Annotated in this window: 54 protein-coding genes and 1 riboswitch (2 of these 55 cut by a window edge); of the genes, 26 read left to right on the top strand and 28 right to left on the bottom strand. The window is 39.8% G+C overall.

All coding sequences use genetic code 11. The annotated features are described in order from the left end of the window. On the top strand, positions 1-431 hold the 3' portion of the coding sequence (locus NQ782_RS14045) for a DsbC family protein (RefSeq protein ID WP_000850476.1). Its footprint begins 280 nt before the window's first position; 431 of the gene's 711 nt are visible here — the last part of the coding sequence; its start codon lies off the left edge, out of view; the stop codon is at positions 429-431. A gap of 182 nt (positions 432-613) precedes the next feature. Beyond that, positions 614-1438 (top strand): tetratricopeptide repeat protein, encoded by an 825-nt coding sequence (locus NQ782_RS14040; protein ID WP_000734697.1) that lies wholly within the window; start codon positions 614-616, stop codon positions 1436-1438. Positions 1439-1472: 34 nt separating this feature from the next. Here NQ782_RS14040 and NQ782_RS14035 read toward each other — a convergent pair whose 3' ends face one another. The 4 genes from NQ782_RS14035 to NQ782_RS14020 form a co-directional block, all read right to left on the bottom strand. After that, complete coding sequence (locus NQ782_RS14035) at positions 1473-2396, bottom strand: AEC family transporter (protein WP_267581222.1); 924 nt, start codon at positions 2394-2396, stop codon at positions 1473-1475. A 65-nt stretch (positions 2397-2461) separates the two neighbouring features. After that, on the bottom strand, positions 2462-3571 hold the full coding sequence (locus NQ782_RS14030; RefSeq protein ID WP_032046946.1) for an NADH:flavin oxidoreductase/NADH oxidase: 1110 nt from the start codon (positions 3569-3571) through the stop codon (positions 2462-2464). Positions 3572-3580: 9 nt separating this feature from the next. Further along, positions 3581-5710, bottom strand: a complete 2130-nt coding sequence (locus NQ782_RS14025; RefSeq protein ID WP_057094502.1) for a TonB-dependent receptor — start codon at positions 5708-5710, stop codon at positions 3581-3583. Positions 5711-5842: 132 nt separating this feature from the next. Beyond that, the gene (locus NQ782_RS14020) at positions 5843-6409 is read right to left on the bottom strand and encodes a DNA-3-methyladenine glycosylase (protein WP_001280163.1); all 567 of its coding nucleotides are present in this window, start codon (positions 6407-6409) and stop codon (positions 5843-5845) included. Positions 6410-6484: 75 nt separating this feature from the next. Here NQ782_RS14020 and mutM point away from each other — a divergent pair, with 75 nt between their 5' ends. Together mutM and NQ782_RS14010 are read left to right on the top strand one after the other, a co-directional pair. Next, positions 6485-7309, top strand: a complete 825-nt coding sequence (gene mutM, locus NQ782_RS14015) for a bifunctional DNA-formamidopyrimidine glycosylase/DNA-(apurinic or apyrimidinic site) lyase (protein ID WP_057094505.1) — start codon at positions 6485-6487, stop codon at positions 7307-7309. Positions 7310-7328: 19 nt separating this feature from the next. After that, entirely contained in the window at positions 7329-7619 is a 291-nt protein-coding gene (locus NQ782_RS14010) for a peptidylprolyl isomerase (protein WP_001192454.1), read from the top strand. 10 nt (positions 7620-7629) lie between these two features. On the opposite strand, the gene NQ782_RS14005 is transcribed toward NQ782_RS14010, so the two are convergent. From NQ782_RS14005 to typA, 3 genes are all read right to left on the bottom strand, one after another. Continuing rightward, positions 7630-7983, bottom strand: a complete 354-nt coding sequence (locus NQ782_RS14005) for a gamma-glutamylcyclotransferase family protein (RefSeq protein ID WP_001072494.1) — start codon at positions 7981-7983, stop codon at positions 7630-7632. Between the two features lie 142 nt (positions 7984-8125). Then, positions 8126-8557 (bottom strand): large conductance mechanosensitive channel protein MscL, encoded by a 432-nt coding sequence (mscL, locus tag NQ782_RS14000; RefSeq protein WP_000022555.1) that lies wholly within the window; start codon positions 8555-8557, stop codon positions 8126-8128. A gap of 255 nt (positions 8558-8812) precedes the next feature. Next, complete coding sequence (gene typA / locus NQ782_RS13995; RefSeq protein WP_001280092.1) at positions 8813-10648, bottom strand: translational GTPase TypA; 1836 nt, start codon at positions 10646-10648, stop codon at positions 8813-8815. A gap of 178 nt (positions 10649-10826) precedes the next feature. On the opposite strand from typA, the gene NQ782_RS13990 reads away from it, so the two are divergent. The 5 genes from NQ782_RS13990 (at position 10827) to NQ782_RS13970 (ending at position 16387) form a co-directional block, all read left to right on the top strand. After that, a complete protein-coding gene (locus NQ782_RS13990) occupies positions 10827-12185 on the top strand; it encodes a uracil-xanthine permease family protein (protein ID WP_057094507.1) in 1359 nt (452 codons plus the stop codon). A 62-nt stretch (positions 12186-12247) separates the two neighbouring features. Continuing rightward, positions 12248-13261 carry a methyltransferase gene (locus NQ782_RS13985; RefSeq protein WP_057094509.1) on the top strand — a complete coding sequence of 338 codons (1014 nt, stop codon included), beginning with the start codon at positions 12248-12250 and terminating at the stop codon, positions 13259-13261. Positions 13262-13282: 21 nt separating this feature from the next. Beyond that, positions 13283-14743: an amino acid permease gene (locus NQ782_RS13980; RefSeq protein WP_057094511.1), complete on the top strand. Its 1461-nt coding sequence runs from the start codon at positions 13283-13285 to the stop codon at positions 14741-14743. A 276-nt stretch (positions 14744-15019) separates the two neighbouring features. Continuing rightward, positions 15020-16225 (top strand): RtcB family protein, encoded by a 1206-nt coding sequence (locus NQ782_RS13975; RefSeq protein WP_000512701.1) that lies wholly within the window; start codon positions 15020-15022, stop codon positions 16223-16225. A gap of 18 nt (positions 16226-16243) precedes the next feature. Continuing rightward, positions 16244-16387, top strand: coding sequence for a hypothetical protein (locus tag NQ782_RS13970; protein ID WP_162138624.1), 144 nt, complete (start codon positions 16244-16246; stop codon positions 16385-16387). Positions 16388-16510: 123 nt separating this feature from the next. Here NQ782_RS13970 and omp38 read toward each other — a convergent pair whose 3' ends face one another. Further along, positions 16511-17581 (bottom strand): outer membrane protein Omp38, encoded by a 1071-nt coding sequence (gene omp38 / locus NQ782_RS13965; protein WP_000777877.1) that lies wholly within the window; start codon positions 17579-17581, stop codon positions 16511-16513. A gap of 381 nt (positions 17582-17962) precedes the next feature. Between omp38 and NQ782_RS13960 the strand changes: the two genes are divergently transcribed. The 3 genes from NQ782_RS13960 (at position 17963) to NQ782_RS13950 (ending at position 20333) form a co-directional block, all read left to right on the top strand. After that, a complete protein-coding gene (locus NQ782_RS13960) occupies positions 17963-18478 on the top strand; it encodes a GspH/FimT family pseudopilin (protein ID WP_000477151.1) in 516 nt (171 codons plus the stop codon). 108 nt (positions 18479-18586) lie between these two features. Further along, positions 18587-19762 carry a thiolase family protein gene (locus tag NQ782_RS13955; RefSeq protein WP_086231158.1) on the top strand — a complete coding sequence of 392 codons (1176 nt, stop codon included), beginning with the start codon at positions 18587-18589 and terminating at the stop codon, positions 19760-19762. 127 nt (positions 19763-19889) lie between these two features. Then, positions 19890-20333: a VOC family protein gene (locus NQ782_RS13950; RefSeq protein ID WP_001176580.1), complete on the top strand. Its 444-nt coding sequence runs from the start codon at positions 19890-19892 to the stop codon at positions 20331-20333. A 42-nt stretch (positions 20334-20375) separates the two neighbouring features. Here the strand turns inward: NQ782_RS13950 and NQ782_RS13945 are convergent, their stop codons facing one another. The 6 genes from NQ782_RS13945 to NQ782_RS13920 form a co-directional block, all read right to left on the bottom strand. Next, a complete protein-coding gene (locus NQ782_RS13945) occupies positions 20376-20729 on the bottom strand; it encodes a multidrug efflux SMR transporter (protein ID WP_033851874.1) in 354 nt (117 codons plus the stop codon). A gap of 82 nt (positions 20730-20811) precedes the next feature. Beyond that, complete coding sequence (locus NQ782_RS13940) at positions 20812-21297, bottom strand: DUF934 domain-containing protein (protein WP_000935247.1); 486 nt, start codon at positions 21295-21297, stop codon at positions 20812-20814. Beyond that, the gene (locus tag NQ782_RS13935) at positions 21290-22933 is read right to left on the bottom strand and encodes a nitrite/sulfite reductase (RefSeq protein WP_000281761.1); all 1644 of its coding nucleotides are present in this window, start codon (positions 22931-22933) and stop codon (positions 21290-21292) included. The genes NQ782_RS13940 and NQ782_RS13935 overlap by 8 nt, the downstream gene beginning before the upstream one ends. A gap of 166 nt (positions 22934-23099) precedes the next feature. Next, positions 23100-25505, bottom strand: a complete 2406-nt coding sequence (locus tag NQ782_RS13930; protein ID WP_057093883.1) for a glucose/quinate/shikimate family membrane-bound PQQ-dependent dehydrogenase — start codon at positions 25503-25505, stop codon at positions 23100-23102. Positions 25506-25678: 173 nt separating this feature from the next. Then, a complete protein-coding gene (locus NQ782_RS13925; RefSeq protein WP_002001352.1) occupies positions 25679-26911 on the bottom strand; it encodes a carbohydrate porin in 1233 nt (410 codons plus the stop codon). A 155-nt stretch (positions 26912-27066) separates the two neighbouring features. After that, a complete protein-coding gene (locus tag NQ782_RS13920; RefSeq protein WP_000205326.1) occupies positions 27067-28185 on the bottom strand; it encodes a CaiB/BaiF CoA-transferase family protein in 1119 nt (372 codons plus the stop codon). Between the two features lie 211 nt (positions 28186-28396). On the opposite strand from NQ782_RS13920, the gene NQ782_RS13915 reads away from it, so the two are divergent. The 5 genes from NQ782_RS13915 to NQ782_RS13895 all read left to right on the top strand — a co-directional run bounded on the left by NQ782_RS13915 (position 28397) and on the right by NQ782_RS13895 (position 34235). After that, entirely contained in the window at positions 28397-29407 is a 1011-nt protein-coding gene (locus NQ782_RS13915; RefSeq protein ID WP_000085721.1) for an AraC family transcriptional regulator, read from the top strand. Between the two features lie 171 nt (positions 29408-29578). After that, on the top strand, positions 29579-30784 hold the full coding sequence (locus NQ782_RS13910) for an acetyl-CoA C-acetyltransferase (protein ID WP_001287646.1): 1206 nt from the start codon (positions 29579-29581) through the stop codon (positions 30782-30784). Between the two features lie 20 nt (positions 30785-30804). Further along, a complete protein-coding gene (locus NQ782_RS13905) occupies positions 30805-32940 on the top strand; it encodes a 3-hydroxyacyl-CoA dehydrogenase NAD-binding domain-containing protein (protein ID WP_057093885.1) in 2136 nt (711 codons plus the stop codon). A gap of 164 nt (positions 32941-33104) precedes the next feature. Further along, positions 33105-33359 carry a hypothetical protein gene (locus NQ782_RS13900; protein WP_032044159.1) on the top strand — a complete coding sequence of 85 codons (255 nt, stop codon included), beginning with the start codon at positions 33105-33107 and terminating at the stop codon, positions 33357-33359. Positions 33360-33374: 15 nt separating this feature from the next. After that, on the top strand, positions 33375-34235 hold the full coding sequence (locus NQ782_RS13895) for a patatin family protein (RefSeq protein WP_000129263.1): 861 nt from the start codon (positions 33375-33377) through the stop codon (positions 34233-34235). Between the two features lie 29 nt (positions 34236-34264). On the opposite strand, the gene NQ782_RS13890 is transcribed toward NQ782_RS13895, so the two are convergent. Next, positions 34265-34684 carry a GNAT family N-acetyltransferase gene (locus NQ782_RS13890; protein ID WP_000278740.1) on the bottom strand — a complete coding sequence of 140 codons (420 nt, stop codon included), beginning with the start codon at positions 34682-34684 and terminating at the stop codon, positions 34265-34267. A gap of 12 nt (positions 34685-34696) precedes the next feature. Beyond that, positions 34697-35908: an SAM-dependent methyltransferase gene (locus NQ782_RS13885; protein ID WP_086231157.1), complete on the bottom strand. Its 1212-nt coding sequence runs from the start codon at positions 35906-35908 to the stop codon at positions 34697-34699. 126 nt (positions 35909-36034) lie between these two features. Here NQ782_RS13885 and NQ782_RS13880 point away from each other — a divergent pair, with 126 nt between their 5' ends. Both NQ782_RS13880 and NQ782_RS13875 read left to right on the top strand, forming a co-directional pair. Continuing rightward, complete coding sequence (locus tag NQ782_RS13880; protein ID WP_001984806.1) at positions 36035-36676, top strand: hemolysin III family protein; 642 nt, start codon at positions 36035-36037, stop codon at positions 36674-36676. Positions 36677-36810: 134 nt separating this feature from the next. Further along, positions 36811-38121 carry an MFS transporter gene (locus tag NQ782_RS13875; RefSeq protein WP_000446412.1) on the top strand — a complete coding sequence of 437 codons (1311 nt, stop codon included), beginning with the start codon at positions 36811-36813 and terminating at the stop codon, positions 38119-38121. A 66-nt stretch (positions 38122-38187) separates the two neighbouring features. Here the strand turns inward: NQ782_RS13875 and NQ782_RS13870 are convergent, their stop codons facing one another. Together NQ782_RS13870 and secA are read right to left on the bottom strand one after the other, a co-directional pair. Further along, entirely contained in the window at positions 38188-38631 is a 444-nt protein-coding gene (locus tag NQ782_RS13870) for a hypothetical protein (protein WP_000757175.1), read from the bottom strand. A gap of 130 nt (positions 38632-38761) precedes the next feature. Continuing rightward, positions 38762-41485 (bottom strand): preprotein translocase subunit SecA, encoded by a 2724-nt coding sequence (secA, locus tag NQ782_RS13865; RefSeq protein ID WP_057093889.1) that lies wholly within the window; start codon positions 41483-41485, stop codon positions 38762-38764. Positions 41486-41892: 407 nt separating this feature from the next. Between secA and NQ782_RS13860 the strand changes: the two genes are divergently transcribed. The 3 genes from NQ782_RS13860 to NQ782_RS13850 all read left to right on the top strand — a co-directional run bounded on the left by NQ782_RS13860 (position 41893) and on the right by NQ782_RS13850 (position 44139). Then, positions 41893-42534 (top strand): peroxiredoxin, encoded by a 642-nt coding sequence (locus tag NQ782_RS13860; RefSeq protein ID WP_000175336.1) that lies wholly within the window; start codon positions 41893-41895, stop codon positions 42532-42534. 217 nt (positions 42535-42751) lie between these two features. Continuing rightward, a complete protein-coding gene (locus NQ782_RS13855; protein ID WP_174756739.1) occupies positions 42752-43564 on the top strand; it encodes an MBL fold metallo-hydrolase in 813 nt (270 codons plus the stop codon). Further along, a complete protein-coding gene (locus NQ782_RS13850; RefSeq protein ID WP_000714607.1) occupies positions 43561-44139 on the top strand; it encodes a dual specificity protein phosphatase family protein in 579 nt (192 codons plus the stop codon). The genes NQ782_RS13855 and NQ782_RS13850 overlap by 4 nt, the downstream gene beginning before the upstream one ends. Before the next feature lie 19 nt (positions 44140-44158). On the opposite strand, the gene NQ782_RS13845 is transcribed toward NQ782_RS13850, so the two are convergent. The 5 genes from NQ782_RS13845 to NQ782_RS13825 all read right to left on the bottom strand — a co-directional run bounded on the left by NQ782_RS13845 (position 44159) and on the right by NQ782_RS13825 (position 49454). Beyond that, positions 44159-45190, bottom strand: a complete 1032-nt coding sequence (locus NQ782_RS13845) for an SPOR domain-containing protein (RefSeq protein ID WP_057093891.1) — start codon at positions 45188-45190, stop codon at positions 44159-44161. After that, positions 45181-46467 carry a bifunctional tetrahydrofolate synthase/dihydrofolate synthase gene (folC, locus tag NQ782_RS13840; RefSeq protein WP_057093894.1) on the bottom strand — a complete coding sequence of 429 codons (1287 nt, stop codon included), beginning with the start codon at positions 46465-46467 and terminating at the stop codon, positions 45181-45183. The genes NQ782_RS13845 and folC overlap by 10 nt, the downstream gene beginning before the upstream one ends. Continuing rightward, positions 46464-47360 (bottom strand): acetyl-CoA carboxylase, carboxyltransferase subunit beta, encoded by an 897-nt coding sequence (gene accD, locus NQ782_RS13835; RefSeq protein ID WP_001071168.1) that lies wholly within the window; start codon positions 47358-47360, stop codon positions 46464-46466. The genes folC and accD overlap by 4 nt, the downstream gene beginning before the upstream one ends. Beyond that, positions 47357-48160 carry a tryptophan synthase subunit alpha gene (trpA, locus tag NQ782_RS13830; protein WP_000088562.1) on the bottom strand — a complete coding sequence of 268 codons (804 nt, stop codon included), beginning with the start codon at positions 48158-48160 and terminating at the stop codon, positions 47357-47359. The genes accD and trpA overlap by 4 nt, the downstream gene beginning before the upstream one ends. 244 nt (positions 48161-48404) lie before the next feature. Then, positions 48405-49454 carry an AraC family transcriptional regulator gene (locus NQ782_RS13825; RefSeq protein WP_001155165.1) on the bottom strand — a complete coding sequence of 350 codons (1050 nt, stop codon included), beginning with the start codon at positions 49452-49454 and terminating at the stop codon, positions 48405-48407. Between the two features lie 120 nt (positions 49455-49574). Between NQ782_RS13825 and NQ782_RS13820 the strand changes: the two genes are divergently transcribed. Further along, positions 49575-50450, top strand: a complete 876-nt coding sequence (locus NQ782_RS13820) for a metal-dependent hydrolase (protein ID WP_000991228.1) — start codon at positions 49575-49577, stop codon at positions 50448-50450. A gap of 8 nt (positions 50451-50458) precedes the next feature. Here the strand turns inward: NQ782_RS13820 and NQ782_RS13815 are convergent, their stop codons facing one another. From NQ782_RS13815 to NQ782_RS13800, 4 genes are read right to left on the bottom strand one after another with little or no spacing between them, the layout of a single operon-like run. Then, positions 50459-51454 carry a DUF2804 domain-containing protein gene (locus NQ782_RS13815; protein ID WP_000364279.1) on the bottom strand — a complete coding sequence of 332 codons (996 nt, stop codon included), beginning with the start codon at positions 51452-51454 and terminating at the stop codon, positions 50459-50461. 37 nt (positions 51455-51491) lie between these two features. After that, positions 51492-52004: a DUF1543 domain-containing protein gene (locus NQ782_RS13810; RefSeq protein WP_001139539.1), complete on the bottom strand. Its 513-nt coding sequence runs from the start codon at positions 52002-52004 to the stop codon at positions 51492-51494. Between the two features lie 9 nt (positions 52005-52013). Further along, positions 52014-53243 carry a tryptophan synthase subunit beta gene (gene trpB, locus NQ782_RS13805; protein WP_000372734.1) on the bottom strand — a complete coding sequence of 410 codons (1230 nt, stop codon included), beginning with the start codon at positions 53241-53243 and terminating at the stop codon, positions 52014-52016. Beyond that, positions 53227-53886 (bottom strand): phosphoribosylanthranilate isomerase, encoded by a 660-nt coding sequence (locus tag NQ782_RS13800; RefSeq protein ID WP_000083554.1) that lies wholly within the window; start codon positions 53884-53886, stop codon positions 53227-53229. The genes trpB and NQ782_RS13800 overlap by 17 nt, the downstream gene beginning before the upstream one ends. 126 nt (positions 53887-54012) lie before the next feature. Next, positions 54013-54220: riboswitch (cobalamin riboswitch) on the top strand. A gap of 23 nt (positions 54221-54243) precedes the next feature. Between NQ782_RS13800 and NQ782_RS13795 the strand changes: the two genes are divergently transcribed. From NQ782_RS13795 to NQ782_RS13785, 3 genes are all read left to right on the top strand, one after another. Continuing rightward, entirely contained in the window at positions 54244-56094 is a 1851-nt protein-coding gene (locus NQ782_RS13795; RefSeq protein ID WP_079745762.1) for a TonB-dependent siderophore receptor, read from the top strand. Positions 56095-56189: 95 nt separating this feature from the next. Then, positions 56190-56768 carry a cob(I)yrinic acid a,c-diamide adenosyltransferase gene (locus NQ782_RS13790; protein WP_000509974.1) on the top strand — a complete coding sequence of 193 codons (579 nt, stop codon included), beginning with the start codon at positions 56190-56192 and terminating at the stop codon, positions 56766-56768. Between the two features lie 72 nt (positions 56769-56840). After that, positions 56841-57554: a glycerophosphodiester phosphodiesterase gene (locus tag NQ782_RS13785; protein WP_057093897.1), complete on the top strand. Its 714-nt coding sequence runs from the start codon at positions 56841-56843 to the stop codon at positions 57552-57554. Positions 57555-57582: 28 nt separating this feature from the next. Here NQ782_RS13785 and NQ782_RS13780 read toward each other — a convergent pair whose 3' ends face one another. Continuing rightward, positions 57583-57671, bottom strand: partial view of an META domain-containing protein gene (locus tag NQ782_RS13780; protein WP_000701693.1) — the 3' end only. Its footprint extends 442 nt past the window's final position; 89 of the gene's 531 nt are visible here — the last part of the coding sequence; the start codon falls outside the window, past its right edge — the gene reads right to left on this strand; it ends in the stop codon at positions 57583-57585.

Below are 57671 nucleotides of genomic sequence, written 5' to 3'. Positions count from 1 at the left end.
ATGTTAAAAGTCTCCCATTAAATCAGGCAATTAAATACGTCAAAGGTAAAGGAGAACGTACTCTTTATATTTTCAGTGACCCTGATTGCCCTTACTGTCAGCGTCTAGAACAAAATATGGTTGGGGTGGATAACGTAACGGTATATGTATTCTTATATCCGCTGACCAGCTTACATCCAAATGCTGAAAAGGTTTCTAATCAAATCTGGTGCTCTAAAAACCCTTCAGAAGCTTGGACAAATTATATGCTTAACCGTAAATTGCCAGCAGCTGGCAAAAGCTGTACAAGTCCAATTCAGAAAAATATTGCTTTAGGCCAGAAATTAAATATAGATGGCACACCAACTCTGTTCTTACAAGATGGTCAAAGAATCTCTGGCGTACCAAGTGATGCAAAACAGATTGAAGCATTATTACAGTCAGTAAAATAATCCAATACGCCATTCTCTTAAGTAGAGTGGCGTATTATTTTTCTCCACAGTTTGCTTTATAGACATCGTTTTATATACAAATCGGCTGTTTACTTTCGGCCATCAATATTTATGATGAGAAATTGAATTGAGCTAATACATCGATGGAATGATGTAGCTACAAAGTAAAAGGTTAAAAAGAAATGAAGAAATTACTTATCGCCAGTCTAATTGCCATTTCAAGTTCATCAATATTTGCAGCAGACACTACGACATCTGCAGCTAAAAACGATGTATTTAAACAGGCTGAGCAGCTATACGCAGCAAAAAATTATCCTGCTGCTTTTCAAGAAGTCCAACGTCTTGCACAAACAGGAAATGCTCAAGCCATCTATAACTTAGGCTATATGACACAAATGGGCCAAGGCACTGCCAAAGATAATGCCAAAGCTCTGAAATATTATGAAGATGCCTCAAATAAAGGTTATGCTCAAGCGAGTTACACGCTTGCACAAATTTATGAGACTGGTGAATTAGGTGTTGCCAAAGATAGCAACAAATTCAGTCAATATATTCAAAAAGCAGCAGCTCAAGGTTCTGATGATGCAACTGTCAAAATAGCAACCATTTTATTTGCGCAGAAAAAACCTCAATCTCACCAAATTGCTTTACAAAAGCTAGCGCCTTTGATTAGAAAAGGAAACTACCCTGCTATTCAAGTCAAAGCGCTTTATGATATTAGCCAAGGGGTTGAAAATAAAAATCCTTTAATGAAACGCCAAGGCATTGAAGCTTTACAAACAATTGCCCAAAAGGGGTATGCGCCTGCATCTATGGCTTTAGCAACCATGATGGCGAATGGCAATATCATTCCTCAGAACCTGCCTCAAGCAAAACAGATCTTTACTGAGCTTGCTAAGCAAAATGTTCCTAATGCTAGAGAATCTTTAGCTTCGGTCGAAAAAATTATTGCTGAGAAGAATAAACAAGCTGCCGCCGCTCCTACGCAGCCAGCTCCTAAAAAATAGTAAAGAGACAATAGCCCCACATGGGGCTTTTCTTTTACCACCACAAAGCAATAAGTCCACTCACCCCCATAAAGCCAATAATGGTACTAATCATTAAGGGGGTTAATGCTCTTTCATTTAAACCGTAGGCTTGCCCAAAAATACCAAAAGCGATCGGCATTGGCAGCGCAGCAAGTAAAGTGCCAGCATATAACATCTCTTGGCTCACGTTTGGCAGTAAAAGGAACAGCCCAAAAATCACAACAGGCATAAGGATGACATTAAATCCAGCCAACAATATATTTTGGAAATTCACGGCGGTAATACCAATACCAACCAAGCTGCCACCAATAGCAAATAATGCTAGAGGCGAAGCTGTTCTTCCTAAAAGTTCTAAGGCTTGACCAAGTTTTGAAGGCAGATGAATATCTAACAAAATGCAGCTCATCCCAACTAAAATTGCAATAATTACAGGATTTTTAAGTAAATTAATGAATGTTTTTTTCAGTAAAGGCAAAAGCCGTTGCTGTTGATGTAAACCTGCTTCTGCTAAAATGAGCATTAAAGCAACTATTAATAAATTTTCGATAATTAAGGTTAAAGATATATAGATTGCAGCATGACTCCCCATTAGCATGGTTAGAATCGCTGTACCCATAAAACCTGTATTTGACATAGAAGCGCCCATCGATATGACTGCACTATGTGTCAGGCTATTTTTAAAATACTTGCGGTAAAGGATAAAAGCCAAAAAAAACAAGATTAAAGAGCCGCCACCATAAGCAATAAAATAAGCTGGGTGCCAAATATCTTGTAAGTTTTTATTGGCTAAAGATTGGATTAAAAAAGCAGGTAAAGAAATTTTAATAACAAATGCACTCAGAGCCTTAATTTGTTCAGGTGTTACCAGTTTAATGAGGACACTACAGTACCCCATCAATAATAAAATCAAAATTGGTAAAATTACCTGAAAAACCACAGACTACTTCCTCACTCATTTCAAAAGAAAAACGGGCAAATCTTAATTTGCCCGAATATTAAAAACTAAAAAGAATCAAAAAGCTGTTTTAAGCCATGTGGTTGGCAACGCAAATATTGAGGAGCTATTTTGACTTTTGCCCCCAATGTAGCTGCAGCATGCCATGGCCAACGTGGGTCATATAACATTGCACGCGCAAGACCAATGGCATCAGCTTGCTGGTTTTCTAAAATTTGTTCAGCATGTTGTGGGTCAGTAATAAGACCTACCGCAATCACAGGAATAGCTACATGTTTTTTAACCTGTTCCGCGAAAGGAACTTGGTAACCGGCTCCAATAGTAATATTTTGATGCTCATGTAAACCACCACTAGAAACATGAATATAGGCCGCACCTAACTGCTCTAAGGCTTTTGATAAACCAACCGTAGACTCAATATCCCACTGTTCATTACCATCCATCCAGTCTGTTGCAGATAAACGTATCCCTACCGGATAACCTTCGGGAACAGCAAGTTTAATCGCCTGAAGTACCTCTAGCGTCATACGCATACGGTTTTCTAAAGAGCCACCATATTCGTCAGTACGTTGATTTGCAATTGGCGATAAGAATTGGTGTAGCAAGTAACCATGAGCAGCATGTACCTCAATTAACTCAAAGCCCGCTTCAACTGCACGTTTGGCCGCAGCTGCAAAGTCTTGTTGAATTTGTTTAATCTCGGCAATGGTTAAAGCATGTGGCGCTGCATCATGAACCGAAAAAGTACTTGTACTTGGAGCAACTGTTTGCCAACCATGTGGCTGATCTTTTGCAATTTGGCCTTTACCCAACCAAGGCTTTTCAGTAGATGCCTTACGTCCAGCATGAGCTAACTGAATTCCAAATGGCATAGGAGAAAGTGTTTTAACTTTTCCCAATAAAGTTTTGATCTGGTCACGTTGCTGATCGTTCCAAAGGCCAAGATCTGCATAACTAATTCGACCTTCCGCCTGTACAGCTGTAGCTTCCACAATACATAGCCCAGCTCCAGACAACGCGTAATTTGCCCATTGCTGTTCATGCCAATAGGTAATTTCGCCTTCATCTGTTGCCGAATATTGGCACATTGGGGCAATTACAATTCTATTGACCAGTTGTAGTGAATCGAAATTAACCGTTTCAAATAATTTTGCCATTTTTAATTCCTAGAATTGTTTAATTACACGTAAACCTGCACTCCAGTTACGTCCATCAGCAGGTTCGAAATAGCGGCTATTACCGTCATTTACAATCACTGAACCTGCATATTTTTTATCAAAGAGGTTATCTACACGAGCAAAGCTATTGACTTTCCAATCGCCCATTACCCATGCATAACCAACATTTGCTGAGGTTACACTGTAGCTCGGTGCTGCGTCACTGTTGGTATCATTCACGTATACTTTGTCCATATACTGTACATCTACGCCACCATATAGACCGTGCGATGGCTGCCATGCCAAAGAGGCATAAGCTTGGTTTTTGGCAATACCCGGTATGGCATTTCCTGAGGAAATCTGAGCAATATTTCCTAATGCTGGAATGTCAGCATCAAAGGTTGCATCTAAATACGAGTAGCTTGCGGTCGCTATTAAGTCTCGCCATAACTTTTTATTCCATGCAAATTCTACGCCTTCACGTAAGGTTTTATCTGCATTACGGAACGTTGATCGGCCATTTGAGTTACCGGCCGAAACAATGTCATCTTTAGTTTTAGTCTGGAAAACCGCCAAAGTAAAATCACCTAATTGGTTCTGTGACTTTAAACCTGTTTCATAGGTATCGCTTGTTGAAGCTGTTAAATCAAAATTAAAACCACTTTGACCATCAGGTCGATATGCCATTTCAGTAAAAGTTGGTGTTTCAAAACCTTTGGCATAACTTACATAGGCCATAAGTTCAGGTAAAATTTGCCAACTTAAAGCGACCGACGGTAAAACTTTATCGTAATCCGTCTTACCACTATCATCACCATTACTTAAATAGTTATCTTCAGATTTGTAGTGGACATTGCTATAGCGAACACCCGTGTCTAAACGCCATGTAGGTAAGAACTGCCATGAAGCTTGTAAATATGGATCGATATTCCATAAAGTATTGTCTTCATCACGACGTAAATTACCTTTGACACCATAAGAAGGTTGACCATTTACTAAATTAAAGTTTTCAAAACCTTTACGATCTTCATCCATTGCATCAAGTGCAACACCGACACTTAGCGTGGTATTTGGAAGCAACTCTTTACCCGTCCAACGGAAATCAGCACCATAATAATTACGTTCAAAATCAATGACTCCACCGGCATGGTTTATGCTCGCATCTTGGGTGGACTTAGGAATAGATTGATATTGAGTAACTTGGCGATTGCCTAAATATGCCATGGCATAGAGTTCATTTTTGTCATTAATCGGCTTAGACCATGTCACGCCCGTTTGGGTTTGTTCAATATCTTTACGAACATTAAATTGCTTTAAAAATGGAACTTGTTGCTTTGGATTTGCATTCCACTGATCATGCGTTAGACCCTGCGGATCATCGGCGTGGATTTTTACATAGTTGGTTACCCAGTTGATTTTACTACCATCATCAAGATTCCAGCTGAGCTTTGCATTATTTAGTACTTTTTCTGCACCGCTATGTTCGCGGTAACCGTCGGTATCAAAGTATGATGAGCTAATAATATAGCTTGGTTCATTCGCACCCTTTGCTCCACCTTGCAGCACAAGTCCTGCTCGGCTTTTATCATGGCTACCACCCGAATAACTCAGCTCAATTGAGTCTTTCCCTTGCCCTTCTTTAGTAGAAGTTAAAATAGTCCCGCCTGATGAATTTCCATAAAGTGAAGAAAAAGGTCCTGTTAGAACTTCAACATGATCAAGACTGCTTAAGTCGATATTAGATGTTTGGCCCTGCCCATCTGGCATTGTTGCAGGGATACCATCCACATAAAGATGAATACCACGGACACCAAACGTAGAACGTGCACCAAAACCACGCATAGATAGCTGTAGATCTTGCGCATAATTTTCACGGTTACGAATCTGTAAACTCGGTATGCCCTTCACAACTTCAGTTAAATTTACTTGTGAAGAACTGTCCACTTGAGGTGCCTCGATTCGGAAAACCGAAGCTGGTGTTTGTAAATAACCGGTGTCAGTACGTGTCGCTTCCACATGTAAAGTTGGCAATTTGGCAACGTCTGAATTTAAGTCTTCGGCCCAAACAAGTGGGCTAGAAATACAGCCCATACTCATCAAAATACAGTAATGAAGTCGGTCTAAGCGTAATAAGGACATGCTTATTTCCTTTATTTATATTGTAGTTATGATAACAAAAAGCAGTGTCTTGTCTGGATATAGAATTCGGTCTACATTGTTGTAAATCTGGAACGCTCGTTTTGCCATATAAATTTGTTTGCCAGATGAGAATTATCGACTTAATGATGGATGATCTTTCCAGCAATACCGTTCAGGCCAGTCTTTTGCCTCCTCGGCATAATCAATTCCAATACGTGGCGTTAAAACCACTTCTGGCTGTGTAGTGGCTGCTTCAATCCATAGTCCAGATTCTTCACCCAAAGTCTGGCCTTTTAAAGTCCGATCAATGCCTAAATAACGCGTCAGTTTGCCGGGTCCAGCCAAAAGCTTATATTCTTTTTTAGTTGAAGCACTATTTAAAAATGCTGATCGAATCATCACTCCTTCAGGTACACCTTCTGTTTGAGTAATAATGTTGAGCATTTCATACATGCCATAAATTAAATAGACATAAATGGTACCACCATGGCGATACATCACCTCTGTTCGTGCGGTACGTTTATCATTGTAGCTATGGCAGGCTTTATCGCGAACGCCCAAATAAGCTTCTGTTTCACTAATTGTACAGCGGATAACTTGTCCATCAGGCTGTCGCTTACATAATACGCAGCCGATTAAATCATATGCTACTTCCGAAGTTTCTCGTTGAAACCAGCTTAATGGTAAAATATCTGACATAGTATTCTCTGAAATATTACATACCACACGTTATACTTGATTAATCCAGTATATCTGTTAATTCTGCGAGTTGGCATGCCTGAGTTACCCGAAGTCGAAACCACCAAAACCAGTTTATTTCCCTTATTGAATCAAAAAGTTCTAAGTATTGAAGTACGCAATCCTAGCTTACGCTGGCCTATACCAGATAATGTTCAGAAACTTGTTGGGCAACGTCTCATTGGGTTAAATCGACGTTCAAAATATATTTTGGCAGAGTTTGAACAAGATCAAATGCTCTGGCATTTAGGAATGTCAGGTAGTTTTCGCCTGTGTCAACCAAACGATGAATTGAGAAAACACGATCATCTCATTATTCAATTTGAAGATCAGCAGTTACGTTACCATGACCCACGTCGTTTTGGCTGTATTCTTTGGCTTAACCCTGAAACTCAAGGCAAACTCATCGATACTTTAGGGCCAGAGCCTTTAAGTACTGACTTTCATGCAGAATATTTAGCTTCTAAACTCAAGAATAAATCTGTCGGCATAAAAATTGCACTCATGGATAATCATGTAGTGGTTGGTGTTGGCAATATCTATGCAACTGAAAGCTTGTTTAATGTTGGCATTCATCCAGCACAGCCTGCTGGTGATTTAACCATGCAACAGATTGAGAAACTGGTTGTTGAGATTAAGCGAATTTTAAAGTCAGCAATTGATTTAGGCGGCTCGACTTTACGAGACTACAGCAATGCCATGGGTGAAAATGGTTATTTTCAACAGACTTTACTCGCTTATGGTCGTGCCGGTGAAATGTGTGTTAACTGTGAAACCACATTAGAAAACTTAAAACTTGGTCAGCGTGCCAGCGTATTTTGCCCACAGTGCCAACCGCTTAAAAAGCTGAGAAAGCCTTAATTTTTTGGAGGAAGACAACATGCAAACAGCAATTGTCCGACATATTTTAGTCAAAGATAAAGACTTAGCTGAACAGCTGAAAAAGAAGCTACAAAGTGGTGCTGACTTTGCCAAACTTGCCAAACAATACTCCACCTGTAATTCGGCAAAACGTGGTGGTGAACTTGGTGAAGTCAAAAAAGGGCAATTGGTGCCTGTCATTGACAAAGTAGTTTTTACGGCTGCTGAACGTGTATTACAAGGTCCAATCAAAAGCCAGTTTGGCTATCATCTCTTAGAAGTTAAATTCAGAATGACTGGCTTACGTTGATTTCAGCATTTTACTTGTAATTGTGAGAAGCTTTAGCCTGCATATTGATTTGATATGTCCAGGCTTTAACATACTCACCCGATTCTAATTTTATATCTGCTGTCACACGTTGGTATTGAAAGCCTTCAAAATCATCTAACATTTGCCAGTTTTCTGCTAACTTTTCTGTGCTAAACAAATAGCCTTCTACCCAATCTGCTTCTGGATCTAACTCTAAAGCCTTTAAACCTTTGTCTGGTCCCCAATCTAAAATATGAATCACTCCTCGTACACTCGCTTTTGTCCAGTTACCACCAATCTGCTCTAAAATATGAGCATTTGCTTTATTAGGGCATAAAGTTCCATATACAAAAAGCTGATTCATTAATTTATGTTCCTTGTTCTATCTGCTTAGCTAAACTTAACTGTGATTTAGCAAGTTTATCAATATCTCTAGTCCAGTATAAAATGCTATGTAATAAAAAACGGTACTCTAGGTACCGTTTTTTATACTCAAATTCTTTTTATTAAGCTTGTTTTTTCAATTCATCACGAATTTCACGTAATAATTGGATATCTTCTGGAGTTGCAGCTGGAGCTTCTGGCTCATTCTTATCACGGCGAAGTTTGTTTAATAATTTCACCATTAAGAACACAACCCAAGCCAAAATCAGGAAGTTAATTAAAATGGTCAGGAAGTTACCATAAGTTAATACATTGATACCTGCTTTTTGTAAGGCATCTAGAGATTGTAAGTTATTAGGGTTTGCACCTAACACGATAAATTTCTGTGAGAAATCAACACCACCACCAGTAATTACAGTGATAAGCGGCATGATGATATCTTTTACTAACGAGTCTACGATTTTGCCAAAAGCACCACCAATAATTACACCAATGGCTAAATCCATCATATTGCCTTTAATGGCAAATTCTTTAAATTCTTGAATAATACTCATCTAAACATCTCCAGATGTAGGGGGGAGGAACACATCATATTTTTCTTTTTTCACTGGCCTCTTATCCGTCTAGATAGTACTCGCCATGATATTGATAATTTAATATTTTTTTCAAAAAAAGAAAGCTATTTCACACTTTAACAACATATTTGCTTACAAGAAAAATATGACTTTAAGTTTACTTTCAGCTTTACCAGTAAGCAATAAAAAAACCGCTAAACGAATTTAGCGGTTTTTCTTTTTCATTTAAGAAAATTATTTATCACGGTTACGTTTACGTTCGTTTTCAGTCAAGTAACGCTTACGGATACGAATTGATTTTGGAGTAACTTCTACTAACTCGTCATCTTCAATAAATTCAAGAGCTTGTTCAAGCGTGAATTCAATTGCAGGTGTTAAAGTTAAAGCATCATCAGTACCAGACGCACGAACGTTAGTTAACTGTTTCGCTTTAGTTGGGTTTACAACCATATCGTCTGAACGAGAGTTAATACCTACGATCATACCTTCGTAAACTTCTAACTGTGGCTTAGCGAATAAACGACCGCGGTCTTGTAAGCTGAATAATGCATAGCCCAAGCATGTACCTTGAACCATAGAAATCAACACACCGTTTTGACGCTTCGCAACAGTACCTTGTTTAAGAGGACCATAGTGAGAGAAGCTTGAAGTCATAATACCAGTACCAGAGGTCATGGTTAAGAATTCAGAACGGAAACCAATTAAACCACGTGAAGGAACAGTTGCTTCAATACGGATACGGCCCTTACCGTCAACTTCCATATTGGTCATTTCGCCTTTACGGTGACCCATTTGTTCCATTACAGCGCCTTGGTGCTGCTCTTCAACGTCAAACGTTACGTTTTCGTAAGGTTCTTGTTTTTCACCATCAATTTCTTTAATGATTACTTGCGGACGTGATACACCTAATTCGAAGCCTTCACGACGCATGTTTTCAATTAAAACTGAAAGGTGAAGTTCACCACGACCAGATACTTTGAAACGGTCTGGACTGTCAGTATCTTCAACACGTAAAGCTACGTTGTGAATTAATTCGCGATCAAGACGCTCACGAATATTACGTGAAGTTACGAATTTACCTTCTTTACCAGCAAACGGAGAGTTGTTTACTTGGAAAGTCATAGACACTGTAGGTTCATCTACAGATAAAGGCGGTAATGCTTCAACGTTTTTCGGATCACAAATCGTGTCAGAAATGTTAAGTGCATCAATACCAGTAATACATACGATATCGCCTGCAGATGCAGAATCAACATCAATACGCTCTAAACCATGGTAACCCATGATTTTTAAGATACGACCGTTACGTGTATTGCCTTCTTTGTCAATTACAGTAACAGGAGTATTTAGTTTTACAGAACCACGTTGAATACGACCAACACCGATAACACCTACGAAGCTGTTATAGTCAAGTGATGAAATCTGCATTTGGAATGGACCATCAACATCAACAGCTGGTGGCTCAACGATGTCTACAATCGTTTCGAACAACGGAGTCATGTCTTCTGCAAGCTCTTCAGGAGCAGGACCCGCTACACCACGTAAACCTGATGCATAAACGATTGGGAAATCAAGTTGCTCATCAGTTGCGCCAAGGTTATCAAACAAATCAAATACTTGATCGATTACCCAGTCTGGACGCGCACTTGGCTTGTCAACTTTGTTGATAATCACGATTGGTTTTAAACCACGGGCAAAGGCTTTTTGAGTCACAAAGCGAGTTTGTGGCATTGGGCCTTCTTGTGAGTCAACAAGAAGTAGTACGCAGTCAACCATCGACATTACACGTTCTACTTCACCACCGAAGTCGGCGTGTCCCGGGGTATCCACGATGTTGATACGGTAAGTTGTATCTGTACGTTTGTCTAACCAAGTAATAGCGGTGTTTTTCGCTAAGATGGTAATACCACGTTCACTTTCAAGCGCATTCGAGTCCATGACACGCTCAATCTCGCCTGCTCGGTCACCGAGAGCACCTGATTGCTGAAGTAGTTTATCGACAAGTGTGGTTTTCCCGTGGTCGACGTGCGCAATAATTGCGATATTACGGAGATTTTTGATATCTGACATGAAAATTCGAAACGCCTAAAATTTGAGGGCAAATTATACAGAAAAACACTACTCTTGAGTAGTGACAGTTTATTGACATTGACAAAAAAATTTTCCAATAGTCTGTATTTCGTTTTGTAAAGATAGGTATCTCGATTAGAATAGCGCCAATTTGCGAAATTGCGGCGTATTTACTCCCATGTCCAATCAACCATCACAAGACCGTCTTGACCTCGTTTATGGGCTAGATGACCGACCAAAACCGTTCGTGGCTTTTTTGGCAGCCTTTCAACATTTGCTTGCAATTATTGTCCCGATTGTTACTCCCGGGCTTCTAATTTGCTTAGCATTAGGCGTTCCACGAAATGAAACCAATATGATTTTATCAATGTCTTTGGTCATTTCAGGAATCGCGACTTTCTTACAATGTAAAAAAGTTGGTCCGTTTGGTGCAGGCTTACTTATTGTTCAAGGTACAAGTTTTAACTTTATTGGCCCGATTATCGGTATTGGCAGTGCAATGGTTGCTGTAGGTACACCAGTCAATCAAGTTATGGCTGCTATTTTTGGTGTTGTGATTGCAGGTTCATTTATTGAAATGGGCGTATCACAAATTCTCCCATGGGTAAAAAAGCTAATTACTCCCCTTGTGACAGGTATTGTGGTACTCCTGATTGGCCTAACGCTCATTAAAGAAGGTTTGATTAGTATGGGCGGTGGTTATCAAGCCATGCAGGACCATACTTTTGCCAGTGCTGATAACCTTATAATGTCGTGTACGGTTCTTGCTATTATTATTGTCCTAAACCGTATTCGTATTGTCTGGATTAAAAGTTCAGCTATTTTAATTGCTTTAGTGATTGGCTACATTCTTGCCGGCTTTATGGGATATCTAGACTTCTCTGGTCTAAAAGATGCGCCCGTGATTCAAATTCCGACACCGATGCATTTTGGCTTAAGCTTCTCATGGGGCTTATTTATTCCAATGGCATTTATTTATTTGGTTACGTCTTTAGAAGCAATTGGTGACGTAACGGCAACCAGTAAACTATCAAACCAACCTGTAGATGGTCCTCAGTGGATGCAACGTATTAAGGGTGGTGTGTTAGTAAATGGTGCAAATTCACTACTTGCTGGCCTATTCAATACTTTCCCAAGCTCCGTGTTTGCCCAAAATAATGGTGTTATCCAATTAACTGGCGTAGCAAGTCGTTATGTAGGAATCTGGATTGCTGCTTTACTCATTTTATTAGGTCTATTCCCTGCTGTAGCTGGTGTAATACAAGCTGTTCCACAAGCCGTATTAGGTGGAGCAGTCATGGTAATGTTCGGCGCCGTTGCTGCCTCAGGTATTAATATACTTTCATCAATTCATTTAGATCGCCGTGCCCTTTTAATTATTGCGATTTCACTTGCATTAGGTTTGGGTGTTGCTCAGGTGCCACAAATTTTGGAGCATCTGCCAGAATTATTTAAAAATATTTTTAGTTCCGGCGTAGCAACAGGCGGTATTGCAGCATTAATTTTAAATGTTGTACTCCCAGAAACACATAAATAACCAATTTTAATTTTGATTACTGCCCAGTTTTCACTGGGCATTCTTCTTCATGAGAGATGTACATGAACCCTAGAAGTGAAGTGATATTAAGACAACAAGATTATTTAAAAGGTAGGGTCTTGTTAATTAATGCACCGAATGACGCCCTAGTCAGTCAATTACCCACTGAGATTGATGCATCAGTCTGGACATGGAATTATGCTGACTATCAGGGTTTTGTGAATACAGGCACACCAGCTCATTTCTCGGTTGAGTTTCCATCACAAGAGTTTGATCAGGCTATAATTTTTGTTCCAAAATCAAAAGAGCTTTTAAACTATATATTGCATGTAGTGATGAGCCATCTGAAAACTGACCAATCAGTTTTTTTAGTAGGTGAAAAAAAAGGTGGTGTTGAGAGAGCTGCCAAACAACTACAAAACTTTGGCACAATACTTAAACTTGATAGTGCCCGACATTGTCAGTTATGGCATTTAAAAATTGAGAAAATTGAAAAGATCAAACCTCTTGAAAGCTGGTTAAAAACCTATACTGTTCAAGTAAATGGGCAAGAACTTACCATTTGTGCCCTACCCGGCGTTTTCAGCCAAACTCATTTAGATGTCGGAACTGCTGTTTTACTCCCTTATCTAAATCAGGTGAAATCAGGTAGAATTGCCGACTTCGGGTGTGGAGCTGGAATTATCAGTTGCTATTTGGCAAAAGCAAATTCAAGTAATATTATCCATGCCCTAGATATTGATGCCTTCGCTTTACAGTCAACGGAAATGACTTTTAGTCGAAATGGAATAGGTTCAGACCAGTTGAGATTGCAGCCTGTTACAGGAATTGCAGACGCCCCAACAGAACTTGATGCCATTGTCAGTAATCCTCCCTTCCATCAGGGTATTCATACCAACTATGATGCAAGTGAAGGACTCTGCCAGAACGCTAAAAAACATTTAAAGGCATCAGGTGAGCTATGGATTGTAGCGAACCGTTTTTTAAACTATCCGATCTTAATTGAGAAGCACTTTGGTCAGTGTGAGATTAAAACTGATCTTCAAGGCTTTAAGGTGTTATATGCCTGTGCATAACAAACTATGTAAGGAATCTCCATGAGCGAAACACATGCTCCTGAAAAACTCCAGCGTAAGCTTGGGGCTCGTCATCTGAATATGATCGCCATTGGTGGTTCCATTGGTACAGGTCTTTTCCTTGCTTCTGGGTCAACCATTGCAAATGCAGGTCCAGGTGGGGCGTTACTCGCCTACTCCCTCATTGGTATTATGATTTACTTCTTAATGACCAGTTTAGGTGAACTTGCGACACACACACCAACATCCGGTGCTTTCTTTACCTATGGAAGTCGCTATGTCGAAGAGGGTTTTGGTTTCGCTCTAGGCTGGAACTACTGGTACAACTGGGCAATTACGGTTGCGTTTGAACTCGTTGCCGTACAGTTTATTATGAAATTCTGGTTCCCAGATGTTCCCGGATTCTATTGGAGCGCCCTCTTTCTCGTCATTATCTTTATGATTAATGCGATGACCGTAAAAGGATTTGGTGAAAGTGAATTCTGGTTCTCCACGGTTAAAGTAATTGCCATTGTTGCCTTTATTATTATTGGTATCGCCATGATTATTAAGATTATGTTGACACCAGGAGTAGCAACTTTTGGCAACTGGACTTATAAAGAGGCACCATTCGTAGGTGGTTTACAAGCCATGATTGGGGTAGCCATGATTGCTGGGTTCTCATTTCAGGGAACCGAGATGGTAGGTGTTGCAGCGGGTGAATCAAAAGATCCGAAGAAGACGATTCCGCTTGCAATTAAACAGATTTTCTGGCGAATTTTATTATTCTATATCTTGTGTATTTTCATTATCGGCACCCTTATTGCCTATGATGATCCAAACTTATTACAAGCAGCAGCAACAGAAAATATTGCTCTTTCTCCTTTCACCTTACTTTATGAAAAAGTAGGTTTTGCTTTTGCTGCAAGCTTAATGAATGCAGTTATTTTGACTGCTATTTTGTCGGCAGGTAACTCGGGCATGTACTCTTCTACCCGTATGTTATTTGATATGGCGCAACAAGGCCGTGCACCAAAATGGTTTGCAAAACTCGATAATCGTGGTGTTCCAATGAATGCGTTATATGCAACCACATTCATTGCTGCATTCTGCTTCTTAACGACTTTTATCGGTGAAAAGCAAGTCTTTAACTGGCTCCTCAATATGTCAGGAATGTGTGGTTTCATTGTCTGGTTAGGTATTGCAATTTCGCATTATCGTTTCCGTAAAGGTTATATTGCTCAAGGTTATAAATTAGAAGATCTTGCATACCGCGCTAAGTTTTTCCCATTCGCACCTTGGTTTGCCTTTATCCTCTGTTCTGTCATTATTTTAGGACAAAACTACCAAGCGGTTTTAGGCGGTAAAATTGACTGGATTGGCTTACTTTCTACTTATATCAGCTTGCCTTTATTCTTAGTAATCTGGCTTGGATATAAATGGAAAAATAAAACTAAATTAATTCCTTACGATCAAATGGATGTAAAACCAGAGCAAGATTAATACTGAGTTCAAGTAATTAATCAGCGCTTATCAAAGGTCAAAAACTTGATCTTTAGTTAAAAACAGGTAAAATGCCGTTCAGATTTTCAACGGCACTTTTTAAAAAAGGAGGACATCATGCCAACACTACAAGGTAAAACACAGTAACGATTTGGCACGATGTCAGCTCACGGACAAGTGTACAAATTTAATTCACTTGTCCGAATGCTTGAATTTAAGACCTAGCATTCGCTAGGTTTTTTTATGCCTATTCGGACAATAAATAAGAGAATAATTATGGGCATACAAAAGATATTAAACGAAGAGGCACAATATGGTGTCCCCGTTAAAATTTTCACTCAAGACATAGATAGTGAAAGTATTGAACAACTCAAGAAGATGGCACAACTGCAATTTATATATTCTCATATTGCTGTTATGCCTGATGTGCATGTTGGAAAAGGTGCAACTGTAGGCAGCGTCATTCCTACTAAACATGCCATTATTCCTGCTGCAGTGGGTGTAGATATTGGCTGCGGAATGAATGCTATTCGTTTGAGCCTGAAAGCTTCACAACTTCCAGATAACTTAAGTCGCTTGCGGGACGCCATTGAACGGAAAGTGCCGGTTGGATTTGCTTTGCATAAACAAGTCAAAGCGAAAGCTTCTAGCATTATTCCACTTGAAAAACGCTTAGAACCTATTATTAAAAAGCATCCGGGTCTTGTCCGAATGCTTCGTCAGTTTGAGGCAACATGGCAAAAACAGTTGGGCACTTTAGGCGGCGGTAATCACTTTATAGAGTTATGTATTGATGAAAATCAAGATGTATGGGTGATGCTCCATTCGGGCAGCCGAGGTCTTGGTAACGTCATAGGTACTTATTTTATTGAGTTAGCCAAGAAAGAGGCACAACATCGCTTTGGGCACGTGCCTGATAAAGATTTAAGTTATTTTGCTGAAGGCTCGCAAAGCTTTAATGATTATGTAGAAGCAGTAGAGTGGGCTCAAGAATATGCTTTTGAAAATCGTAAAGAAATGATGCGATTAATATTAGAAGCAATCCGCCCTCTTCTACCTTCTTTTCAAATGACGAAAGAAGCAATCAATTGTCACCATAACTATGTGAGTCAAGAAACACACTTTGGTGAAAACCTTTTTGTTACAAGAAAAGGGGCAATTAGAGCAGGTTTAGATGAGTTAGGAATTATTCCAGGCTCTATGGGAGCACGCTCGTATATTGTTAAAGGTAAAGCAAACCCTGAATCTTTTTGTTCTTGTTCTCATGGAGCTGGCCGCAAAATGAGCCGAAGCAAAGCAAAAGTTCTTTTTAATCAGCAGGACTTGATTGAACAAACACAAGGGATTGAATGCCGTAAAGACAGTGGTGTAGTCGATGAAATTCCAAGTGCCTATAAAGATATTGATGAGGTTATAGCCAATCAGGCAGATCTCATTGAAGTCGTTCATACTCTTAAACAAGTTTTATGTATTAAAGGTTAAGACATGAAAATTAAAGAAATGCCGAAAATTAAGGTCCGTAATCAAGTAGCTCTATCCCCTCTACTTCACAAAGGTGGTATGCACGAAACAGAAAAACCTCGTGCTCAACATCGTAGAAATAGACAAGATACTAAACAGCAATTGAAGAAAGGGGTTTGGTAACTATTTTAAGTAATGATTGGAAGAGATTATGAATCAGGAGATTTACAAATGACCAAATATTTTAAAAATCGCCATAAAAAAGCGACTCTAACGAGTCGCTTTTTTACTGTTCAAGAACTCAAATTATTGAGCTGCTGCAGGAGCTGCCGCTTCTTGACCAGGTTGAACTACTACAGTACGGCTACCAGTGATTGTCGCGAATACACGACGGTTCATAGCACGACCTTCTTTAGTTTTGTTGTCAGCAATCGGTTGATCCCAAGCGAAACCTTGAGTAGACAAACGAGAAGCATCAACGTTGTATTCGTTTACAAGAGCTGATTTAACAGAGTTAGCACGAGCTAAAGATAAACGTTCGTTCAACTTACGTGGACCAGTGTTATCTGTGTGACCTTCGATACGTGCAGTAGCGTTAGGGTATTCAGATAATTTTTCAGCAACTTTAGCAATTTCTGGCTTGTATTGGTCTTTGATGTTTGATTTGTTAGTATCAAAGAATACACGAAGTTCCATGTTAAGGTCTTCAGTTAACTCTTGTGGTTGTGGAGCAACTGGAGTTGGTTCAACTGGAGCAACTTCTACTACAGGAGCAGCAGGCTTCAAGTGACCACCAAGAACTACGTTTAAGCCAGCAAGAGCTGTATAGTTCCAGAACTCTTCATCAGCATTATAAGTAGCACGAGCTTCAGTACGAAGAGATAAAGCGTCGTTTAAGCGCCAGAAAGCACCAACACCAGCGTTACCTAAAGTACCTTCTTCTGAGTTACCACGTGTACCACGGTTTACGCCATCAAAGTCGTATTTATAGTGACCAGCACCTAATAATACGTACGGCTTGATTTTGCTGTCGTAGTTTTTAGTAATTAAATCAGAAGTAACATAGAAGTTACCGTTGATTTGTTTTTGTTTATATTCAGCACCAGCAGAAGCGCCGTCTACGTCGCCTTTAACTTGGTTATATTCAGCTTCGAAACCTAACCATGGAGTTAACTCGATACCAAGAGCTGCGCCAACGAATAAATCGTCTTGTAACTCAGGACCGTTAGTTAAGTTACCATCTTTACCGCCATTGTTGTGTTGGCTGTCTTGGAAAGTGTAACCAAGCAATAATGGAGTAACTGTTACGCCAGCATTAGCAGCAGCTAATGGAGCAGCAACAAGCATAGTAGCAAGTGCAATACGACTCAATTTCATGGATATCCTCCAGAGATAACAATTGTTGTTCAAGCTCAGCCTAAATTTATTGGCCCCTGAGATATTTTTTTACCCCAGTATTATTTTTAAGCTATTCACATTTGAATCATACAAACACTTGATAGACTTTCCAAGTGCTTGATAATTTTAATCAAGTAAATTATTGACAAAATTACTTACAATTTCCGTTGTAATTCGGTAATTTTTTACCCAACTAGCAAATATGAACAACTTCTTTGTTTCGCTTGCCGTGATTTTACCAGTATTCTAGCCGACTGATAACCCTTATTTAATTTTGTGTTTCCTCATTATAAAAAATAATATAAATCATTGTCAGAAAACATAAAATTGCTCTATTTATACATATATTAAGGTTTTTTAATGTTTAAATCTCCTGGTTTTACTATAGTTGAGCTCACTATAACACTCGTAATTCTTGTGATTATGTCAGTTATAGCCATTCCTTTATACCATCAATTTATGGCATCTGTAGAATTAAAAAATACGCCGCGCATACTCACAATTCATATACAAAAAGCCAAATATGACGCAATTATTAGGCATAAGAATGTTGTTCTTTGTCCAAGTTCTGATCAATTGGTCTGCAATACGAATTGGGATAACCGCGTAATCAGCTTTGTAGATAATAACCGTAATCTACAACATGATTTAAATGAAGAATTATTGACCTCTATAGATCTTAACCATCACTACGGTTCTATGAAATTACAACGTTTTGGAAAAAAACAAAATAGTATTATTTTTCAAGGTAGTTCTGGACTACCCATCGAGTCGAATGGCAGTTTTATCTATTGTTCTTATGACCAGCTTAAAAACTTTAAATTAATTCTTAGCAAAATGGGTCATGTACGCTTAGAAGAGCTTAAAAATTGTTAGAACTCTACAGTCTAATGCAGAGGCTAACCCGTTCTTCATTTTGCAATATACTGCTTAGGTTTTAAACATTTCTTATTTTGAGATTAAGAACAATCGGAGATTACAACAATGACTGACATCGTAATTGTTAATGGTGCTCGTACTGCTATGGGTGGTTTTCAAGGATCACTATCAGGACTAACTGCTCCAGAATTAGGAGCGGTAACAATTAAAGAAGCAATCGCACGAGCAGGTTTACAGCCTACAGATGTCGAAGAAGTCATTATGGGTTGCGTACTACCAGCGGGTTTAAAGCAAGGCCCTGCTCGTCAAGCCATGCGTAAAGCAGGTTTACCTGATTCAACAGGAGCTGTAACAATTAATAAGCTTTGTGGTTCAGGTATGAAGGCGGTAATGCAAGCGGCTGATATGATTAAAGCAGGAAGTGCTGAAATTGTAGTTGCCGGTGGTATGGAGTCGATGACCAATGCGCCTTATGTCTTACCCAAAGCACGTGCGGGATACCGTATGGGCCACGGTGAAATTAAAGACCATATGTTCTTTGATGGCTTAGAAGATGCTGAAACTGGTCGTTTAATGGGTTCATTTGCTCAAGATATGGCAAATACACGTGGTTATACTCGTGAGCAAATGGATGACTTTGCAATTCGTTCTTTAAAACGTGCTCAAACTGCGATTACTGAAGGCTATTTCAAAGATGAAATTGTACCTGTTACTGTTTCTACCCGTAAAGGTGATGTCATTGTCGATCAGGATGAACAACCCTTAAATGCCAAGATTGATAAAATCCCATCACTTAAACCAGCTTTTGCAAAAGACGGTACAATTACTGCTGCAAACGCGAGTTCAATTTCTGATGGTGCTTCTGCACTAGTTTTAACATCGAGTGAAGTTGCAGCACAGCGCGGCTTACAACCACTTGCAAAAATCATAGCCACTGCGTCAAATTCTCAACATCCTTCAGAATTTACAATTGCTCCTGTTGGCGCTATTGAAAAAGTACTTAAAAAAGCAGGTTGGAATGCTCAGGACGTTGACCTTTGGGAAATTAATGAAGCATTTGCGATGGTTACAATGTGCCCAATTGATGATTTCAAACTTGATCCAGAAAAAGTCAATATTTATGGTGGAGCATGTGCACTTGGTCATCCTGTAGGATCGACAGGCTCTCGTATTATTCTTACGCTTATTCATGCGCTTAAACGTACTGGTGGTAAAAAGGGTGTCGCTGCTCTTTGCATCGGCGGTGGTGAAGCAACAGCTGTTGCCATCGAAATTCTTTAATTAAAGCTTTTTTTTAAAATCCCACTTCGGTGGGATTTTTTATGAAAAAACTACAAAAAATGACCCACAAAATCTCTTTTCCGTTTTAACTTATTCTTCTAAATGAAAACAACAATGGACAATAACAATGCAACTCAATCACTATCTCAATTTTCAAGGCCAGGCAGAGCAAGCTTTTAATTTTTATAAATCAGTATTCGGCGGTGAATTTGCCATGCTGAGCCGCTATAGCGATATGCCGCCTCATGACGGTGTCACGTTATCGGAAGCTCAAAAAAATTTAGTGCTTCATGTTTCCCTGCCGATTAACGAATACACTGTACTCATGGCATCAGATGTCATCGATCAATTCTGTACACCAAATAGTGTATTTACTCAGGGCAATAATCATTACATTGCAATTAACCTTGAAAAAGATGAGCAAGAAAAGGCAAAGCAACTTTTTGATGCCTTATCTGTAAATGGCAAAATTGAAATGCCACTAGAAAAAACGTTCTGGGGCGCTTTATACGGTGCTTTTACTGATCAATTTGGTGTCAAGTGGATGGTTAACTGCCAGTTAGATACTTAAATCTTTAGCCCTTATAGAGATCTCAGTATTTCTATAAGGGCTTTAGACATCGATATTAGAGTATTGCGCAATAATCATTAAGCCGACTGTAATAAAACCAATCCCAATCCATCCTGCTACATCAATGTTCTGCCCAAGAAAAATCTTTGCGAGAAAAGCGGTCGCCAATACCCCCACCCCAGACCACAACACATATAAAATTCCAGCTTGCATATATTTCAAAGCAATAGCAGCGCACGCAAAAGAGATAATATACAAAATTAGAGCAATCCCCTGAGCAGTTTTATTAACTAATCCATTGCCTTTAGCCGAATAAAAGGTTGAAAGTACATCCGTCATAATAGCGAATATTAACCACCAAGCACCAGGATTTATTTTTGAAATTAAAGCGAACATTTTTATTCTTCAATTCATTTATTTAAAAAATTATTTATAAAAAAAGCTGAACCTGAGTTCAGCCTTTTCACTTAGAAGCTATTTAAGCACCAGTTTGATAACTTGCTTTTGGCACAGCTGTTGAAGCTTGATAAGGATGAGTAAAGTCTTGCAAACCAGCAGCAGCTTCTTGCACATCTTTACCTTCTTTAATGACAAAACTATCAAAACCTGAACGTTTTAAATAGTTTAAGACATCCTTAAATACATCACCTGTTGCACGTAGTTCACCTTGGAAACCTTGGCGACGTAATAATGCAGCGAATGAATAACCTCGCCCATCTCCGAAACCTGCGAACTCGATAAAAATTGCATCAAGTTCACTAAGTGGGAATGTATGATCTTCTGGTGAATCGTTCACAGTCACATACAAAGCTTTTTTACCTTGAATGTTAGCCAGTTGATCGAGCTGTGCTGTTGTTAAAACAACGTCACCTTGAGGAATCACACCATCTTCAGCAATGATTTGATAAGTATTATCTGCAATCGTGCCATCTTTATAAAGCACAGGTAGAGCTGTATTAAGCATATGCACGCTCCTTAAATGGTTGAATTCCTACACGGCGATATGTATCAACGAAACGCTCACCTTCAGTACGTAAATCAAGATACGTATTTAATACTTCTTCAATGACATCAGGCACGGCTTCTGCTGCAAATGATGGTCCTAAGATGTCACCAATTGAAGCATCATGGTCTGAATTACCACCTAATGTAATTTGATAGAACTCAGCGCCTTTTTTATCTACACCTAAAATACCGATGTTCCCCACATGGTGGTGGCCACAAGCATTCATACAGCCAGAAATATTTAAGTCTAAATGACCAAGATCATAAACTTTATCTAAATCTTCAAAACGGCGTGTAATCGCTTCAGCAATAGGAATTGATTTCGCATTTGCAAGTGAACAGAAATCACCACCCGGGCAGCTAATAATATCGGTAATAAAGCCGATATGCGCACGAGCCATGTTGTGTTGTTCAAGCGCTTGCCATACATCGAACAAATCTTTTTGAGGTACATCTGCTAAAGCAATGTTTTGTTCGTGAGTCGTACGAAGTTCACCAAACGTATATTTATCAGCGAGATCTGCAATGAAGTTCATTTCTTCAGTGGTCATATCGCCCGGTGCGATGCCTGCACGTTTTAAAGAAATCGTAACAATACGATAGCCTTTTACTTTATGTGCATGCGTATTGATATTGAACCATTGTTTGAATTTTGGATGCTCAGCAAATAAAGCTGTAAAGTCTTCATCTTCTAAATCTTGATAATCAAACGGAGTGAACTCTTCATCTAATTTTTTCAAGATTTCTGGCTGAATTTTTAATGTTTCACGTGTGTGTTCAAATTCAGCTTCAACTTTCTGTGCAAATACTTCAGGCGTTAATGCTTTAACCAAGATTTTGATACGCGCTTTATATTTATTATCACGACGGCCATGTAAGTTATAAACACGTAAAACTGCCTCTAAATAAGCAATTAAATCTTCACGTGGTAAAAACTCACGAATGACACTACCAATAATCGGAGTACGGCCTAAACCACCACCCACCATGATTTTGTAGCCCATCTCGCCTGCGTCATTACGCACGATATACACACCAATATCGTGGAATGCTGTTGCTGCACGGTCTTTTTCTTCAAGTGCAGAAACGGCAATTTTAAATTTACGTGGTAAGAATGCAAATTCCGGGTGGAATGTACTCCACTGACGAATCAATTCACATGTTGGGCGTGGATCAGCAATTTCACCAGCAACTACACCTGCATACTGGTCAGTAGTCGTGTTACGAATACAGTTACCACTGGTTTGAATGGCATGCATTTGTACAGTTGCGAGTTCAGCTAAAATTTCTGGCACATCTTCAAGTGCAGGCCAGTTTAGCTGAATATTTTGACGCGTAGATACGTGTGCATAGCCACGGTCATATTGAGTTGATACTTCAGCAATTTTACGTAATTGTTTTGAGTTCATTAAGCCATACGGCACAGCAATACGTAGCATTGGTGCATAACGTTGCACATATAAACCATTTTGCAAACGTAATGGGCGGTATTCATCTTCAGAAAGTTTGCCCGCTAAATAGCGCTCTGTCTGATCGCGGAACTGAGCAACTCGTTGATTAATCAGCTGCTGATCGAAATCGGTATATAAATACATGGCGTATGGCTAGTAGATTCATTATTAAGGCGGATAGCATAGCGAGCTTTTATTCATCAATAAAATGCTTTTTTTGCATATTTAATAACGGTTTTATTGATAAGCTTTAATCTAAATTGACATAAAAAAAGCCCAGATAAATCCGGGCTTTTTTGATAGCAAACTTTTATTTGTTATCTGGTAATGCATAAGCCACTAAATAGTCGCCCATTTTTGTACCAAATGAACCATGACCACCGGCCATAATTACAACATATTGTTTACCATTAATTTCATAAGTCATTGGTGTTGCTTGTCCACCTGCTGGTAAACGCGCTTCCCAAAGTTTCTCACCATTCGTTACGTTAAACGCACGGATGTAGTTATCTTGAGTTGCACCAACAAACATGACATTACCTGCAGTAGAAATAGAACCACCTAAACCAGGAACACCAATTTTTACAGCTGGTAACTGGAACAAGTTCGGTAAACTGTCACGAATTGTACCAATACGTTTTTTCCAAACGACTTCATGAGTTTTCAAATCTACGCCAGCAACATATCCCCAAGCAGGTTGTTTACAAGGTAAACCAAGTGGAGATAAGAATGCGCTGATTTCAACACCATAAGGTACGCCATACATTGGCTGTACACCCTGCTCAGTTCCCGCACCTTTTGCAGTTTGCGCACGGTTTGGATCAGCAGGAATTAAACGACTCACGAATGGCAGACCAATCGGGTTCATTACAGCAACTTGACGGTCAGGGTTAACTGACATACCGCCCCATTCAAAAACACCTAAGTTACCAGGGAAAACTAAAGTACCGTTTTCAGATGGTGGCGTATAAATACCATCGTAATTGAGGCGTTTGAAAGACACACGACACATAAGCTGATCAAGCATAGTGGCACCCCACATGTCTTTATCAGTTAATTTATCTTGTGGTGCCAAGTTCAAATCAGAGAATGGCTGAGTTTTTGAATAATGCTCACCTTTAGTCTGTGGTCCGCGTTTAACTGTTTGTGGAACTGGTTTCTCAGTTGCAGGAACAATTGGCTGACCATTACGACGATCAAGAACAAAGGCATTACCTGTTTTGGTCAAGACATAAATTGCTGGAACAGTTTTACCAGATTTATCTTTAATATCTGCCAAAGATGGTTGTGACGGTACGTCCATATCCCATAAATCGTGATGGGTTGTCTGGAAGTTCCAAATCAATTTACCTGTTGAAGCGTTAATCGCTAACATAGAGTTCGCATAACGTTCTTTCAACTCGGTACGGTCACCACCCCAGATATCTGGAGTACCTACACCTGTTGGAACATAAACGATATCAAGTTTGGCATCGTATGCTAAAGGTGCCCAAGCATTTGGTGAGTTATGAACAAAGGTTGTACCTTCACCTGGCATTGCATTTGGATCTGCTGCACCAGTATCAAATACCCAAAGAAGCTTACCAGTGTTTACGTCATATCCACGGATAACACCTGATGGCTCTTTATTTGAATAGTTGTCGGTAACCGAACCGGCAATAACCACTGTTGAACCAGTAACAACACCTGGAGATGTTGGGTTATAACCACCTGGATAAGCATATGGCATGAATTCTTGTAAATTCACTTCACCATTTTGACCAAAGTCAGTACATGCTTTACCTGTGTCAGCATTTACAGCAACTAAACGTCCATCATTGACTGGAACAAAGACTTTACGTGGACATTGAGTTGAAGTCGACTTTTTAGTTTGTAAGCTTGTCGCAAATTCAGTTGTGTTGTTTGCATCGTAATACATTACACCACGACAAGTTAAATGCTGGAACGATTTATCCGTTTTAAGCTTCGGATCAAAACGCCATTTTTCTTTACCTGTAGCTGGGTCAATCGCAATTAATTGCTGGTGAGCCGTACAGATAAACATGTTATTACCAATTTTAATTGGTGTAACCTGATTGGTTGTTTCGCCAGAGTCATTATCTGTTTTGAAATCACCAGTACGGAATGTCCAAGCAACTTTCAGATCTTTTACGTTCTGGTCATTAATCTGTTTCAATGGAGAATAACGTTCACCAGCTTGAGTACGACCATAAGCAGGCCAGTCGCTCTCTGCAACGCCCGGAACGGCTTGAGCAGTTTCTGGTTGAGGTGTCTTGATTTCACCATTAATTTCTTGCGGATCATTGAAGATAGAATAAACCATCAACACGATTGCAATTGCTAAAGTTGAAGATAAGGCAACTTTACTTGATCCAAGGTTGTTGATTCCACGAGTTACAGCCGGAACCAATAACCATAAACCAAGAATACCTAAAATATCTAAACGTGGTGCAAGCGCCCAAAAGTCTGTTCCAACTTCCCAGACACTCCAGATAATAGTACCTAGCATTAATGCGGCATAAACCCACAAAGCAGCAGAAGCGCGCTTGTAGAGTTGCCATGCAACAATGAGAAGTAAGACTCCAGCTACAATATAGTAAATTGAACCGCCTAGTGTAGCGAGCCAAATACCTCCAATTAGCAGGAATAACGCCAATAACCCAATAATAATTACGGTAAAAGTCGTTAAACCTGATCTTGAAGAAGGTTGATTCATAAACCACCTCTTATCAATCATCATTTTTATCGGAAAGATGTGCCAAAAAACTTATAGAAAAATGACATCACCAATACGTCTAAAACAAAATTCAGGCATAAAGAAAAAAACGGAAGGTCAGGATACTTCAATCAATGATTTAGCCCTCGACAATCCGTTTTCGGAATAATTACTTAGAATGCAGTTGAGAACTTAATACCGCCTACCCAAGTGTTATCACCATTTTTTAATGCACCAACATGACGAACATATTGCACATTTGGACGAATAGTTAGCCAGTTAGTGGCATGAATACCATAGTAAAGCTCGGTATTATATTCGGTGTCGTATTCTTTGGCTTGAACATCGTTCCAATCATCATTGATATGGATACGAGCAACACCAAGTGCCAACTCATCTTGAGGACGTTGATTGAGCAAACCTTTATAGACTAAGCCTATATTTTGCATGTTATCAACTTTGTTGGTATCTGAATCGTGGAAAGTCAGGTTCACAAACCCTGTTAAACCACGGTCAGTTTGATCAGCTGGCTGGAATAATTTCTGTTTTGCAGTTACCCAAACACCTTGCTTATGAGATGTTTTAGTTGAATCTGCAATTTCTTTGGCATCGGCAGTACTATAGTAATAACCTAAACGGTATTCACCAGGCATGCTTTGCACACCTAATTTAGGTGACCAAACTACTTCTGCTGGAATAATTGCACCGTGAGAACCATCTGTACTTAGGTTGAAGCCTTTGCCACGTTCCAAGTTTTCAGGGTTATATTCATATACACCCACTTGTGTATATAAATCAGGTTGCAAGTTATATTTGACACGCATTGCCCATTGGCTAACTGGCCAGTTATACCACTGATCGCCTACCCAGTTACCCACTTGTGAACCACAAAGTGCCAAGTTCTGGAAATCACAGTCAAAACTATTAAAGTCTTCACCCTCACCAAAACGGCCCACTTTAACATCTAACTTCTGATCAAGGAATTTTTTCTTGATCCATAAATCTGTTAAACGCCAAGTTTGTTCACGGCCCCACACTTCTTGAACAGAACTTTGGTGCCCAGCCAATGCTGGAGAATGTTCAGAAAGCGATTGCCCATCACGATAAGTTAATGTGATTTGAGCTTCTGTATCTTGCCACCCTAAAATTTTACCTAGGTCCAAATGAGAACCTAAAGCAAGTTGCCCTGTATAAGCACTACCGTGTGTAGATGTTTGTTTGGAATCTAAAATACCGGCATATTCACCGGTATATCCAAAAGAAAAATCATAACCTTGTGCTTGCAACGCTGTACGTTGCCCGTTCCAATCACCCAACATCCAAGAACCATTTGGGTCAAATGCAGCAGCAGCTTGTGCATGCTGAACAAAAAGAGTAATTGATAAAACGGATAAACAGGAAACCATCAAAGATTTATGCGTTTTCATGTTTACGAACCTTTTATGTCTTTGTTTATAAAGGTTACGCTAATTTTATGTAAAGAAATTATTCAAAATGTTAATCAATTGATTATTCAGATAATAATTTCAATACATACTGTATAAGAAATAGCCCCTTAACCTCACCACTGCCCTTCGCCAAGTTTTTGACCTACAAAGGAATATCGCATTTGCGAACGTGAAAACTTAATTGGGCATGCAATTTGTGGTTCTGTATCTGGCGTATTATTTTGCAAAGGAACATTCACAATCCATCCACGTTGTTGTGCTAACGGTGAATTTAAAGCCTCACTTAAACTCAATACGGGTTCCACACAAACATCGAGATTTGCAAAAATTTCATGCCATTCTTTAAATGTTTTGGCTTTAATTTTTTCTTGAATGGCTTGCTTAACTTCCTGTCGATCTTGCACATCTAATGATGCACCTTTTTGTAATAATACAGGTAAATCTAGTGCTGCAGACAAACCTGCCATAAATTGTGGTTCAAGGCTACCGATAGAAAGATAACGGCCATCTTGCGTCATATAATAGTCATAGAAAATCCCCCCATTGAGCATCCCCTGCTCGGGAGCCTGTTCAACTTGTGCGGCAAGCGTGGCTGAAGCTGCCATACTATTTAGACTTGCAACACAATCCGTCATGGAAATATCAATATATTGACCTATACCGCTACGGCTGCGTTCAACTACAGCAGCCAAGATCGCAATGACTGCATGTAATGAACCACCAGCAATATCGGCAACCTGAATACCAAGCGGTGGCGGACCGCTATCTTGTCGGCCACTATACCCAGCAATACCAGCTAAAGCTAAATAATTAATGTCGTGCCCAGCCCTGTCTTTATAACTTCCAGTTTGGCCATAACCTGTAATTGAACAATAAATTAAACGCGGGTTAATTTCTGCAAGGGTGGCATAGTCCAGCCCTAAACGGCGCATGACATCTGGCCGAAACTGCTCAATCACAATATCAAACTCAGAAATCTTGGCTTTAATCAGATCAATACTTGCAGCATCTTTTAAGTCGAGAACAATCGACTGCTTATTTCGATTTAGATAACTATGCGCAGTCGCCTGTCCATTTGCATAGGGCGGCATAATCCGAATGAGATCTGGACGTGATGGAGATTCAATATGGATGACTTCTGCCCCCATATCGGCTAAATACATTGTGGCGAAAGGTCCAGGTAAGAGCGTCGAGAAATCGAGAACTTTAAGTCCATTTAATGCAGTCGTCATCGTTTTTTTTAACCACTATTATTCGAATTTTCTTTTATATTAGTTAAGCAAATATTCTAAAACAATGTCATGTTCAGCCATTTACCTTGATCATTTCGGCAATTTAACATGTAAAAAGTGCTTTTACACTGTTGTAAATCGCCAATTTATTTTTTTAGACGGTCATTTAGGTCAATTTAAAGTGAACATCAAAGAGACTGAAGGATTCAATATGAGTCGCGATACGATTAGCATCCACTTCGTGAATGCGGCTTTGACAGGCGTAAAGCGCCTTGGCATGGATGTCGAGACGTTACTTTCACATGTGGGTATCGAAGCGGAACTATTACGTCAACCTAAAGCTCGAATCTCACCAGAACAATATACCCGTTTTATAAAAATGTTATGGATGGTCACACAAGACGAACACGTTGGTTTCGATGTACAACCGCGTCGTTTGGGCACTTTTGCCATTATGTGTCAGTTGATTATTCATGCAAAAACCTTGGGCCAAGCCCTTGAACTTTCATCTCAATTTTACAAATTATTTGGTGATGAATGGTCAGTAACGCTGGAGCGTGACAAACACGAAGCACGTTTAGTACCTCTCATTCCAAAAACATTAGATCCGGATCATTTCATTACTGAAAGTATGCTCATGATCTGGCATGGATTGGCATCATGGCTGATTGAACGTCGCTTACCATTAGAACGTGTTCATTTTAGCTATCCACGTCCTGCACATGCAGATGAATATGACGCTTTATTCTTTGCGCCGGTTATGCAATTTGACGCACCGCGTACCGAAATAACCTTTGCGGCTGATTATCTTGATTTGCCAATTCGTCAAGATGAAAAAACATTAGAAGAATTCTTAAAAGCAGCCCCTGCTCAGCTTTTAGTAAAATTCAAAAATACCAATTCGTTGACTTCACGTATTCGTGAAGTACTCAAAAGCCAAATTGGTGAAGAAATGCCAACGCTCAATGACGTTGCATCAATGTTGTATTTATCTCCACAAACTTTACGCCGCCGCCTAGCTGCCGAAGGTAAAAGCTATCAGGGCGTGAAAGACGCTTTACGCCGAGATGCTGCGATTCATTTATTACTCAATCCTGAATTAACACTTGAAGATGTTGCTCAGCAAGTTGGTTTTAGTGAAACCAGTACATTCCACCGTGCATTTAAAAAGTGGACTGGTGTTACTCCCGGTCTATATCGCCAGCTCCATGGTTACCATTAATTCTTAAATCTCTTTAGTTTCACATTTAGCCCAAGTTCAACTTGGGCTTTTTTGTATCGCCATTGGCAAAAATCATCACCTGACTGGTGCGCTTATCGTCATTGCACTCCCTCTTAAAAACAGTACACTCAAAAACACGACAAAGTTTAAGTAATAAAAAAAGGAACTGTTATGAGCGAGGCTTATATTATTGACGCCATTCGCACACCACGCGGAAAAGGAAAAAAAGACGGCTCTCTTTACGAAGTAAAACCAATCACATTACTCACCACTCTATTAAACGAATTACAGCAACGCCATCAACTCGATACATCTAAAGTAGATGATATTGTTCTGGGCTGCGTGACACCAATTGGTGATCAGGGCGGTGATATTGCCAAAACAGCAGCGATTGCAGCGGGCTGGAATGATGATGTTGCAGGTGTGCAAATTAACCGCTTTTGTGCTTCAGGTTTAGAAGCGGTCAACATGGCAGCCATGAAAGTTCGTTCTGGTTGGGAAGATTTAGTGGTTGCTGGTGGCGTTGAATCAATGTCACGTATCCCAATGGGTTCTGATGGCGGACCGTGGGCGCTAGATCCGGAAACCAACCTTAAATCATCTTTTGTTCCACAAGGTGTCGGCGCTGACCTCATTGCAACCTTAGATGGCTATAGCCGAGAAGATGTTGATAATTTTGCCGTAAAGTCACAACAAAAAGCAGCGGCAGCTCAAGCAAATGGTTATTTCGATCAATCAGTTGTGCCAGTCAAAGATCACGCAGGTGTTGTGATTTTAGAAAAAGATGAATTTATTAAAGGCAATACCACACTTGAAGGGTTAGCAAAGCTCAACCCAAGTTTTGAAATGATGGGGCAAATGGGCTTTGATGCTGTTGCCCTGCAAAAATATCCAGAAGCACAAAAAGTAAATCATGTTCATCATGCTGGTAACTCATCAGGTATTGTCGATGGAGCAGCTCTTGTTTTACTGGCTTCAGAAAAAGCAGTGAAAGAACAAAACTTAAAACCACGCGCTAAAGTTTTGGCGACTGCATTAGTCGGTACTGATCCAACCATTATGCTGACTGGCCCTGCCCCTGCCGCACGCAAAGCTTTGGAAAAAGCTGGTTTAACAATTGATGATATTGACCTATTTGAAGTCAACGAAGCATTTGCAGCTGTCGTGATGCGTTTTATTAATGAGCTCAATGTGCCTGCTGAAAAAGTCAACGTAAATGGCGGTGCGATTGCTTTAGGCCATCCCTTAGGAGCAACCGGTGCCATGATTTTGGGTACATTACTTGATGAGCTTGAACGTCAAAATAAAAAACGCGGTTTAGCAACGCTCTGTGTCGGCGGTGGTATGGGTATTGCCACCATTATTGAACGTGTATAAAAATTTAGGGATATATAAAGATGAGTGCAATTCAATACGAAAAAAATGCCGACAATATTGTCATCTTGACACTTGATTCAACTGGTCAGTCTGCAAATACCATGAATGCAGAATTTCGTGACTCGCTTGATGAGGTCACCCAGAAACTTAAAGCAGAAACAGAACTTTCAGGTGTTATTTTTCGCTCAGCAAAAAAAACTTTCTTTGCTGGTGGTGATTTAGATGAACTGATTCAAGTTCAACCTGAGCATGCAACTGACTTTTTCAATATGGTTGAGAAGTTAAAAGGTCATCTAAGAACGATTGAAACACTAGGAGTTCCAGTTGTTGCAGCATTAAATGGCACGGCACTGGGCGGAGGATGGGAAATCGCATTAAGTTGCCATCACCGTATTGCAATCAATGACCCGAAAAGCAAATTTGGCCTACCAGAAGTTACCTTAGGTTTACTACCGGGCGGCGGTGGTATTGTACGTATGGTCCGTCTGCTTGGTCTTCAAAATGCATTCCCATTTTTAATGGAAGGTAAGCAGTTCGGTGTCGATAAAGCAAAATCTTTAGGCTTAATTCATGACACAGCTGAAAATGAACAAGAACTTTTAGATAAAGCGATTGCTTGGATCAAAGCCAATCCAAAATCTCAACAGCCTTTTGATGTGAAGGGTTATAAAATTCCGGGTGGCGATCCAAAAACTCCGGCAGTTGCACAAGTTCTTGCGATTGCACCAGCCATGTTAAAAGATAAAACTAAAGGCTGCTACCCTGCTCCTGAAGCGATTATGGCTGCCGCAGTTGAAGGTGCTCAAGTTGATGTCGATACCGCCTTGCGCATCGAGTCTCGCTACTTTACTCAACTAGCAACAGGCCAAATTTCTAAAAATATGATTGGCACTTTCTGGCATGGCCTAAATGCAATTAAGTCTGGTGCTAGCCGTCCTGCTGATATTGCAAAATGGCAAGCCACTAAAGTGGGCGTGTTGGGTGCGGGCATGATGGGTGCCGGTATTGCCTACGCCACTGCAATTAAAGGCATTCCTGTTATCCTTAAAGATGTATCTGTTGAAAATGCTGAAAAAGGCAAAGCATATTCACAAAAGCTCTTAGATAAACGTGTTTCACAAGGCCGCATGACGGCAGAAAAACGTGATCAGATTTTATCGCTCATTACGGCTACAGCTTCTGCTGAAGACTTACAAGGTTGTGACCTGATTATTGAAGCCGTATTTGAAAACCAAGAGCTCAAAGCGAAAGTCACTCAAGAAGCTGAACAATACTTAGCGCCTAATGGTGTAATGGCATCAAATACATCCACCCTACCGATTACAGGTTTAGCGCAAGCAAGCAAGAATGATAAAGCATTTATCGGTCTGCATTTCTTTAGCCCTGTCGACAAAATGCAGTTGGTTGAGATTATTAAAGGTAAAAATACCTCCGCAGAGACACTTGCTAAAGCCTACGACTTTGTACAGCAAATTGGAAAAACGCCAATCGTTGTCAATGATAGCCGTGGCTTCTTTACCAGTCGTGTGTTTGGTACTTTTATTCAAGAAGGTATGCGCTTACTTGCAGAAGGCGTCCATCCAGCGCGTATTGAAATGGCAGCACTGAAAGCTGGCATGCCGGTAGGACCACTTGCGATTCAAGATGAAGTGTCTTTAACTTTAACGGAGCATGTTGCAAGTGAAACGCGTAAGGCACTACAAGCTGAAGGCAAAGAGTTACCGAAAACACCGGTAGATGAAGTGATTCATACCATGATTCATGAATTAAACCGTAAAGGTAAAGCTGCTGGCGCAGGTTTTTATGATTATCCTGAAAATGGTAAAAAGCACCTATGGGAAGGCTTAAAACGTTGGCAAAAAGATCATGATATTTCTGAGCAAGATATGATTGACCGTATTTTGTTTGTACAAGCCTTAGATACCTTACGTTGTTATGAAGAAGGGGTATTAGAGTCAGTGATTGATGCCAATGTCGGTTCTATTTTTGGAATTGGTTATGCTCCGTGGACGGGAGGAGCAATTCAATTCTTAAATCAATATGGGATTGATAAAGCACAAAAACGTGCCGAAGAGTTGGCTGCCAAATATGGTGAGCGCTTCACGCCCCCAACGTTACTAAAAACTAAAGCTGAGCAGAAGCAAAATATTCAATAAGTTAGAGCTCTTGAATATTTAAAAATTGCATAAACCTTACCCATATAAATATATTTTATTTATATGGGTTTTTCTTTATGCCCTTTAAGATTTCAGCCTTATACCTAAATATGCTATAAATAGACTTCATTTCAGTGCTTCTACAGCACATTCGAGATATCCTTATGTCCGATAAAAATTCTTCCGAATCAGCAATTTTAGGCTGGAAATTTGTTCTAATCGTCGGTGTTTTAAGTGCGATCTTCCTTGGCTTTTTCTATTTAGCAATGAGTAATGAGCCTGACTATATGCCAGGAGCACAGCGCAAAGCTCAACAGCATGAAATGCAGCAAAAAGCTGAGAAATCAACAGATCAGCAAACTCAGCATGACAATATGTCTGAAATGGACATGCAAGAACATCAGCATTCACATCAGTAATCAGATATTTTTCAAATGACAGATTTTTCTCGCAATGCACTGGTTGTAGAAGGTGGAGGCATGCGTGGTGCCTTTACCAGTGGTGTACTTGATGCTTTTCTACAACAACGGTTCAACCCTTTTGATTTATATGTGGGCGTATCTTCTGGTTCGACCAATGTAGCTAACTACCTGGCAGGCCAACAGGGTCGCACCTTAACCTTCTATATTGATCATTCACTACGTCCTGAATTTATCGATTACAAACGCTTCTTTAAAGGTGGTGATTTACTCGATTTAAAATGGATGTGGGAAATTGGCGAGCAAGAACATCCTCTCGATCAACAGAGCCTTTTTGCCAAAAATCCAGATTTTTATATGGTATTGACGCATGCTAAAACTGGTCATGCTGAGTATCTTCGTGCTGGTAAAGATAATTTGCTAAATGCACTGCGTGCTTCTAGCTCAATTCCGGTTTTAACTCGTCATCCCGTCGATATTATGGGTGAACCCTACTTTGATGGCGGCGTTGCAGATGCTCTACCCGTTCGCTGGGCGGCTCAGCAAAGTGGTGTCAAAAAGCTATTAGTTTTACGTACTCGTCCGAAGAACTATTTTAAAGCCAGTAGCCGAGGCGACCAATTCCTTGCGAAATATGCTTTTAAACACCATTATGGTTTTGCAAATAGTTTGCGTAACCGCTGTGCCCGTTATAATGCTTCAGTTGAATTTGTTCGTAGCAGTAACCCAGAACAGCAAATTTTAGAGGTATGTCCACCGCCTCTTAAAAATATGGCAGGGCGTTTAACGACAAATCCGAAAAAGCTTCGTTACAGTTATGAAGTTGGTTTGGAAACAGGCTTACAAGCCATCGAAAACTGGAATGCGATGAAGTAGTTCAAAGTTGAGATTTCTAAAAAGGAATCTCAACTTAACGCTAAAGTCATATCAATATGTGGAATACCACAGTCTTGGTACACTTCACCCTGCACTTTGAAACCTAAAGCTTCGTAAAAAGCCGTCACATAGGTTTGCGCGGAAAGCTTTAAATAAGGCAATTTATGTTGGCGCGCATATTCAATAATATGCTGCATTAGAATTTTACCTATACCCTGCTTTCGATAAAGCATTAAAACAGCAACACGCCCTACGCTATGCTGTGGCAACAAACGTGCTGTAGCGATAGGCTGCTCTTTGTCATACACCATAAAGTGCACAGCTGTGCTGTCGAAATCATCCCACTCATCTTCGGGTGCAATGCCTTGCTCTTGAATAAAGACTTGTTCACGGATGTATTTTGCAGCTTCCTCAAACTGCGTCCAACTACCCGCTATAACTTTATACATCCACTCACCTTCCTAGCATTTGCAGCCAATATTTTCGATCGGCAACTGGTCTTGTAATAACAATTCCAAAGTCTGTTTTTTAATACCATATATTTCTTTCAATGCTTGAATTTGAGCCATAATCTTGGCATCAGGTTGTGTCACGTTTTTGCGTTTAGTCGCCAAAATCATTTTATTTTTGCTGGTGTGTTCAAGCGATACAAACTCAAAAACTTTAGTTTCATAACCATATGCTTTTAAAAGTAACGCACGTAAGGTATCGGTCAACATCTCGGCTTGTTGTCCCGCATGAATACCAAACTGTAGCATGGGTTGTAAAACTTCAGGACTATGTAGTTGTGGACGCAACTCTTTGTGACAGCATGGCGCGCACATAATCATCGAAGCATTTAAGCGAATTCCAGTATGGATAGCAAAGTCAGTCGCAATATCACAAGCATGTAAAGCAATCATAACGTCCAGCTTTTCCGGCTGATAACTACGAACGTCACCTTCAAAAAAGTCTAAATGATTAAAATGTAGTTTTTCTGCAACGTTCTGGCAAAACTCCACTAAGTTACGGCGCAGCTCTACACCCGTAATGAGCGGAACCTTTTGTTGTTCTTGTAAATAATCATACAAAGCAAAAGTTAAATAACCTTTTCCTGAACCAAAATCAACAATATTTAACTCTTTTTGCTCAGCATCAATTTGTTCGTATGCACTCGCAAAAATTTCGATAAATTTATTAATCTGCTTCCATTTACGAGCCATGCTTGGAATGATTTGAGCTTTCTCATCGGTAATGCCAAGCTCTTTTAAAAATGCACTACCCTGCTGTACATAACGCTGTTTCTCACGATCATGTGCTTGTACAGTTGGAGCGGTAGTCACGCTGTGTTTTTTACCCATATTAAGCATGGCTTTTTTCTTATTTTTTTTAAGCTGGATTTCTTGATGCGTTGAAAATAAATTCGCTTGTTTGCATTGCGTAATCAGTGCTGCAATCTGTTCTAAGCCATCTTCGAATGAGTAATTTTTAGTCACATCTTGGGTGGTATGATGATATAGCGCGGAAAGTTGTTTTTTTCCATGTAGCTCCACAACACGGAAAGTAATTTTTTCCAGCTGTGTCAACTCTCCTTTATATTGGCTCAAAATCAAACGCTCGAAAGTCTGCTGATCAAGCATTTGTTTGATTTCATGAAAGAATTGCTGTTCTTGCTCAAAGGAGAAAACCGACACTGATATACCTAAAAAATGGTGACTCATATAAAGTGAAAGTTTAAAGGGTATAGGATTAAAAATAAAATAACTTTACGACTGTTTTGTATTTCTATACATTTGTATTTTTAATCAAAAAATAAACTTATGAGTAAATCGGTGTTAGAAACCTACGACCCAAAAGAAGAACTTTTTAATGCCTACAGCCATGGCGCTGGTGTGGTTATGGCAGTAATTGCCTCTGTCTTTTTAATTATAAAAGGATCTTATCTTTCCACTGCCCAGTGGATAGGTTTATGGGTATATGCTTTTAGCTTAATTCTCGTGTTTACTAGTTCGACTCTCTATCATTTTGCACAAACACAAAATTTACGTTACTGGTATAAAAAACTCGATCACACGGCTATTTATTATTTAATTGCTGGAACATATACCCCGTTCTTAAGCATTGCTATACCTACACAAAAAGCTCATATTTTACTTATTGCTCTCTGGAGCATTGCTGCAATTGGTACACTTTTCAAGTTAGTTTTTATTCACCGTTTTCAGAAAATTTCGCTACTTGCTTATGTTCTTATGGGTTGGCTTGCCGTTTTTGTAATGGATGATATGCGAACCTATTTAAGCAAAGATACTTTGATGTTATTGATTACTGGAGGTTTAGCTTACACCGTTGGAGCATTGTTTTACGCGTTAAAAAAGGTAAGATATACCCATGCGATATGGCATATTTTTGTGCTTTTAGGTGCAGGTGCACACTTTCTTGCTATCTATTGGTACGTTGTTTAGTCCATTTTTCACTCATATTCAGTGATCCTGAAAGAGTCATGGATGATGTTCTTTCACGCTATTCTTTTAAGAAAAATATGCCTTTAAAGAGAATAGTAAATTAAAAATAAATTTTAACTGATATAAGGACTTATATGGAGTCAACCTCTGCGACTGCTGCTCCTGTAGTAGCCACCAATTCGAAAACACGGGTTTTGTTTGCAAGTTTAGTCGGTACAACCATTGAGTTCTTCGACTTTTATATCTATGCAACTGCTGCCGTTATCATTTTTCCACACCTATTTTTCCCTGCCAGTAGTGGTAGTGCCGCAGTCTTACAATCACTTGCAACTTTTGCAATCGCCTTTATTGCCCGTCCTATCGGTGCAGCACTATTTGGGCATTTAGGAGATCGTATAGGTCGTAAAGCAACATTGGTGGCAGCATTGCTCACTATGGGTATCTCAACCGTATGTATTGGCTTATTACCAACCTATGCTCAGATTGGAATTGTCGCGCCTTTATTGCTCGCCTTATGTCGTTTAGGACAAGGCTTAGGCTTAGGTGGTGAATGGAGTGGTGCTGTTTTACTTGCTACAGAAAATGCGCCTGAAGGCAAACGTGCATGGTATGGCATGTTCCCTCAACTTGGCGCACCTATCGGTTTTATTTTAGCAACTGGTTCTTTTTTACTTCTAAGTGCTGCTATTCCTGAGCAAGCATTCATGCAATGGGGCTGGCGTATTCCTTTTATTGCAAGTGCTGTCTTGGTTATTGTTGGCTTATACATTCGTTTAAAACTTCATGAGACCCCTGCTTTCCAGAAGGTTTTAGATAAGCAAAAAGAAGTTAATATTCCATTTAAAGAAGTGGTGACAAAACACACGGGCAAACTTATTCTCGGTACAATTGCAGCAATCTGTACCTTCGTTGTGTTTTATTTAACTACAGTATTCGCACTTAACTGGGGAACAACCAAACTAGGCTATGCGCGTGGTGAGTTCTTAGAACTTCAACTGTTTGCAACCCTTTGCTTTGCAGCCTTTATCCCTCTTTCTGCCATTTTTGCAGAAAAATTTGGCCGTAAAGCTACTTCTATTGGTGTATGTATTGCTGCTGCAATTTTCGGACTGTTTTTCTCTAGTATGTTAGAGTCTGGAAACACACTCATTGTATTTTTGTTCTTGTGTACTGGCTTATCAATTATGGGCTTGACCTATGGTCCAATTGGTACTGTCCTTTCAGAAATTTTCCCAACCTCAGTACGTTATACGGGTTCAGCTTTAACGTTTAACTTGGCTGGTATTTTTGGTGCTTCTTTTGCACCACTTATTGCAACTAAACTTGCTGAAACATATGGTTTATATGCAGTTGGTTATTATCTTACAGCAGCATCACTTTTATCATTAATCGCGTTTTTATTAATACGCGAAACAAAAAATGTAGATGTAAATAATCAGATTTAAATATTTTCAAACACCCTGATATAAAAAAGCCGGTTCAAAATTGACCGGCTTTTTTATATATAGAACTTAGTTCAATGATGCAGGATTTGCAGGTGTAACACTGTTTGGTACAGCTGGGGCAGTTACATTATTCGCTGCAACTGCTGCCGCACCAGCAACAGCAGCTTCACCAATTAATGCAACTTTTGCTTTTTCTTGGCTCTTTGGAGATAGAGCTGGGTTACTTGCAACAATACGGTTAATATTTGCAGAGTTTGCTGGAGCGATCGCAGCAGTTTGTAAAATGATTGGGCGATTACCCGTATTACCCAATGTGTAACGAATACCTGTACGAGGGCTAATCACCGTCGTATTTTCTTGTTTCACTACAGCCTGAGCCGAAGTTGGGCCTTTTGCCGCAAGTACTTTATCAACCGTTGTGGTTTGAGGGGCTGAAGCTGTTTCTGCTGCGAAAACAAAACTTGGCACAGCAAGAACAGTTAAAAATAAAGGTTGTAATACTTTTTTCATTGTCTTTCCAACATACACTCTGGATGAGAAGTAAATAGCATTTAATGCTTAAAACTGCAAACATTATTCACAGGCTTACTACAAACGAAAAAAAAGCAGAACAAACGTTCTGCTTTTTTTATAACACAAATTAAATTTTGCCGTGACACTGTTTATATTTCAAACCAGAACCACATGGACATGGAGCATTACGACTTTCAGGTACAGGGAACGTTTGTTGTTCAGTAGCCGAATCATTAAGTGCTTCTTGAGAAGCGGTCACTTCACCTGTTAATCCATCCACATCATCATGTTCAAAAGAAAGCTTCATTGCTTCTGCTTGTTGCTGCTGTTGAGCTTCCATTTCTGCAAGCTCTTCTGGTGTTGGGATATGTACGCGAGACAGATCAGTTACAACATCAGTTTTAATTACACCCAGCATGTTCACGAACAAGTTAAATGCTTCTTTTTTATATTCCTGCTCAGGATTTTTTTGCGCATAGCCACGTAAGTGGATACCTTGACGTAAATAATCCATTGCAGCCAAATGATCTTTCCAATGACGATCAAGAGAATTTAAAACGAAATGACGCTCAAGCATTGCTGCCGATTCATCACCCATTTGTGCACGGCGCTGACGATAACGCGCAATCACTTCATCACTGATGCGTTCAACCAAACCTTCTTCATCAAGACGTCGATCTTGTTCTAGCCATTCTTGAACTGGTAGCTCAATACCCAAATCAATACGTAAGGCATTTTCTAAACCTTCCACATCCCATTGGTCATGAATTGACTCTGGTGGAATAAAGTTAGCAATCATCGCCTGCATTACTTCACGATGCATTTCTTCAACGTATTCTTGTAAAGTATTTTCAGCTAAGATTTCGTCGCGTTGTGAATAAATGATCTTACGTTGTTCATTATTCACATCGTCATATTTAAGTAAGTTTTTACGAATATCGAAGTTACGTGCTTCAACTTTACGCTGCGCATTTTCGATAGAACGGCTTACCATTTTGTGTTCAATCGCTTCATCTTCTTTAAGCCCCATTGCACGCATCATGGCAACGACACGGTCACCTGCGAAAATACGCATGAGGTCATCTTCAAGAGATAAATAGAAACGAGAAACACCAGGGTCACCCTGACGGCCCGCACGACCACGTAACTGGTTGTCAATACGGCGTGATTCATGGCGTTCAGAACCAATAATGTGCAAGCCACCTGCTTGCAATACATCTTCATGGTCCTGTTCCCATTGCGCTTTTAGACGCGCTTCATCTTCAGAGGTAGGATTTTCAAGTTTGGCAAGTTTCGCTTTCCAGTTACCCCCAAGGATAATATCTGTACCACGACCGGCCATGTTTGTTGCGATTGTTACTGCATTCGGGCTACCTGCCTGAGCAATAATATCTGCTTCACGCTCATGTTGTTTTGCGTTCAAAACTTCATGATGAATACCAGCTTGCTTCAATTTAGACGATAGAATTTCACTGGCTTCAATCGTTGCCGTACCAATAAGAATCGGTGCAACACCCTGCTGACGAATATTCATAATTTCTTGAATAATCGCGTTATATTTACCATTACGGTTTAAATAGATTAAATCGTTCTGGTCATTACGAATCATAGGTCGGTGTGTCGGAATAATAACGACGTCCAGGCCATAAATTTCTTTCATTTCAGCAGCTTCAGTATCGGCAGTACCTGTCATACCTGAAAGCTTTTTATAAAGACGGAAATAGTTCTGGAAAGTAGTTGTTGCTAAAGTCTGGTTTTCAGGTTGAATAGCCAAACCTTCTTTCGCTTCAACTGCTTGGTGTAAGCCTTCTGACCAACGACGGCCCGGCATGGTACGGCCAGTATGCTCATCAACAATAACGACTTCACCGTCATGAATAATATAGTGAACGTCGCGTTGGAATAGGAAGTGCGCACGAATAGCCGCAGAAACATGGTGAACGAGGTTTAGATTTGTAGCTGAATATAAGCTTTCGCCTTCCGCTAACAAACCCATTTGAATAAGTTCTTGTTCTACAGTTTCATAACCAATTTCAGTCATTTCAACTGAACGCTGCTTTTCATCAATCCAGAAATGTCCGCCATCGGCAACTTTTTCTTCTTTTTGCGGGCGTAATTTTGGTGGAATAGTATTGATGGCAGTATAGAGGTGTGAAGAATCTTCACTTTGACCAGAAATAATTAATGGCGTACGCGCCTCATCAATCAAGATTGAGTCGACTTCATCGATAATGGCATAGTGCAAACCACGTTGTTTCTTTTCTGCTAAAGAAAACACCATGTTGTCACGCAAGTAGTCAAAACCAAATTCGTTATTGGTACCATAGGTAATATCAGCTAGATAAGCAGCTGCTTTTTCTGCTGGTTCTTGCATTGAATAAATTGTACCAATGCTTAGACCTAAAAATTCAAATAAAGGGCGGTTTAACTCAGCATCACGTTGTGCCAAATAATCGTTTACAGTAATGACATGAACGCCTTCACCACTTAATGCATTTAAGTAACACGCTAAAGTACCCATAAGGGTTTTACCTTCACCGGTACGCATTTCGGCAATTTTGCCTTCATGTAAGGTAATACCACCAATTAACTGGACATCGTAGTGGCGCATGCCCATTACACGTTTTGCTGCCTCACGACAAACTGCAAACGCCTCAGGGAGTAACTTATCTAAACTTTCGCCATTGTTATAACGTTGTTTGAATTCTGGAGTTTTTGCAGATAAGTCTGCATCGCTTAAAGCTGATATCGTCGGCTCGAGCGCATTGATTTGCTCAACAATTTTGCGCATGCGTTTGAGTTCACGCTCATTTTTTGTACCGAAGATACCTCCGATCAGACTTGCCAACATGGATAAACTCTCTAAATCTTGCTTGGTCAAATGAATAAATTTTTTCTCAGTCGTTTATTATGGTGTCAGAAATTTGAAGTACAAGGGGTTTGCACAAAACCCATAAAAAAAATCTGATCATTAGACAAATGGTTTTACCCATTTTCTAAGCCCCTTTAAAGCATCTGGCACCTAAAAACTCGACATTAATGCTCATCTATTGAGCACAACTTCCGAGAAATCTAATTTAGCAAATTTATCTTAAAGTTACATTGATTCAGCCCATAAATTCATATGTTTTGGTCATATATATTTACACTTATATAAAAAGTTCATAATAAAATATAAAAACAATAATTTTAATAATAAATAAATTGCGGCATAGTCATTTCAACATATAACAAATTTTAAGCAATTGAGGATTTATCATGACATTACGATTAGGCGATACAGCCCCTGATTTTCAACAAGAATCAAGCGAAGGCACTATTAATTTTTATGATTTTCTAGGTGATAGTTGGGGTATTTTATTTTCACACCCGGCCGACTATACGCCAGTATGTACAACTGAATTGGGTTATACAGCAAAACTAAAAGATGAATTTGAAAAACGTAATGTTAAAGCAATTGCCTTATCTGTAGATGATGTAGAGTCGCACAAAGGCTGGATTAATGATATTAATGAAACTCAAAATACAACAGTCAATTTTCCAATTATTGCCGACAAAGACCGCAAAGTATCTGAGCTATACGGTTTTATTCATCCGAATGCCAGTGAAACCCTTACTGTTCGTTCTTTAGTGATTATTGACCCAAATAAAAAAGTTCGTCTAATCATCACCTACCCTGCTTCGACTGGTCGTAATTTTAATGAAGTCTTACGTGTTGTTGACTCATTACAATTAACCGATAAGCATAAAGTGGCTACACCAGCAAACTGGCAACAAGGTGAAGATGTGGTCATTGTCCCTTCTTTAAAAGATGAAGAGGAAATTAAACAACGCTTCCCTAAAGGTTATACTACGGTGAAACCTTATTTACGCCTCACACCACAGCCTGAGCAAGATTAAAGCCTTTAACAAGGCTTTAATCGAAGCGCAAGACAAACGCAGTGCGTAGGCAAATATTAAAAAAATTCTAAGTCGGTCAGCTCACGTAACTGAGCAAATATTTCCATCTCAAAAGCCATCTCACCCGATGGCTTTTTTTTACATTAATGAATACACATGGTTTTTACTGTTGAGATCAGTTATAACTTCCCAAGAGTTTGTGCAAAAAACAAAAATCATGATCCATAAAATTCATCATTTAAAATGCGGCAGTATGTGCCCTGTATGTGCACCTTTATTTGGGCAGAGAGGCTGGAAAGCTGAAATTGTTTGTCATTGTCTTTTGGTAGAAACTGATCGAGGCCTTGTACTGATTGATACCGGATTTGGCCTACAAGATTATCTACACATGCAACAGCGCCTTGGTTCTTTAGTCAAACGGTTGGGGAAAATTGAACCGAATCTTGAGTTCAGTGCTATCCAACAAATTCAGAAACTGGGTTTCCATCCTAAAGATGTACAGCACATTTTTGTGTCTCACCTCGACTTTGACCATGCAGGCGGAATTTCAGACTTCCCCCACGCCACTGTCCATGTGCTAGCCACTGAATACAATGCTGCACAACTGCCTAATTTTAAAGGCAAGCTTCGTTATAGAACTAATCAATATAAACAACATCGGTACTGGAACTTTGTTGAGTATCAACAAGGTGAAAAATGGTTTAACCTTGAAAAAGTAAAAGGTTTCCCCCTATTTCAAGATGAAATTTTAATGGTGCCATTATTGGGCCATTCTGCTGGACATTGTGGTATTGCGATAAAACAACAAAATCAATGGTTATTATTTTGTGGAGATGCTTACTACTCACACCTAGAGCTAAATCCAGCAAATAAATTAAGATCTCTTAGCCTTCTAGAAAAGACATTTGCAGAAGACAATGAAAAGCGTCTTATTAACCTAAAAAAATTACAGCATCTGGCTCAACATGAGCCAACGATTGAGATCATTTGTGCACATGACCCCCATGAGCTTCGGCGGTACCAAACATGAAAAAATTTTCGCTCATTGCATTTGCGGTCTGTTTAAGCCTTCAAGGGTGTATGCAACACGAAAGTATTGCCCATGAGCACAGACCTCACGATTGGGGAACCTTAGTTTCTCAAACTCATAATTTTTATCAAATTAGCAATGATGTTTTCCGGAGTGAACAGCCCGATGCAGCAATGATTCCCGAATTAAAACACCATCAAATTGGGACTATTATTAACTTAAGAGCCAAAGCATCAGATGATTTAGTCTTTAAAAATGAAAACTTTAATCTTGTCCATATTCCGATTAATACATGGGCAATTGATCGACAAGATTTATTACAAGTTATGCAGCAAATCCAGCTTGCCAAGCAAAATAATCAACGTGTTTTACTACATTGCTATCATGGTTCAGACCGTACAGGGGCGAGCGTCGCCATGTATCGAATTATTTTTGAAAACTGGGCAATTGATGATGCAGTGAAAGAAATGAAACAAGGGGGTTATGGTTATCATATTATTTGGAAGAATATTGACCGTTTATTTACCCCTGAAAATGTAAAATGGATTCAACAGCAACTGTCGAATCCATCTTAATTAGATTTCAGAATAAAATTTAATCTGACTTACGCTGATCTAAAGGCACCCAGTCAATCACCCAAGCTGACTTCATATTTAAACTGGCGTCAGAAGTAATTTTCTTACGTGTAGTATCTGCCGTATCTCTATCTTTTGCAGGACCAACCATAATACGGATACCTTTACTGGTTGGGCTCGTCGTAACCTTATAGCCTTTTGCACGTAATTTAGAGACTACAGCATCTGCATTTGCTTGGTTAGCAGCCAATGCAACCTGTACCATCCATTTTTTATCACCATTTTCAAGCAACTCACGTGCTTTCTCTGCTTCAGCTTTTTTCTCGGCCTCTGCCTTACGTTTCGCTTCAGCTGCTTTCTTGTCTGCTTCTGCTTGACGTTTCGCTTCTGCAGCCTTTTTGTCAGCTTCTGCTTGGCGCTTCACCTCTGCTGCTTTCTTATCCGCTTCTGCCTGACGTTTCGCTTCAGCTGCTTTCTTATCTGCTTCTGCCTGACGTTTTGCCTCAGCCGCTTTCTTATCCGCCTCAGCTAAGCGTTTCGCTTCAGCAGCTTTTTTATCTGCATCCGCTTTAGCCGGATCTACTGACTTTTTTGTATCAGTTTGCTGCCCTTTTGCCTTATTCTCACTACCCGCGACTTCAGGAGGAATATTATCGGAACTTTCTTGTGCAGCAGCTCGGCGAGCATTAATCGCGGCATATTCAGCAGCAGCTTTACGAGCTGCATCCGCTTCTGCCTGTTGTTGCATAGCCAAGAATTCGGCAGCACGAGCCTCTTGTTCTGCTACAGCTTTTTCACGAGAACGGCGCTGTTCTTCAAGAAGACGTTTTTCTGTTTCAACATCAACTGCAAGTGGCTGTAGCTGTACCATCTGCCCTTCTTGTGCTGATTGCTTTGGTTTAGCTTGTAATTTCGGTGATGTTGAAGTTTGGGGTTGAACATCTACCTGTTTTATTTCTTCATTTCCTTTTAGAAGTAATGCTGCCAATAAAACACCACCACCTAATAAAACAACGCCACCCATCCAGCGTTGTTTGTTATTCATTGACATTCTTCCAAATACTCCCAAATCGCTTCTAAAGTATGAAACGAACCACAGGCTAAAATCAGCTGATTGTTATTTGTTTGCTCAAGCGCTGATTTAAAAGCCTCTTTGATATTGCCAAATTGTTGTATTGTCTGGCCTTGCAGGGCGTCATTCAATTGCTGAATCGGTGCAGCACGCGGCACATTCAACTCAGCAATTTTCCAATGTAAAACAGTAGGTTTCAACAAATCGACTACTGATTTTATATCTTTATCTGCCAGCATTGAAAATACTGCGACAACTTCTGTGTACTGTTTATTGTATTCTAAGAAATTTCGCAATTGCTTTAACAAAAATTCAACACCATGAGGATTGTGTCCGGCATCAAAAATAATGGTTTTTCCATTAATTTGACGCACTTCGAAGCGTCCAGCCAAGTGGGCATTTGTAATGCCCTCCTCTAGCGCTAGTTGCGAGATTTCAAGTCCGCTATTTAATACGGCCGCAACTGCTCCTGCAATATTCTCGATTGCAAGTGTACCAAGCGGCAACCTTAAAGTAGTTCCTTCACTTGCAAAATACCAATGTTTTCCATCATCGGCGAGTTTATAAAAATAATCTCTATTAATCGCGTATAGCGTGGCTTGTGAGCTATTTGCCTTCTCTTGAATCGCTTGAGGCAAAGATTGCTCACCTGCAAAAATGACAGGAATATTAGGTCGGATAATACCTGCTTTTTCAAAAGCAATTTTTTCGATAGTATCACCTAACCAATCTGTATGGTCGAGGCCAATATTGGTAATCACGGCGATATCAGGGTCAATGACGTTGACAACATCAAGACGCCCACCTAAACCGACTTCAAGAACCCATACATCGCATTGTTGCTGTTTAAAAATAACAAAAGCAGCCAAAGTGGTTGCTTCAAAAAAAGATAGGCTTAAATCACACTCACGACGAGCCTGGTCAACTTGTACAAAAGCATCAATCAAGCTTTGGTCATCAACTTCAACTCCACCTAATTTGACTCGCTCGTTAAAACGATAGATATGCGGTGATTGATACAACCCAACTTTGTACCCTTGTGCTTTTAATATAGACGCAAGCGTTGTTGTGGTTGAACCTTTCCCGTTTGTTCCAGCAACAGTAAAAACTTTGGCATTGGGTTTAGTCACGCCTAATTTTTCTGCTACGGGAATAACACGTTCCAGACCAAGATCGATCCCTGTAACGTGAACATGGCTCCAATAATTGAGCCATGTATCTAAAGAGTCTGTTGAAAGTGGAGCTTGTTGTTTCAAGGTAAGTTCATCAATTTTGATACAAGACGAGATACAGTATCACGTAAAGCATGACGATGAACAATCTGATCGACCACACCATGATCAAGCAGATATTCTGCACGCTGGAACGGCTCTTCTAGTGTTTCACGTACAGTTTGTTCAATCACACGTTTACCGGCAAAGCCAATCATTGCTTTAGGTTCTGCAATATGGATATCACCCAACATTGCTAAAGAAGCTGTTACACCGCCATATACCGGATGTGTTAACACCACGATATAAGGTAAGCCTGCATCTTTTAATTTTTGAATTGCAGCAGAAGTACGTGCCATTTGCATAAGTGACAACATACCTTCTTGCATACGTGCACCACCAGAAGCTGCAAAGCAGATTAATGGCTGACGTTTTTCAATTGCAAGTTCAGCTGCCTTAACAAAACGGTCACCTACTACAGTACCCATTGAGCCGCCCATAAAGTCAAACTCAAAAGCACATGCAATCATATCTACGCCATTTAAGTTACCTTGCATGGCGATTAAAGCTTCCGTTTCACCAGTTTTAGTTTGCGCTTCACGCATACGATCTGGATACGGTTTGCTATCAACAAACTTTAATGGGTCTTTCGCGCTAAACTCTTGACCTAATTCAGCCACAACATTGTCGAAGAACCAGTTTAAGCGATCGCGAGCTTTCATTCGTAAGTGTTCGTCACACTGTGGACATACATACGCATTAAAAGATATTGCTGTACGTGTCACTAAAGCATGACATTCAGGGCACTCAATAGTTGGCTCAGTAAATGTTGCTTTGAGAGTCTGTTGCTCATCTGCAACTTCAATACCTGGAACTGGACGCTGTGTCCATGGCGTCGAAGGGCTAAGAACTTTCCCTGATTTCACTTCTTGATTCATACTAACTCATCGAGCGCTGCTCGAAGCTCCTTGACTTTATTCACCGTCTGTTCAACAGCTTCATCAGCTGCCAACGTTGCAAAAGATTTAACGAAAGCACTACCTACAATCACGGCATCTGCAACACTACCCATCGCTTTCGCTGAAGTAGCATCACTAATTCCGAAACCAACGCCAACTGGAACGTTAGTCATACCTTTGATTTTTTCAATACGTGCAGCCGCTTCAGAAGTATCCAAAGTCGCTGCACCTGTTACACCTTTGAGTGAAACATAGTAGATAAACCCGCTTGCCTGATTCGCTACGTGTTGAATACGTTGATCAGTTGAAGTTGGTGCAAGTAAGAAAATCTGGTCCATATCATGTTGTTTCAAGATTGCACCAAATTCTTTTGACTCTTCCGGTGGTAAGTCCACAAGTAATAAGCCATCTACACCACATTGTTTCGCATAAGAAACAAACTTCTCGTAACCAATCACTTCAACAGGATTAAGATAACCCATTAAAACTACAGGTGTTTCCTGATCCTGCTCACGAAACTCTTTTACCATGTTCAACGCATCTAAGGTGTTCGTCCCAGCCGCAAGTGCGCGTTCAGCAGCAAGTGCAATTACCGGACCATCAGCCATCGGGTCTGAAAATGGTAAACCAAGCTCAATGACATCTACTCCTGCCGCAACCATTTTATGAAGTAACGGCACCGTTACTTGTGGCTGTGGATCACCCGCCATGACATAAGATACAAGCGCTTTACGTTGTTGGGACTGCAGCTTTTCAAAACGGGTGGCAAGACGTGACATAGGGTTGTGCTTTCCTTGAATTATTTAAAATTGAGGAGTTGTTTGTAGAAATACAAGAACACCGCATTTTAACGCTATTTTTTGTTCATTGAACAGGTCTAACGTTATGGCGATATTCGATTGTATGATTCATACAACCCATGGCGTACATTTATCAATATTTTGAAACTTTTCTCAATGATCAAAGCTTCCTATTTTTGGGCCATTATTGATTTACAAATTGAGCAAAAAAGCATCCAAAATTCTATTTCGTTGCATTTTTCTGGATGAGCTGTAATTGCTTTTTTCGAGTTAATAATGTTTGCCCTGTTAAATTTTTATATGCTCTTGCTAGTGCAGACTGATCCGAATAACCTAACTGGTCGGCAATTGCAGTCAGACTTTCATTTTGACTTAACAATATCTCGCAGCGTTTCATACGCTCAGCATCTAAAATTAATTTAAATGAAGTGTTTAATGCCTGTAATTGGCGCTGCAAGCTTCTAACAGAAACATTCAACTCGATGGCAATATCTTCTATTTTGGGTGCTTGCTGCTTATGCTTAAAGTATTCCTGTACGATCCAATGTATTTGCTGAACTAAATCGGCATGTATTTTCCGCTGAACTAAAGCTTCTTCAGCTTGTTTCACCAAAAGTTGCACCAAAGTTGGGTCTGCATGTTGAGGGCGAACATTTAAACTTTCACTTGCAAAAGTTAATGCATAGTAAGGCCGCTCAAATGATAATTTGCACTGAAAGAAACGTTGATAGTGAACTACTGCCCCACGCGCTCGGTGTACGAACTCTACATGCTGTAAAAGAAACTCATGTACAGGGGCAATCTGTTTAGCAAGCTGTACCATTGCAGCCAAGGTCAGCTCACTTAGTAGAATATTACTGTCGTCGACCAAAGGCCAATATAGGCGAATTTTGGAGGCATCCTGTTCAATTTGTATAGGTACAACCTGTGCACCATCAATGACCAAACGATGAAACTTTGCAATATACTCCACCACTTGACCTAAGGTATCACTTCTGGACGCCATATAACCCAAGACCCCAAAGTTGGCAGGGGTAATACAGGCTGCCATCTCTAAAGCCAAATTAGTCACATGTAATCGCGTTTCAGTTATCTCTAAAAGTTCAATAAAAAGGTCTAAAGAAGATTGAGCATCTATAGAAGCAGATAAAATATTTTGGACTTGACGTGTTTGAATTTCACTTAAATTAAGTGTCTGCCAATCTATTCCTTTTTCTTTTAAATACGTATTCCAAAGGTAGAAGTAACCATTTGAGATAGTAAATTCTTGCATGGCGCGTCCTTTTTACTGCCATTTTGTCGCAAACTGTATAAAAATTGGCGATAACTGTCAAAACAAAGCCGACCACTCGCGACATACTAATGAAAAGGTTATAGTTGCGAGAAATAAAAGATGAACGCACATGTTTCTTATCAGGTCGAACCAGTAGTTCGTAAAGATCTCGATTTTCATTTAAACGAAGCACCTCGCTTTTGGTTTAACAATGACCCTTTTTTAACTCGTATGTTTGATGCACTCAGCTTAACCTTTCCAGATGGAGAGCGTTACTTCATTGAATGTGTGCGCATGTTCCGCGACAAAATTGATGACCCTGAACTACAAAAACGAGTTGCGGATTTTATTAAACAAGAAGCTCAACACGGTATTGCACATGACAAAATGAATCAGCTCATGAAAGAGCAAGGCATGCCTGTTGACCAGTTCACAACCACCCTTAAAAAGATTTTCCGCTTTGAACTAACAAAACGTTCACCACAATATAATATTGCCATGACCGCTGCCGCTGAACATTTAACAGCGTTAATGGCAGAAACCTTTTATAGCCATAAAAAAACTTTAGAAAACGCTCATCCTTATGTTCGAGCACTGTTTGCTTGGCATGCCATTGAAGAAATGGAGCACCGCGATGTTGCCTTTGATGTCATGAAACAGGTGGGAGAAGTTCCAGAGTCAACACGTCGCTTTGTGCTTGTTTTAACAACCGTACTCATGTTCGGTTTTACGCTTTACCGTACCAATATCATGTTGAAATGTGATGGCTTCAGTCCAAGAGAAAGACTTTTGATGAACCTTAAAGGTTTACCTTGGTTCTTTGGCAAAAATGGCACATTAACAGCTATGAAAAAACAATATATGGATTGGTTTAAAAAAGATTTTCATCCAAGCCAGCATCCTGTTATTCGTCAGTATCCTGTTTGGATTGAAACACTCGAAAAGACAAATGACCCTATTGCAGCGGGTGAAGCATTTTGGCAAGCAGGTTTATAACCTGCTTGTTACCATTTTGCATAATGTTGCTCTAGTAAACCGTATTGTTCTTTGCAATTGATTATATCGGTTGTCTCATGCTCAATCGTGCCGCTAATTTTAGCTTGCCATTGATTGAACTGACTGCCAATCATTCTTAAGTTGATATTTTCATATCGGCACCACCCAATATGCACTTGTAGATTAAGTTTTTGATCTAGCGAGCTAATTTGCCAAAGTTCATCATTTACTTTTTCAAATAAAACATCTGTGAGCGGAAATAAAACTCCGTTAATCCATAGGCAGTTTTCATTACCAAAACTTTCATTAACACCCGAGGCCAGATTTAACCCAATACGACGCCCCTGTTCATCCCAGAAGTTACATGAGAGCCAGAACCAAGCTGTTTCAGGACGTAAAAATCCGCAAGTATCATCTAGCGATGCAAATGTCTTTTCATCAAATTGTACAACTTGATTTTGCTTATTAATGAACATTCCCTCTACAGCCAAAGTGGTCTGCTTTTGGGTATAGGTCCAACCATTGATGCCTGTTGGTGTACACAAGCTTAAAATATCTGTTCCGGCGCAGAAAATACGAGCGCTCAGACAAATTTCCCCATATTTAGTCACCCGAATGTATCGCACACCATTGGCATGCTGAATATCGAACTGATAAGGCGATTTAGAAAAATAACTTTGATTAAACAAAGGCTGTTCATCAAGATAAGTCTTATGACCTAACGGCTGAATAGCATTCCACTCAATGACTTGCCCTGTTTCATGGTCATAGATATAGAAAAAACCGTGTCCGACCCAGCCAATATCTGCAATTGCCAGACCAATACTATAATGTTTATGTTGAATGCCACAGAATTTAAACTTCTTATATTTTAATTGCTTGCGCCAGCCTTTTAGGACTTTGCCATAAGGAGTTTTATAAATATAACGTTGGACATGAATGGTGGACGGTACAGATTCAAAACGCCCATAACGAGGCTGTCCATTTTCTTGAATTAAATCCATTTACCCACTTCCATATGAATATTAGATTTCAAATGACCTATCCCACAGTCAAATATGTATTTTCCCAAATTGTTGCAGCAAAATCGCCTTTTATTAAATGAATATAACGGCCTGCCACGCAATCTATCGCTAAACAGTCATCAATATCAATGACCCGGTCTGTATGTGCTTTTTGCCACTGCCGGTCTATAAATTGTTTACCTAATTGTTTGGCAACTACCGCATTGGGTGCCACCACAAACTCATAACGATGAAGTTCACCGAATTCACGTGCATTATATCCACCTAGATTAATTAAATATAACTTTAAATCATCTGGTTGTGGAGCAGCATCTGTAAAATGAATTTGATAGTTCTGTCCTTGAGAACTAACTCCTGAGAGCTTAGCCCAAGCATCAATATGTAATCCTTGAGCCTCACCAAACCAAGCCTGTTTAAGTTGAGGATAAACTTCTTCCAAAGTATCTCCTACAGCCATGACCACATCATGAACTTCTGTATTAGCACGTGCATGACGCCCGCCCAACATCACCATAAACAAGCTTGGCATTGTATCCTCTTACATCTCGACCATTTCTACGCCATCAATGCGTGCAACTGTCATTAAGTCTTTATCGCCACGGCCTGAAACAGTCGCAATAATAATCTGATCTTTAGACATCGTCGGTGCAAGCTTAGAGACATACGCCATCGCGTGCGAGCTTTCAAGCGCAGGAATAATCCCTTCGATTTTGGTTAAGTCACGGAAACCTTGAAGAGCCTCTGTATCATTAATCGGCACGTACTCTACACGCTTCATATCTTTCAAGAAGCTATGTTCAGGACCAACACCCGGATAATCAAGGCCCGCCGAGATACTGTGTGTCTCAATAATCTGGCCCTGTTCATCACTCATTAAATAAGTACGGTTACCATGTAATACACCCACATGGCCTGCATTTAACGGCGCAGAGTGTTTACCAGTTTCAATACCAAAACCAGCTGCTTCAACACCATACATTTTCACGTTGGCATCGTTTAAGAATGGATAGAACAAACCCATTGCATTTGAACCTCCACCCACACATGCAACTAATGCATCTGGTAAACGACCTGCTTGCTCCAAGATCTGTTTGCGTGCTTCACGGCCAATGATCGACTGGAAGTCACGAACAAGTTGAGGATAAGGATGCGGGCCTGCAACTGTACCAATGACATAATACGTTGTATCAACGTTGGTTACCCAGTCACGCATCGCTTCGTTCATGGCATCTTTTAATGTTTTAGAGCCACTTTGCACAGGCACAACTGTTGCACCCAACAAACGCATACGGTAAACGTTCATCGCTTGACGCTTAACGTCTTCAGCACCCATATAAACAACACATTCAAGACCTAAACGTGCTGCAATTGTTGCTGTTGCTACACCATGCTGCCCTGCACCAGTTTCGGCAATAATACGTTTTTTACCAGAAAGCTTTGCAAGTAGTGCCTGACCAATCGTGTTGTTTACCTTGTGTGAGCCTGTATGGTTCAAGTCTTCACGTTTAAGGTAAATTTGCGCACCACCTAACTCTTTTGACCATCGCTCAGCATAATAAAGTGGACTAGGACGACCTACATAGTAGGCGAGGTCACGGTCGAATTCTGCCAAAAACTGTTCATCATTTTTCATGCGGGAATAGAGATTTTCCAAATCTTCTAATGCCGCCATTAAAGTTTCTGACACAAAACGTCCGCCATGGATACCGAAATGCCCATTTGCATCTGGGAATTGGGTATAGTCAATCACATTATTTTGCTGATCCACGTTGGACTCCTTGCATAAATCGTTCAATGAGTTGTTGGTCTTTTATACCTTTTGCGGACTCTACGCCTCCGCTCACATCTACTGCAAAAGCACCGGTAGTATGAATAGCGTCAATGACATTGTCAGGGGTTAAACCACCTGCCAAGATTAATGGAATATCAAGTTTCGGGAATTTAGACCAGTCAAACTGATGTCCTGTGCCCCCTTTAAGCTCAGGATGCCATGCATCGAGCAATACAGCACTGGCACCAGCTGCCTGATATTTTTGAATTTCAGCAATTACATCCAGATCCGGTTTAACCTGAATCGCTTTATACCAGCGACGTTTACAATGACGCGCTATTTCCTGACATTGTTCTGGAGTTTCATCGCCATGTAGTTGTAATACATCTAGGGGAACACAATCAAGTACATCCTGAATTTCAGTAACACTCGCGTTTACAAACAAACCCACCATTTGTACATAAGGCGGAACGAGTTTTGCTAATTCTTCTGCCTGTTCAACTGTTACATTTCTTGGACTCGGCGGAAAAAAAACAAAGCCTATCGCATCTGCTCCCGCTGCAACTACTGCCTGAACATCTTGCTTGCGAGTAATTCCACAGATTTTTGCTCGTGTACGTTTTTGGTTTGATTGGCTCATGAGCTGCTTAAACTACAACCATTTCTTAAAATAAGCGCCATTGTAATGCAATTTTTGCCCCTTGCGTAAAAGTTCTCAGGGAATTGCTTTAAATGACATTGTACGAAGTAATTCGGCACTTTATACTGCGTTCAAATGGAAGCAAGTGTAAGCAATTCATGCTTTAGGGAAGCTGGTGAAAGTCCGGCACTGCCCCCGCAACGGTAACAATGTAAAGCATATTTTTTAAGTCGAAATCGACTTACACCACTGCAGTAGTGTGGGAAGGTGAATATGTCCATAAATGAATTATGGCGCTGAAGTCCGGAGACCTACTTGTTTCATCTATCTACCCGATCATTCACGTGGGGTGAATGTATGGAGCATGTTATGTCTAAATCTTTTCAACCTACTCGTCTGGTAGGGGCTATCGCTATTGCGATGGGGTGTTCACCTGTTATTTTTGCTGAAGATACAACGAATGTAACTCAGCTTGATCCAATTGTAGTGACTGCTTCAAAAAGTGCTGAAAAAGCAAGTGAAGTTCCAGCGCGTATCTCAGTGATTGATGAAAAAACAATAGAACAGAATCCAATTGCAGATTTGCCCTCGCTATTAAGAAAAGAAGCTGGCTTAACTATTCATCAAACAGGTGGTTATGGCCAAACAGCCTCCGTATTTATCCGAGGAGCTAGTGCTGGACACACTCTATTTTTACAAGACGGTATGCGTTCAAATACTGCGACTGTAGCTGGTCAAAATATTCACTTATTTGATACAACAGATATTAAGCAAATTGAAATATTACGAGGCCCTGCTTCAGTTCAGTATGGTACTGATGCTATTGGCGGTGTAATTCAATTAATTTCAAAAACTCCTACACAAAATAAAATCTTTACGACGATCGAAGCTGGTGAAAAGAATACTTATAAATCTATTTTAGGTATAGATTTAGCCCAAGATGGTTATTACGCTCAAATTCGTGGTCAACGTTTTGAAACAGATGGTGATCAAATCATTAGCAATGACGATCGCAAAGCTGGATTTGATCAAAAAGGGTATTCAGCTAAAGTTGGTGTTGATAAAGAGCAATATGCTTTATCAGCTGAAATCAAAGAAAATAAAGGTACTGGTGACTTTTTTTCTTATGGCGCAGCGCAAGCGTATGATTTTACTAACCGCTTATATAATGTTAACGCTCGCCTTAATTTAACTAACAATATTATTTGGAATACTCGTCTTTCTCAATTTGAAGATCAATATAATTTAATAAAAGCAGCGTATCCTTCAATTGTAAATACCAAGCAACAAGAGGTAGATTCAAATATTAAATGGCAATTTACACCAAGCCAAAATATTTTATTTGGTGTAGAGCATAATAAAACAACTGCAGAGAAAGTAGTTGCTTATAATGGTGACACAGGATTCGATAATTCTAATAAGACGACTGGCTATTATTTACAACATCAATATCAACATGATGGCATTAATACCCAAGCAGGCATTCGTGTAGAAGATAATGACCAATTTGGTACACATACAGTTGGACAACTTGCTGGTCGTTTCCTTGTTACACCAACAACTAGCGTATATGCAAATATTGGTACAGCTTTCCGTGCACCAGTTGTAGGTCAAATTATTACAGAGCCAGCTTGGTGGGGAGGTAATCCAGATTTAAAACCAGAAGAAAGCGTGTCATATGAACTTGGATTTGATCAAAAACTAAACCACGGCTTCACTGTATATGGTTCAGTTTATCAAACTAAAGTTGATAACTTGATGGTATCTTCTGCTGCAACAAATTTCGTATTTTATAATATTGATAAAGCAACCTTAACTGGTGCTGAATTAGGTTTAAAGTGGTCACTAGATAATTGGTTTATCAATGCGGAATATGCTTATATTCAACCTAAAAATGATGAAACTGATCAAGATGCGCCAAATCGTCCACGTCAAAACTTCAATATGAATATTGGATGGGATAATGGTGTATATGGCTTCAACACTGCTTTCGTTGCAAAAGGCAAAGCAAAAGATATACAAGATGTTCCAGGCTACACTACTCTTGATTTTAACGCTTATTGGCAAATGAGCCCAAATGTTAAAATCTTTACTAATATTCAAAACCTATATGATACAGACTATAAGACTGCATGGAATAAAGAGGTTGGTTCATACTATATTGCCAGCGGCCGCCTTGCATCAGCTGGTGTGACCTTAAGCTACTAAGCGAAAACTTTATTATAAAAATATTTTCTTAACTCCAGTTTCGGGGTAATGTTCTGACCGACATTATCCCCTTTTTTATGTTCAGGATATCTATCATGGGACACCGTTTAAGCAAAATCTATACACGCACAGGCGATTCAGGTACCACAGGTTTAGGCGATGGCTCTCGTGTTGCTAAAGATGATCTAAGAATTGCGGCACTTGGTGATGTCGATGAACTAAACGCCATTATTGGTGTGCTCCGTGCACAAATTACAGCCAGCCAAGTGGCTAATAAAGCTGATTGGGACAAAAGCTTGAGTCTGATTCAACACTGGCTTTTTGACTTAGGCGGCGAAGTTTGTATTCCAAATTACAATTTGCTTCAGCCCGTTTGTATTGAATTTCTTGAAAAAGAAATTGACCGTATGAATGAAGATTTGCCTATGCTAAAAGAATTTATTCTGCCATCTGGTTCTTTATCTTGCAGTTATGCCCATCAAGCCCGTGCCGTTTGTCGTCGTGCAGAGCGATCGCTCATGTCAGTACAAACTCGCGATCAAAATATTCAAGCCACTGCCCTTCAACTTTTAAATCGTCTATCTGACTGGTTATTTGTCGCATCGCGTGCTTTACAGCGTGCTGAAGGTGGACAAGAAGTCCTTTGGCAAAAAAATATTAATGAGATGATTTAAAAATAGATTAAGTTAAGAAAGATCTCTACGTTTAAAGAGATCATTATCAAAAAGAACGGACAATAGAAATCTATGCGCATTATTGGTCATCGTGGTGCACGCCGAGAAGCTCCTGAAAATACATTAGGTGGTTTTCAGCACATTAAAAATTTAGGTATTCGTGGTGTCGAATTTGATATTCGTCAGCTGCAAGATCAAGAGTTGGTCGTCATTCATGATGATAATTTTTTGCGCACGGCAGGTGTCGACCAAATTGTAGAGCTATCAACTTTGGCTCAAGCATTATCATTTGATCATCGTCAAAATTGGTCTAACTGGCCAACTTCTGAACCAACCCCTACTCTTACAGGCGTTTTAAATTTACTTGATAACTTTGACCATATTGAAGTTGAAGTTAAAGCTGTAAGAGATATGGCATTAGCAGAAAAGTTAGTTCAAAAGCTTGAGACTGAGTTACAAGGTTTCGAGAAAGTCGTAACCATCACAAGTTTTGATCTTCAAATTCTAACCGCTTTACGTGATACCAACTCTCAATTTAAACGCGGATTGTTAGTTGAACTTCCGGTTGGAGCAACGGCGATTGAACTTGCTCATCAATATGGGTGCTGTCATATTGGCTGGCATGATCAACTTGCAACAGATGAAATGATTCAATTGTCGCATCAAGCTGGTTTGAACATTAGTGTCTGGACAGTGAACGATGTAGAAAGAGCAAAAAGACTACGGGATTTAGATATTCAGGGCTTAATTACAGATATTCCAACCACAATGCTTGAAGCTCTTTAAATATAAAAAAGGTGGTATTGACCACCTTTTATTTTTTCTCGGCCTGAATCAAACGCTGTCCGCTTTGATCAAGTAGATATAAGGTATTACCTACTAACTGGAAGCGTTTAATACGTT

Origin of the sequence: Acinetobacter sp. BD54, from assembly GCF_044778325.1 — a bacterium.
In the GTDB taxonomy this organism is placed as follows: domain Bacteria; phylum Pseudomonadota; class Gammaproteobacteria; order Pseudomonadales; family Moraxellaceae; genus Acinetobacter; species Acinetobacter baumannii.
Note: the sequence above shows the minus strand (reverse complement) of the source record. Positions and strands in the feature narration are given on the sequence as shown.

Excerpts from the sequence above, each read along its gene's own strand:
- NQ782_RS14040 (WP_000734697.1), top strand. The coding sequence starts at position 614 with ATGAAGAAATTACTTATCGCCAGTCTAATTGCCATTTCAAGTTCATCA.
- NQ782_RS14030 (WP_032046946.1), bottom strand. The coding sequence starts at position 3,571 with ATGGCAAAATTATTTGAAACGGTTAATTTCGATTCACTACAACTGGTC.
- NQ782_RS14025 (WP_057094502.1), bottom strand. The coding sequence starts at position 5,710 with ATGTCCTTATTACGCTTAGACCGACTTCATTACTGTATTTTGATGAGT.
- NQ782_RS14020 (WP_001280163.1), bottom strand. The coding sequence starts at position 6,409 with ATGTCAGATATTTTACCATTAAGCTGGTTTCAACGAGAAACTTCGGAA.
- mutM (WP_057094505.1), top strand. The coding sequence starts at position 6,485 with ATGCCTGAGTTACCCGAAGTCGAAACCACCAAAACCAGTTTATTTCCC.
- NQ782_RS14010 (WP_001192454.1), top strand. The coding sequence starts at position 7,329 with ATGCAAACAGCAATTGTCCGACATATTTTAGTCAAAGATAAAGACTTA.
- NQ782_RS14005 (WP_001072494.1), bottom strand. The coding sequence starts at position 7,983 with ATGAATCAGCTTTTTGTATATGGAACTTTATGCCCTAATAAAGCAAAT.
- mscL (WP_000022555.1), bottom strand. The coding sequence starts at position 8,557 with ATGAGTATTATTCAAGAATTTAAAGAATTTGCCATTAAAGGCAATATG.
- typA (WP_001280092.1), bottom strand. The coding sequence starts at position 10,648 with ATGTCAGATATCAAAAATCTCCGTAATATCGCAATTATTGCGCACGTC.
- NQ782_RS13990 (WP_057094507.1), top strand. The coding sequence starts at position 10,827 with ATGTCCAATCAACCATCACAAGACCGTCTTGACCTCGTTTATGGGCTA.
- NQ782_RS13985 (WP_057094509.1), top strand. The coding sequence starts at position 12,248 with ATGAACCCTAGAAGTGAAGTGATATTAAGACAACAAGATTATTTAAAA.
- NQ782_RS13980 (WP_057094511.1), top strand. The coding sequence starts at position 13,283 with ATGAGCGAAACACATGCTCCTGAAAAACTCCAGCGTAAGCTTGGGGCT.
- NQ782_RS13975 (WP_000512701.1), top strand. The coding sequence starts at position 15,020 with ATGGGCATACAAAAGATATTAAACGAAGAGGCACAATATGGTGTCCCC.
- NQ782_RS13970 (WP_162138624.1), top strand. The coding sequence starts at position 16,244 with ATGCCGAAAATTAAGGTCCGTAATCAAGTAGCTCTATCCCCTCTACTT.
- omp38 (WP_000777877.1), bottom strand. The coding sequence starts at position 17,581 with ATGAAATTGAGTCGTATTGCACTTGCTACTATGCTTGTTGCTGCTCCA.
- NQ782_RS13960 (WP_000477151.1), top strand. The coding sequence starts at position 17,963 with ATGTTTAAATCTCCTGGTTTTACTATAGTTGAGCTCACTATAACACTC.
- NQ782_RS13955 (WP_086231158.1), top strand. The coding sequence starts at position 18,587 with ATGACTGACATCGTAATTGTTAATGGTGCTCGTACTGCTATGGGTGGT.
- NQ782_RS13950 (WP_001176580.1), top strand. The coding sequence starts at position 19,890 with ATGCAACTCAATCACTATCTCAATTTTCAAGGCCAGGCAGAGCAAGCT.
- NQ782_RS13945 (WP_033851874.1), bottom strand. The coding sequence starts at position 20,729 with ATGTTCGCTTTAATTTCAAAAATAAATCCTGGTGCTTGGTGGTTAATA.
- NQ782_RS13940 (WP_000935247.1), bottom strand. The coding sequence starts at position 21,297 with ATGCTTAATACAGCTCTACCTGTGCTTTATAAAGATGGCACGATTGCA.
- NQ782_RS13935 (WP_000281761.1), bottom strand. The coding sequence starts at position 22,933 with ATGTATTTATATACCGATTTCGATCAGCAGCTGATTAATCAACGAGTT.
- NQ782_RS13930 (WP_057093883.1), bottom strand. The coding sequence starts at position 25,505 with ATGAATCAACCTTCTTCAAGATCAGGTTTAACGACTTTTACCGTAATT.
- NQ782_RS13925 (WP_002001352.1), bottom strand. The coding sequence starts at position 26,911 with ATGGTTTCCTGTTTATCCGTTTTATCAATTACTCTTTTTGTTCAGCAT.
- NQ782_RS13920 (WP_000205326.1), bottom strand. The coding sequence starts at position 28,185 with ATGACGACTGCATTAAATGGACTTAAAGTTCTCGATTTCTCGACGCTC.
- NQ782_RS13915 (WP_000085721.1), top strand. The coding sequence starts at position 28,397 with ATGAGTCGCGATACGATTAGCATCCACTTCGTGAATGCGGCTTTGACA.
- NQ782_RS13910 (WP_001287646.1), top strand. The coding sequence starts at position 29,579 with ATGAGCGAGGCTTATATTATTGACGCCATTCGCACACCACGCGGAAAA.
- NQ782_RS13905 (WP_057093885.1), top strand. The coding sequence starts at position 30,805 with ATGAGTGCAATTCAATACGAAAAAAATGCCGACAATATTGTCATCTTG.
- NQ782_RS13900 (WP_032044159.1), top strand. The coding sequence starts at position 33,105 with ATGTCCGATAAAAATTCTTCCGAATCAGCAATTTTAGGCTGGAAATTT.
- NQ782_RS13895 (WP_000129263.1), top strand. The coding sequence starts at position 33,375 with ATGACAGATTTTTCTCGCAATGCACTGGTTGTAGAAGGTGGAGGCATG.
- NQ782_RS13890 (WP_000278740.1), bottom strand. The coding sequence starts at position 34,684 with ATGTATAAAGTTATAGCGGGTAGTTGGACGCAGTTTGAGGAAGCTGCA.
- NQ782_RS13880 (WP_001984806.1), top strand. The coding sequence starts at position 36,035 with ATGAGTAAATCGGTGTTAGAAACCTACGACCCAAAAGAAGAACTTTTT.
- NQ782_RS13875 (WP_000446412.1), top strand. The coding sequence starts at position 36,811 with ATGGAGTCAACCTCTGCGACTGCTGCTCCTGTAGTAGCCACCAATTCG.
- NQ782_RS13870 (WP_000757175.1), bottom strand. The coding sequence starts at position 38,631 with ATGAAAAAAGTATTACAACCTTTATTTTTAACTGTTCTTGCTGTGCCA.
- secA (WP_057093889.1), bottom strand. The coding sequence starts at position 41,485 with ATGTTGGCAAGTCTGATCGGAGGTATCTTCGGTACAAAAAATGAGCGT.
- NQ782_RS13860 (WP_000175336.1), top strand. The coding sequence starts at position 41,893 with ATGACATTACGATTAGGCGATACAGCCCCTGATTTTCAACAAGAATCA.
- NQ782_RS13855 (WP_174756739.1), top strand. The coding sequence starts at position 42,752 with ATGATCCATAAAATTCATCATTTAAAATGCGGCAGTATGTGCCCTGTA.
- NQ782_RS13850 (WP_000714607.1), top strand. The coding sequence starts at position 43,561 with ATGAAAAAATTTTCGCTCATTGCATTTGCGGTCTGTTTAAGCCTTCAA.
- NQ782_RS13845 (WP_057093891.1), bottom strand. The coding sequence starts at position 45,190 with ATGTCAATGAATAACAAACAACGCTGGATGGGTGGCGTTGTTTTATTA.
- accD (WP_001071168.1), bottom strand. The coding sequence starts at position 47,360 with ATGAATCAAGAAGTGAAATCAGGGAAAGTTCTTAGCCCTTCGACGCCA.
- trpA (WP_000088562.1), bottom strand. The coding sequence starts at position 48,160 with ATGTCACGTCTTGCCACCCGTTTTGAAAAGCTGCAGTCCCAACAACGT.
- NQ782_RS13825 (WP_001155165.1), bottom strand. The coding sequence starts at position 49,454 with ATGCAAGAATTTACTATCTCAAATGGTTACTTCTACCTTTGGAATACG.
- NQ782_RS13820 (WP_000991228.1), top strand. The coding sequence starts at position 49,575 with ATGAACGCACATGTTTCTTATCAGGTCGAACCAGTAGTTCGTAAAGAT.
- NQ782_RS13815 (WP_000364279.1), bottom strand. The coding sequence starts at position 51,454 with ATGGATTTAATTCAAGAAAATGGACAGCCTCGTTATGGGCGTTTTGAA.
- NQ782_RS13810 (WP_001139539.1), bottom strand. The coding sequence starts at position 52,004 with ATGCCAAGCTTGTTTATGGTGATGTTGGGCGGGCGTCATGCACGTGCT.
- NQ782_RS13800 (WP_000083554.1), bottom strand. The coding sequence starts at position 53,886 with ATGAGCCAATCAAACCAAAAACGTACACGAGCAAAAATCTGTGGAATT.
- NQ782_RS13795 (WP_079745762.1), top strand. The coding sequence starts at position 54,244 with ATGGAGCATGTTATGTCTAAATCTTTTCAACCTACTCGTCTGGTAGGG.
- NQ782_RS13790 (WP_000509974.1), top strand. The coding sequence starts at position 56,190 with ATGGGACACCGTTTAAGCAAAATCTATACACGCACAGGCGATTCAGGT.
- NQ782_RS13785 (WP_057093897.1), top strand. The coding sequence starts at position 56,841 with ATGCGCATTATTGGTCATCGTGGTGCACGCCGAGAAGCTCCTGAAAAT.